Source organism: Ferrovum sp., assembly GCF_027317285.1.
Taxonomy (GTDB): Bacteria; Pseudomonadota; Gammaproteobacteria; order Burkholderiales; family Ferrovaceae; genus Ferrovum.
The window spans coordinates 1-41,682 of record NZ_DAHVHV010000014.1; the positions used below are offsets into that span (position 1 = coordinate 1).

46 protein-coding genes, 1 other RNA gene and 1 pseudogene are annotated in these 41,682 nt (G+C 58.2%); 13 read left to right on the forward strand and 35 right to left on the reverse strand.

Annotated features, from left to right (window positions below):
• The coding region (locus M6F29_RS12525; protein WP_524537705.1) for a transposase at nt 1-340 on the forward strand (340 nt) is incomplete at its 5' end.
• Between the two features lie 49 nt (nt 341-389).
• Here the strand turns inward: M6F29_RS12525 and rnpB are convergent.
• The 16 genes and pseudogenes from rnpB to flgA form a co-directional block, all read right to left on the reverse strand.
• Nucleotides 390-742, reverse strand: an RNA gene (rnpB, locus tag M6F29_RS04780) — RNase P RNA component class A.
• Nucleotides 743-767: 25 nt separating this feature from the next.
• A pseudogene (gene pyrC, locus M6F29_RS04785) lies at nt 768-1,799 on the reverse strand (dihydroorotase); the annotation flags it as partial.
• On the reverse strand, nt 1,796-3,625 hold the full coding sequence (glmS, locus tag M6F29_RS04790; protein ID WP_298157754.1) for a glutamine--fructose-6-phosphate transaminase (isomerizing): 1,830 nt from the start codon (nt 3,623-3,625) through the stop codon (nt 1,796-1,798). The gene glmS and the pseudogene pyrC, both read right to left, overlap by 4 nt.
• A 78-nt stretch (nt 3,626-3,703) precedes the next feature.
• The gene (locus M6F29_RS04795) at nt 3,704-4,288 is read right to left on the reverse strand and encodes a DUF3501 family protein (protein ID WP_297454162.1); all 585 of its coding nucleotides are present in this window, start codon (nt 4,286-4,288) and stop codon (nt 3,704-3,706) included.
• Between the two features lies 1 nt (nt 4,289).
• Complete coding sequence (locus tag M6F29_RS04800) at nt 4,290-5,621, reverse strand: heterodisulfide reductase-related iron-sulfur binding cluster (protein ID WP_298157755.1); 1,332 nt, start codon at nt 5,619-5,621, stop codon at nt 4,290-4,292.
• 16 nt (nt 5,622-5,637) lie between these two features.
• Complete coding sequence (locus tag M6F29_RS04805) at nt 5,638-6,057, reverse strand: rubrerythrin family protein (RefSeq protein WP_298157756.1); 420 nt, start codon at nt 6,055-6,057, stop codon at nt 5,638-5,640.
• A gap of 88 nt (nt 6,058-6,145) precedes the next feature.
• Nucleotides 6,146-6,622 carry an RNA pyrophosphohydrolase gene (locus M6F29_RS04810; RefSeq protein WP_298157757.1) on the reverse strand — a complete coding sequence of 159 codons (477 nt, stop codon included), beginning with the start codon at nt 6,620-6,622 and terminating at the stop codon, nt 6,146-6,148.
• A 37-nt stretch (nt 6,623-6,659) separates the two neighbouring features.
• Complete coding sequence (gene queE, locus M6F29_RS04815; protein ID WP_298157758.1) at nt 6,660-7,307, reverse strand: 7-carboxy-7-deazaguanine synthase; 648 nt, start codon at nt 7,305-7,307, stop codon at nt 6,660-6,662.
• A gap of 3 nt (nt 7,308-7,310) precedes the next feature.
• Nucleotides 7,311-8,354: a 6-pyruvoyl trahydropterin synthase family protein gene (locus M6F29_RS04820; RefSeq protein ID WP_298157759.1), complete on the reverse strand. Its 1,044-nt coding sequence runs from the start codon at nt 8,352-8,354 to the stop codon at nt 7,311-7,313.
• Nucleotides 8,351-9,052: a 7-cyano-7-deazaguanine synthase QueC gene (gene queC / locus M6F29_RS04825; RefSeq protein WP_298157760.1), complete on the reverse strand. Its 702-nt coding sequence runs from the start codon at nt 9,050-9,052 to the stop codon at nt 8,351-8,353. Before queC ends, M6F29_RS04820 begins: the two co-directional genes overlap by 4 nt.
• Nucleotides 9,052-10,287, reverse strand: coding sequence for a diguanylate cyclase domain-containing protein (locus M6F29_RS04830; RefSeq protein ID WP_297497442.1), 1,236 nt, complete (start codon nt 10,285-10,287; stop codon nt 9,052-9,054). Before M6F29_RS04830 ends, queC begins: the two co-directional genes overlap by 1 nt.
• Nucleotides 10,288-10,418: 131 nt before the next feature.
• Nucleotides 10,419-11,765: a hypothetical protein gene (locus M6F29_RS04835; RefSeq protein ID WP_298157761.1), complete on the reverse strand. Its 1,347-nt coding sequence runs from the start codon at nt 11,763-11,765 to the stop codon at nt 10,419-10,421.
• Nucleotides 11,762-12,988, reverse strand: coding sequence for an ATP-grasp domain-containing protein (locus M6F29_RS04840; protein WP_298157762.1), 1,227 nt, complete (start codon nt 12,986-12,988; stop codon nt 11,762-11,764). Before M6F29_RS04840 ends, M6F29_RS04835 begins: the two co-directional genes overlap by 4 nt.
• Complete coding sequence (locus M6F29_RS04845) at nt 12,985-14,442, reverse strand: pyridoxal phosphate-dependent decarboxylase family protein (RefSeq protein WP_298157763.1); 1,458 nt, start codon at nt 14,440-14,442, stop codon at nt 12,985-12,987. The genes M6F29_RS04840 and M6F29_RS04845 overlap by 4 nt, the downstream gene beginning before the upstream one ends.
• Nucleotides 14,439-15,281 carry an HDOD domain-containing protein gene (locus M6F29_RS04850; RefSeq protein WP_297497067.1) on the reverse strand — a complete coding sequence of 281 codons (843 nt, stop codon included), beginning with the start codon at nt 15,279-15,281 and terminating at the stop codon, nt 14,439-14,441. The genes M6F29_RS04845 and M6F29_RS04850 overlap by 4 nt, the downstream gene beginning before the upstream one ends.
• A 127-nt stretch (nt 15,282-15,408) precedes the next feature.
• The gene (gene flgA, locus M6F29_RS04855; protein ID WP_298157764.1) at nt 15,409-16,101 is read right to left on the reverse strand and encodes a flagellar basal body P-ring formation chaperone FlgA; all 693 of its coding nucleotides are present in this window, start codon (nt 16,099-16,101) and stop codon (nt 15,409-15,411) included.
• A gap of 129 nt (nt 16,102-16,230) precedes the next feature.
• Between flgA and flgB the strand changes: the two genes are divergently transcribed.
• Genes flgB through flgL form a run of 11 tightly spaced genes read left to right on the forward strand, consistent with a single transcriptional unit; the run spans nt 16,231 to nt 26,070 of the window.
• The gene (flgB, locus tag M6F29_RS04860; protein WP_298157765.1) at nt 16,231-16,635 is read left to right on the forward strand and encodes a flagellar basal body rod protein FlgB; all 405 of its coding nucleotides are present in this window, start codon (nt 16,231-16,233) and stop codon (nt 16,633-16,635) included.
• Nucleotides 16,636-16,646: 11 nt separating this feature from the next.
• Nucleotides 16,647-17,051, forward strand: a complete 405-nt coding sequence (gene flgC / locus M6F29_RS04865; protein ID WP_297456402.1) for a flagellar basal body rod protein FlgC — start codon at nt 16,647-16,649, stop codon at nt 17,049-17,051.
• A gap of 10 nt (nt 17,052-17,061) precedes the next feature.
• Nucleotides 17,062-17,790, forward strand: a complete 729-nt coding sequence (locus M6F29_RS04870) for a flagellar hook assembly protein FlgD (RefSeq protein WP_298157766.1) — start codon at nt 17,062-17,064, stop codon at nt 17,788-17,790.
• 27 nt (nt 17,791-17,817) lie between these two features.
• Complete coding sequence (gene flgE / locus M6F29_RS04875; protein ID WP_298157767.1) at nt 17,818-19,086, forward strand: flagellar hook protein FlgE; 1,269 nt, start codon at nt 17,818-17,820, stop codon at nt 19,084-19,086.
• A 16-nt stretch (nt 19,087-19,102) separates the two neighbouring features.
• Complete coding sequence (locus tag M6F29_RS04880) at nt 19,103-19,864, forward strand: flagellar basal-body rod protein FlgF (protein WP_297477820.1); 762 nt, start codon at nt 19,103-19,105, stop codon at nt 19,862-19,864.
• A gap of 15 nt (nt 19,865-19,879) precedes the next feature.
• Nucleotides 19,880-20,665, forward strand: a complete 786-nt coding sequence (gene flgG / locus M6F29_RS04885) for a flagellar basal-body rod protein FlgG (RefSeq protein ID WP_297456409.1) — start codon at nt 19,880-19,882, stop codon at nt 20,663-20,665.
• Nucleotides 20,666-20,671: 6 nt separating this feature from the next.
• On the forward strand, nt 20,672-21,358 hold the full coding sequence (locus M6F29_RS04890; protein WP_297497052.1) for a flagellar basal body L-ring protein FlgH: 687 nt from the start codon (nt 20,672-20,674) through the stop codon (nt 21,356-21,358).
• Between the two features lie 7 nt (nt 21,359-21,365).
• Nucleotides 21,366-22,478 (forward strand): flagellar basal body P-ring protein FlgI, encoded by a 1,113-nt coding sequence (locus tag M6F29_RS04895; RefSeq protein ID WP_297497049.1) that lies wholly within the window; start codon nt 21,366-21,368, stop codon nt 22,476-22,478.
• A 1-nt stretch (nt 22,479) separates the two neighbouring features.
• Nucleotides 22,480-22,905: a rod-binding protein gene (locus M6F29_RS04900; RefSeq protein WP_297497046.1), complete on the forward strand. Its 426-nt coding sequence runs from the start codon at nt 22,480-22,482 to the stop codon at nt 22,903-22,905.
• The gene (flgK, locus tag M6F29_RS04905) at nt 22,898-24,808 is read left to right on the forward strand and encodes a flagellar hook-associated protein FlgK (protein ID WP_298157768.1); all 1,911 of its coding nucleotides are present in this window, start codon (nt 22,898-22,900) and stop codon (nt 24,806-24,808) included. Before M6F29_RS04900 ends, flgK begins: the two co-directional genes overlap by 8 nt.
• Nucleotides 24,809-24,819: 11 nt before the next feature.
• Nucleotides 24,820-26,070, forward strand: coding sequence for a flagellar hook-associated protein FlgL (gene flgL, locus M6F29_RS04910; RefSeq protein ID WP_298157769.1), 1,251 nt, complete (start codon nt 24,820-24,822; stop codon nt 26,068-26,070).
• A gap of 16 nt (nt 26,071-26,086) precedes the next feature.
• Here the strand turns inward: flgL and fliR are convergent, their stop codons facing one another.
• From fliR to fliF, 13 genes are read right to left on the reverse strand one after another with little or no spacing between them, the layout of a single operon-like run.
• Nucleotides 26,087-26,884 carry a flagellar biosynthetic protein FliR gene (gene fliR, locus M6F29_RS04915; RefSeq protein ID WP_298157770.1) on the reverse strand — a complete coding sequence of 266 codons (798 nt, stop codon included), beginning with the start codon at nt 26,882-26,884 and terminating at the stop codon, nt 26,087-26,089.
• Between the two features lie 2 nt (nt 26,885-26,886).
• Nucleotides 26,887-27,156 carry a flagellar biosynthesis protein FliQ gene (fliQ, locus tag M6F29_RS04920; protein ID WP_031595806.1) on the reverse strand — a complete coding sequence of 90 codons (270 nt, stop codon included), beginning with the start codon at nt 27,154-27,156 and terminating at the stop codon, nt 26,887-26,889.
• Nucleotides 27,156-27,872 carry a flagellar type III secretion system pore protein FliP gene (gene fliP / locus M6F29_RS04925; RefSeq protein ID WP_366526035.1) on the reverse strand — a complete coding sequence of 239 codons (717 nt, stop codon included), beginning with the start codon at nt 27,870-27,872 and terminating at the stop codon, nt 27,156-27,158. The genes fliQ and fliP overlap by 1 nt, the downstream gene beginning before the upstream one ends.
• 29 nt (nt 27,873-27,901) lie before the next feature.
• A complete protein-coding gene (fliO, locus tag M6F29_RS04930) occupies nt 27,902-28,294 on the reverse strand; it encodes a flagellar biosynthetic protein FliO (RefSeq protein WP_297477834.1) in 393 nt (130 codons plus the stop codon).
• Nucleotides 28,291-28,749 (reverse strand): flagellar motor switch protein FliN, encoded by a 459-nt coding sequence (fliN, locus tag M6F29_RS12260; protein WP_366525940.1) that lies wholly within the window; start codon nt 28,747-28,749, stop codon nt 28,291-28,293. The genes fliO and fliN overlap by 4 nt, the downstream gene beginning before the upstream one ends.
• The gene (gene fliM, locus M6F29_RS04940) at nt 28,746-29,756 is read right to left on the reverse strand and encodes a flagellar motor switch protein FliM (protein WP_298157772.1); all 1,011 of its coding nucleotides are present in this window, start codon (nt 29,754-29,756) and stop codon (nt 28,746-28,748) included. Before fliM ends, fliN begins: the two co-directional genes overlap by 4 nt.
• Nucleotides 29,757-29,759: 3 nt before the next feature.
• On the reverse strand, nt 29,760-30,458 hold the full coding sequence (gene fliL, locus M6F29_RS04945) for a flagellar basal body-associated protein FliL (RefSeq protein ID WP_298157773.1): 699 nt from the start codon (nt 30,456-30,458) through the stop codon (nt 29,760-29,762).
• A gap of 30 nt (nt 30,459-30,488) precedes the next feature.
• Entirely contained in the window at nt 30,489-31,865 is a 1,377-nt protein-coding gene (locus M6F29_RS04950) for a flagellar hook-length control protein FliK (RefSeq protein ID WP_298157774.1), read from the reverse strand.
• 10 nt (nt 31,866-31,875) lie between these two features.
• Nucleotides 31,876-32,328 carry a flagellar export protein FliJ gene (gene fliJ / locus M6F29_RS04955; protein ID WP_297477843.1) on the reverse strand — a complete coding sequence of 151 codons (453 nt, stop codon included), beginning with the start codon at nt 32,326-32,328 and terminating at the stop codon, nt 31,876-31,878.
• Nucleotides 32,325-33,740, reverse strand: coding sequence for a flagellar protein export ATPase FliI (gene fliI, locus M6F29_RS04960; RefSeq protein ID WP_297477844.1), 1,416 nt, complete (start codon nt 33,738-33,740; stop codon nt 32,325-32,327). The genes fliJ and fliI overlap by 4 nt, the downstream gene beginning before the upstream one ends.
• Entirely contained in the window at nt 33,737-34,441 is a 705-nt protein-coding gene (locus tag M6F29_RS04965) for a flagellar assembly protein FliH (protein ID WP_298157775.1), read from the reverse strand. The genes fliI and M6F29_RS04965 overlap by 4 nt, the downstream gene beginning before the upstream one ends.
• Nucleotides 34,425-35,420 (reverse strand): flagellar motor switch protein FliG, encoded by a 996-nt coding sequence (gene fliG / locus M6F29_RS04970; protein WP_297497021.1) that lies wholly within the window; start codon nt 35,418-35,420, stop codon nt 34,425-34,427. Before fliG ends, M6F29_RS04965 begins: the two co-directional genes overlap by 17 nt.
• Nucleotides 35,417-37,156, reverse strand: a complete 1,740-nt coding sequence (gene fliF, locus M6F29_RS04975) for a flagellar basal-body MS-ring/collar protein FliF (RefSeq protein WP_298157776.1) — start codon at nt 37,154-37,156, stop codon at nt 35,417-35,419. The genes fliG and fliF overlap by 4 nt, the downstream gene beginning before the upstream one ends.
• A 158-nt stretch (nt 37,157-37,314) precedes the next feature.
• Here fliF and fliE point away from each other — a divergent pair, with 158 nt between their 5' ends.
• The gene (gene fliE / locus M6F29_RS04980; protein ID WP_297486459.1) at nt 37,315-37,638 is read left to right on the forward strand and encodes a flagellar hook-basal body complex protein FliE; all 324 of its coding nucleotides are present in this window, start codon (nt 37,315-37,317) and stop codon (nt 37,636-37,638) included.
• Here the strand turns inward: fliE and M6F29_RS04985 are convergent, their stop codons facing one another.
• The 6 genes from M6F29_RS04985 to fliD form a co-directional block, all read right to left on the reverse strand.
• The gene (locus M6F29_RS04985) at nt 37,639-38,388 is read right to left on the reverse strand and encodes a flagellar brake protein (RefSeq protein WP_297497015.1); all 750 of its coding nucleotides are present in this window, start codon (nt 38,386-38,388) and stop codon (nt 37,639-37,641) included. It lies immediately after the preceding gene.
• The gene (locus M6F29_RS04990) at nt 38,385-38,678 is read right to left on the reverse strand and encodes an EscU/YscU/HrcU family type III secretion system export apparatus switch protein (RefSeq protein ID WP_298157777.1); all 294 of its coding nucleotides are present in this window, start codon (nt 38,676-38,678) and stop codon (nt 38,385-38,387) included. Before M6F29_RS04990 ends, M6F29_RS04985 begins: the two co-directional genes overlap by 4 nt.
• On the reverse strand, nt 38,675-39,826 hold the full coding sequence (locus M6F29_RS04995; protein ID WP_298157778.1) for a flagellar hook-length control protein FliK: 1,152 nt from the start codon (nt 39,824-39,826) through the stop codon (nt 38,675-38,677). The genes M6F29_RS04990 and M6F29_RS04995 overlap by 4 nt, the downstream gene beginning before the upstream one ends.
• A 19-nt stretch (nt 39,827-39,845) precedes the next feature.
• Complete coding sequence (fliT, locus tag M6F29_RS05000; RefSeq protein ID WP_298157779.1) at nt 39,846-40,184, reverse strand: flagellar protein FliT; 339 nt, start codon at nt 40,182-40,184, stop codon at nt 39,846-39,848.
• Nucleotides 40,185-40,202: 18 nt separating this feature from the next.
• Nucleotides 40,203-40,712, reverse strand: a complete 510-nt coding sequence (gene fliS / locus M6F29_RS05005) for a flagellar export chaperone FliS (RefSeq protein ID WP_297497006.1) — start codon at nt 40,710-40,712, stop codon at nt 40,203-40,205.
• Nucleotides 40,713-40,723: 11 nt separating this feature from the next.
• Nucleotides 40,724-41,682 (reverse strand): flagellar filament capping protein FliD (gene fliD, locus M6F29_RS05010; RefSeq protein WP_298157780.1); only part of this gene is annotated, 959 nt, incomplete at its 5' end.

A 41,682-nucleotide genomic window follows, 5' to 3' on the forward strand; every position in this document is an offset into this window, starting at 1 on the left:
ATTTCAGCAAAGTTTTGGTCAAGTTGCGGCCACGGTGGATCGACATTCCCGGGACATCTTCAATTACTTTGATTCACCGATCACCAACGGCTATGCCGAAGCAACAAATGGTGTCATGAAAGCGGCGAACGAAATGGGACGTGGTTACAGTTTTGAAGTCATTCGGGCAAAACTGATGTTCTCGAAAGTTCCGATGCAAACTGGTAAAGTGATCTCTCATGACGGCAATGCAACCGACATACAACAACCTGCTTCAACCTGGGGTAAGCAACTATCACGCAATTATGGAAGTTTCATTCCAACCTTGGATAACTTGGCCGAGAGAGGGGAACTCGAATGATTAATTTCCAGTTTTCAGCCCTATTATGCAAATAGCCCTCAAAAAAAGGTGGGGAAGTCGATCTGTAAGCCGGGTTCTGTCTGGGACAGTCATTCCTCTAGGCCGCCAGTTACCTGACGGCTCCAGCAACCTACCCGGAAGCGGCGCGAGCCACGCCAATGCTTCCCTATTTGGTCTTGCTCCGGATGGGGTTTGACCTGCCGTCAGCGTTACCGCCTCCGCGGTGCGCTCTTACCGCACCTTTTCACCCTTGCCGTCATCCTTTCGGATGCTTGGGCGGTCTAAGTCTCTGTATCACTTTCCATGGCCTCGCGACCTCCGGCCGTTAGCCGGCATCCTGCTCTGTGGAGCCCGGACTTTCCTCCCCGGGATGAATCCCGCGGCGACTGTCCAATCCACTTCCCCGCTTCATTCTACCAGAGGGAAGCACCTGCCAGTCCAGAATTTCTCCCGCCCCCAGAGGAACCAGGGTTTGGTCTTCGACGTCCTGAAGGAGCGGTACCGTCCAGGGTTGACGGATCAGGGTCACTGTTTCGGAGTTACGGGGAACACGGTAAAAATCGGCCCCGAAATGACTGGCGAAGCCTTCCAGTTTGTCCAATGCCCCCAGAGCCTCGAACACCTGCGCATAGAAAGGCAATGCCACTGGCGCGCTGTAAATGCCGGCACAGCCGCAAGCCGTTTCCTTGCTCTGCCGGGCATGAGGTGCGCTGTCGGTGCCCAGAAAGAACCGGGGATGTCCCTTGGCCACGATGGCGCATAATGCCTGGCGGTGTTCTTCCCGCTTGAGTACCGGCAGGCAGTAGTAATGGGGCCGAATTCCGCCCTGAAAGAGCGCATTCCGGTTATAGAGCAAATGCTGGGGGGTCACCGTTGCCGCCACTCTCTCGCCCGCCTGTCGGACAAAATCCACGGCAGCTCCCGTGGTGATGTGCTCGAAAACCACGCGCAGATCCGGAAAACGTTCCAGCAGGGGGATCAACTCACGCTCGATGAATACCGCCTCACGATCAAACACATCCACATCGGGGTCGGTCACTTCGCCGTGGACCTGCAGTGGCATCCCCGTCTCTGCCAACGCCTTCAATACCCCTTCACAGCGCATCAGGTTGCGCACACCCGCGTCCGAATGCGTGGTGGCTCCCTGCGGATAGTACTTGAAACCCACCACGAACCCGCAGGCCTGCGCAGCTTCCACTTCATCCGGAGTGGTCGACTCCGTCAGATACAGGGAAAGCAACGGGGTACACCCCGAACCCTCCGGCAAAGCCGCCAGGATGCGTTCGCGGTAAGCGCGCGCCTGCCCCACCGTCGTCACTGGAGGCTTGAGGTTGGGCATGGCCATGATGCGCCCAAATACCCGCGCCGAGGGCGGAACCACCGCACGCAATGTCGCTCCATCGCGCAGATGCAGATGCCAGTCGTCGGGCCGGGTCAGAGTCAACGTTTCCGGCTTCATTCTACCGTCACGCTCTTGGCCAGATTTCGGGGTTTATCCACATCGGCCCCGCGCAGGCACGCGGTATGGTAGGCCAGCAATTGCAGGGGAACCACGTGGACCACCGGACTCAGGACCCCTTCATGGTCTGGAAGCCGGATCACATGAATCCCCTCGGAGGGGGGGAAATGGCTGTCATTGTCTGCCAGAACGTACAATTCCCCCCCTCGAGCGCGCACCTCCTGCAGATTGGACTTGAGTTTCTCGAGCAAGTCATCGTTGGGCGCCACGGCCACCACCGGCATTTCTCCATCCACCAGGGCCAACGGTCCATGCTTGAGTTCTCCCGCCGCGTAGGCTTCGGCATGGATATAGGAAATTTCCTTGAGTTTGAGTGCGCCTTCCAGGGCTATGGGGTAATGGGCCCCACGGCCCAGAAAGAGAGCATGCTGTTTGCGACAGAAGCGTTCGGCCCAGAGCCGCAACTGGGGTTCCAGATTCAGCACATGCTGCACTTTGTTGGGCAAGCGTCGCAAGGCGTCCAGATACGCCGCCTCAGCCTCTTCGGTCAATACCTGACGCACCTTGGCCAGGGTCACCGCGAGCGCAAAAAGCGCCACCAGTTGTGTCGTGAAGGCTTTGGTGGAAGCCACCCCGATTTCCATCCCGGCACGGGTCAGGAACGACAACGTCGACTGGCGTACCAACGAACTTTCCGGCACGTTGCAAATGGCCAGGGAATGGTTCATTCCAAGAGACTGGGCGTGTTTCAGGGCTGCCAGGGTATCCGCCGTTTCTCCCGACTGGGAAATGGTGATCACCAGGGTCGCCGGATCGGGCACTGAGGTCCGGTAGCGATACTCGCTGGCGATTTCCGCCCGACAGGGCATGCGCGCAATGGCCTCCACCCAGTAACCAGTCACCAGGGCGGCATGGTAACTGGTGCCGCAGGCCAGTAACAGGACATTCCGGACACCGGAAAAACAGGCCTGGGCGCCCGCGCCAAAGAGATCGGGCGTGAAGCCCCGAGCCAGAATCGGCTCCAGCGTGTCCGTCAGGGCGCGGGGTTGTTCCGCAATCTCCTTTTGCATGTAGTGATCGTAAAGACCCAATTCGGCAGTTTCAGGCGAAAGATGGCTGATGCGTTCCTGACGATTCAGCGGTTCTCCCTGCAGAGTCATCACGCGATAACCGGCGGGAGTGATCTCCACCACATCTCCGTCCTCCAGATAGAGCATGCGCCGGGTATGAGCGATCAAGGCCGCAGCATCGGAGGCAAGAAAAGTTTCTCCCTCGCCGAGACCGAGCAAAAGAGGGCTTCCCTTGCGCGCGGCCAGCAAGAGATCGGGGTGCCTGCGAGAAATCAGGGCAATGGAATAGGCCCCTTCCAGTTGCCCGAGGGCGGCACGGAAAGCCTGTCCAAGGTCGGGCTCTTGGCGCGCATGAAAATGCACCAGGTGTGCGATCACTTCCGTATCGGTATCGGACTCGAAAACATAACCTTGCGCCTGCAGAAATTGGCGCAGAAGTTCGTGGTTCTCTATGATGCCGTTATGCACGACCACCATCTCGTCGCAACTTTGGTGGGGATGGGCATTCCGGACGCTGGGAACGCCGTGAGTGGCCCAGCGGGTGTGGGCAATGCCCAGAGTACCTGCCAGCCCCGTCGCCGCCACCTCCCGCGCCAACTCGCTGACCCGGCCCGTACTGCGCACGCGCGTCAATTGGCCCGAATCCAGCACCGCCACGCCCGCTGAATCATAGCCTCGATATTCCAGGCGGTTGAGTCCATCGATCAGTATCGGTACGACGTCCCGATGCGCCAGCGCGCCCACGATGCCACACATAACCCTTCTCCCGTTTTAACGAATCCAGGGCATTATGGGTGCATCGCGCCACGCTGGCAACTGCCCCCTTCCCTGAAATCAGGCGGTGATGTCGGAACTGAGCGAATGGCGCACGGATTCCTCCAGGACAAAACGAATCACCGGGTACTCGGGGTGATTCACGCCCACCGTCAACGCGGCCCCACGGCGTACCGCCTCGCGCTGGGAAGGGGAAAGGGTATAACGCAGAAAATGAACCGCCGAAGTTTTTTCTGCGGTTTCTCGCGCCATGTCTTCATCCGCCACAGGGAACACCGGTTCGAACCCCTCCACCTGCAGCCAAAGGGCTCGTTCGATCCCCTTGAGACGTTCCAACATGCGCTTTCGTACCGGGACTTCGGCATATTCGATCAGCAGGGTAGCCTTCCAGTTATCGCCATCAGGAATCAGGGGAACGTAGGACGCCAGTTCCTCCTGGATGGCTCCGGGTTCAAAAATCTTTTCGATGCGCAGCATCTCCTGTATCTGGTACTGAACCGTCAGACGATCTTCAAACAACAGGGTCAAATGTTTCCCCACATGGACGGTCCGCTGTTTCTTGTGGGCCATGACCCTTGCCCGAAACTCCGGACGCTGTTGGGCGTAGGCTTCCAGCGACCATAAATCGGCACGGGTCAGCGACATGTCATTCCTCCGGTAATCCGTAAGCACGGCGCAGTAATGTCAGGGGATGCGCCTGTGCCACCGGCTCGCCCATCCCCTGGACGATATGACGGGTCGCAATGGGACAATCCGAAACCACCACATCCGGTTCGGCTTCTTTCATGCGGTTGAAGACCGGTTTGCCGATTTTCATGGAGTCCTCGAAAAACTCCACTTTGACGCCCCAGGTCCCATCATGGCCGGAGCAACGTTCCACCGTCGTCACCGTAGTCCCCGGAATCATCTGCAGGAGGTCACGGGTACGCAGCCCGATATTCTGCACCCGCAAGTGACAGGGCACATGGTAGGACACCCGCCCCAACTCCCGGAAATAATCCGTCTTCCACAATCCTTCCCCATGACGGGCCATGAAATATTCGAAGGGATCAAAAAAAGCCCGGGCCACCCGTGCCACCGCTTCATCCTCCGGAAACAGCAGGGGCAATTCCTGCTTGAACATCAGCACGCAGGAAGGAACGGGCGCCAGCAGGGCATAACCGGCCTGTGCCAGCGCATCCAGCGCGGGAATGTTCTGATTCTTCAGAACTTCGACCCCGTCCAGATCGCCTAACTCGAGACGAGGCATTCCGCAACACTTTTCCTGCGCCACCCAGCGGACAGGAATCTCGTTGTGCTCGAGAACCTTCAGCAGGTCCAGACCAATTCCCGGTTCATTGAAATTGGCGTAACAGGTGGCGAACAACGCCACTTTTCCCGGTGTGTGTACGCCCGGGCGAGGCGTGAAACCTTGGTTGGGAACGACCCGCCGGCGCAACGGTGGGGAAGCATAGACAGGCAAAAGTCGGTCCCGGTGAATCCCCAGGGTGTGATGCATCACCGTCCGGGTGAAACCGGGTCGGTTGACTGCATTCACCACATCCACCACGATGGGGATCGTCGCCAGTTTGCCCAGGGTATCCGTACTGGCCAACAGTTTGTCGCGCCACCTGGTTTTGCCTGCGCGGAACTGAATGGCCTTGGCCCGCAACATGGTATGAGGAAAATCCAGATTGAAGGGGTGGGGGGGCGTGTAGGGACACTTGGTCATGTAGCACAGGTCACAGAGATAACAGTGATCCACCACATCCCACAAGACTTTATTGGCAACCTCCTCGACCTTCCCCGAAGGCGTAGCGTCCACGGCATCGAACAGTGACGGGAACGCCTGACATAAACTGAAGCAGCGGCGACACCCCTGACAAATGTCGAAGATGCGCGTCATCTCCCCTTCGGCTTGCGCCCTGTCCCAGAAATCCGCACTCCTCCAGGGGATCGGATGTCGAATGGGGGCTTCCAGATTGCCTTCGCCTGTCATGGATCTTCCTTGCCGGTCAGTCCACCAGATTCTTCAATGCCTGACCGAACCGGTTGGCATGGGAACGTTCCGCCTTGGCCAGCGTTTCAAACCAGTCGGCGATTTCGTCGAATCCTTCCTCTCTGGCCACTTTGGCCATGCCGGGGTACATGTCTGTGTACTCGTGGGTTTCCCCTTCGATGGCGGCTTTCAAATTCTGGCGACTGGAGCCGATGGGCAATCCTGTGGCGGGATCCCCCACCACCTCCAGATACTCCAGATGACCGTGGGCATGCCCCGTCTCGCCTTCGGCCGTGGAACGAAAAACGGCCGCGACATCATTTTGCCCTTCAATGTCAGCCTTGGCCGCAAAATACAGATAGCGCCGATTGGCCTGGGATTCTCCGGAAAAAGCCGCCTTCAGATTTTCATGGGTTTGGGTGCCTGCCAGTTTCATGGTCTTGCTCCTTTGGTGAAAATTAAAAATTAGAATTAATCTAAACCTTCGAAAACTATAGGACAGTACAGAACGCTTGTCAATCCTCTCAGGTCAATTCGAGCAATGAAGCCAGTTCCTCGAGGGCGGCCTGATACACTGCGCGCTTGAACTCCACCACGTTCTCCATGGGAATCCAGTAGGTACTCCAGCACCAGTCATCGAATTCGGGCTGATCCGAGGTCGCCAGGGAAACATCCGAATCGCTGCCCACCATGCGCAACAAAAACCAGATTTGTTTCTGGCCCCGGTAATGACTCCGCCAGTCTCGCCGCAACCATTGGGTGGGGACGTCGTAACGCAACCAGTCCCGGGTACGCCCCAGAATCCGGACATGCTGGGGCAACAGCCCCGTTTCTTCGGCCAACTCCCGATACATGGCCTGTTCGGGTGTTTCCCCGGCCTGAATCCCGCCCTGAGGGAATTGCCAGGCTTGCTGACGTACCCGTTTGGCCCAGAAAACCTGATTGTATTCATTGCATAGAATAATTCCGACATTGGGTCGGTAACCTTCCCGATCGATCATACATCCCCCAACTGGCAAATCTCAAAGCGCTATTCTATCAGGGGATGCCCAGCCATTTATGGGTCTGCAGGGAAAGTTGCCAACGCGGATGTGAACGACAGTAAGACAACGCAGCCTGTTCATGGCGACGATCCCCCCCTTCATCCAGCGGTTGCAGCAGAAAATGACGGAAATCCAGCATCACGAACCGTTCCGGCGGGCAATCTGTCTGGGGGTACACCAATTTCAACTCATCCCCCGCAAGCACTTGCAAGAGCTCTTTGCCCTTGGGACTGACACAGATCCAGTCGATCCCCGAGGGGGGCAGCACCGTTCCGTTGGTTTCCACAGCCACCCCGAACCCCCGTTCATGCAGCGCTCCTATCAAACCTTCATCCACCTGCAACAAAGGTTCTCCGCCCGTCAATACCACCCAGCGCCGGGTTCTGTCCTCCACCACCACTCCATCCTTCCAGCAGCCTTCGATCGCATCCGCCAAGGCCGGGGCAGAATCAAACTTGCCCCCGCCTGCGCCATCCGTCCCCAAAAAATCCGTGTCGCAAAAACGGCAACGTGACTGTGCACGATCCTCCCTGCGACCACTCCACAAATTACAACCGGCAAAACGGCAAAAAACGGCCGAACGCCCGGTATGGCAACCTTCCCCCTGAAGAGTCAGAAAGATCTCCTTGACAGTGTACGTCATGGCTTATCGAAGGGGGCCGAAAACAGGCAAAGTCCAGACCTTTCCCGAACCGGGGGTATCATACAGATCCAGTCGGTCCAGGGCGGGCAGCAGGGGGCGGGTGCGTGCCACGATCCAGTCGAGCAAAGCCAGGGTGGTTCCTGCCGGGACCTTGTCATGCAGCGGTTGGTGATCCAGTTCACGGTACAGGGGGTCGAACAGACGTTTGACCTCGCCAAAATCCTGGGTCCAGCCCATCATTTCATCCAGAGGGGCAGAAAGCCCCAGGCGCAGGCGATAGGTATGCCCCCACAACACCCCCTCGGGGGAACGCAGGGCGCTGTCGAAACTTTGTTCTTTCCAGATGCGGTAACGGGTGCCATCAAAAGAACTTCCACTGGAAGCGGTTTCATACACCGTGACCTGGGTCAGTACCTGCCCCCCCTCTTGCAAGCGGGACCAGATCCAGCTGGCCAGAATTTCAGAGGTGGGAATGTCCAGACCGCCCAGTTCATTCAGACACCGTCCATGCAAACGGGCATGCAACTTCTCCCATTGGGCTCTCAGTGGCAAGGACTGACCTTCCTCCCAGGGAAAAAACAACACGACCTCGAATCCGTGTCCGTGCAGACGCCCGCATTTATGTCCGGCGGGCACATTGGGCAGAAAATGTGCCGACTCGAAACGATCACGCATCCACCCATGCAACCGTCCTGCCGCATCGCGCACCACCCCCTGCCGGGGGCCTGAGGCCAGACATCCGTGACTGCCCGGAGCCAGATCCAGATGCTTTTCGATCCAATTCCAGATCTCCGCGTCATGCCGTTGGGAGAAAAGCAAATCGAGGTCCTGATAATCCAATCGCTCCACCACGTTGCCGAGCCGGTCACCCAATCGCCCGGTTTGGTTCTCATCACGCAGCGGATGGCATACCTCCACCTGGAAACTATGGCCGTGACGACCTCGCAAACGCGGGTCCGCCGCCCCGGGTACCTGTCGGGAAGCCTCGAAACCACGAGCCTGCCAATCATGGCGTTCTCCTGCAGATTCGGTCGCCCCAACCTTCATGCCGTGATCCCCGAGTAGCGCACCACCAGAGGATCCGTCACCCCCACCTGGGCAAACCCGCGCGCCCGCAGCAGACAGGCATCGCAATGTCCGCAAGGTTGCCCCACCGGCCCCGGATCATAACAACTGGTGGTCAGACCATAGTCCACGCCCAGGGCCAGGCCCTGCCGAATGATGTCGGCCTTGGTCAGATTCAGGAGCGGCGCATGGAGAGTCAGCGGGGCTCCTTCGACCGCCCGACGAGTCGCCAGATTGGCCATCCGTTCAAAGGCGCTCAGATATTCCGGACGACAGTCCGGGTAACCACTGTAGTCCAGCGCATTGACCCCGATGAACAGGTCCGACACCCCGAGCACCTCGGCCCACGCCAGCGCAAAGGACAGGAAAATGGTATTTCGGGCAGGCACATAGGTCACCGGAATGGCATGCGCCTGATCGAGGTCGCGATCCTTGGGGACCGCCTGTGTGCTCGTCAGGGCCGACCCCCCGATCGCACGCAGGTCGATATTGACCACTGAATGCTCGATCACCCCTGGTTGAAGGGCGAGACGCCGGGCGCACGCCAGTTCATGCACGTGACGTTGACCGTAGGCAAAACTCATGGCGTACACCCCAAAGTTCTGTTGGCGCGCCATCGCCAGTACGGTAGCCGAATCCAGACCCCCGCTCAACAGAATGACGGCGTTTCGCTCTGACATCAGACGAACGCCCGCACCGCTTCGGCCAGACAGGTCTTTCCCTTGCCCGAACGCTTGGCCTGATACATGGCCCGGTCTGCCACCAGCAGCAACTCATTGGTGGTCGTGCCATGCAGCGGGAACAATGCCGCTCCCACGCTGGCCCCCAAACGACAAATCTGCCGATTCAGAAGCATGGGTTGAGAAATCGCTTCGATCAAGTGGGCTCCCAACTTCAAGGACTCTTCCTCGGCCAGGGCGGCCGTGGAGAGAACCACAAATTCATCGCCCCCGAGACGGGCCACAAATCCTGTTTTACCGACCACCTCCCGCAAACGCCCGGCCACGATCACCAGCGCCTGATCTCCCGCCTCGTGGTGCAGGGTATCGTTGATCGGCTTGAACCCATCCAGGTCCAGAAAAAACAGGCTGTACCTCCGGCCCTGCCCGTGCAGACGTCCGTGAACATCGTGAAAATGGGGACGGTTGGGCAAACCGGTCAGGGAGTCGTGCAATGCCAGAAAATCGATGCGTTGGCGCGCCGCTTCTTCTTCCGAGACATCCCGAACCATACCGATGATCAGGTTACCTTGCTGACGTTTCACTTCCGTCAAAGCCACCCTCATGGGAAAAACCTCTCCCGACATCCGCAAGCCCAGAACCCGTTCGTTCTGCACGCCCTGTGCCGTGGAGATCCCTCCCCATTGATGGGGTATGCTTCCCCCTCCTTCTGGAATCAGACGAGACACCTTTTCCCCCACCATATGAGTCGCAGGATACCCAAAGATCTTTTCTGCCGACTTGTTATAACTTTGCACCACACCTGCCTCATCGGTGGTAATGATGGCTTCGAAGGCATTGTCCAGAATGGCAAAAAGACTGTCCTGCAAGGTGGCGATACGCTGCATGCAGCGCATGCGCGCCTCCAGCACTTCGAACACCACGGGCTTGATGAGATAATCGTCGGCGCCGGCATCCAGAGTGGACACGATTTCTTCCTTGGCCGACAGGGAGGTCATGATCATCACCGGAACCCAGCGCGCCCCTGTCATGGCCTTGATCCGTCGGGTGGCCTCTACCCCATCCATTTCAGGCATGATCACATCCATCAGCACCAGATCGGGCACCCGCGCCTGGTAGGCCTCGACGGCCAGGCGACCATTCTGGACATAGGTCACTTCGTGACCCTGCTGTTCCATGAATCGCTGAATCGGCAGCGATGTCGCGCGCGAATCATCGACAAGGAGAACGTGCATGCTGGTTCACTCCTGAGTGCACACCGTGGAAGTATCTGGTATTGTAAAACATTCCTTGCTCTCTCAACCAGTTTTCGGGTAGTCCTACCACTCAAGCAACTGGAGTGCACAGAATCGACGCAGGGGCCTGCCTATCCGATACGTGCGGCCTCGACCACCGTCCGATCGAGCAATTCCAAGCATCGATCCAGGGTTTGTGTCACACAATCGTCGGAAAGCGTTTCCAACCAGGGGATCAGGAGACGTGCGCCCAGACAGAGACGCAGAGCCCAACGCTCAGGCCCCTGACTGCCCCCCCCGCCCAGCCGCACCGGTTGACCCCAACGTCCCCGCACGCCGGCTCCGGCCTGTGGCAAGCGCCGATAAAGTACCTCCAGAGCCCCCCGTTCCAGGAGATGTCCTGTCGGCCCGCGAAGTTCGAAGGGAAAGATGGTGGGGCGCACATCCCACAAATCCGGGTCACTACCCCGCTCCAGCCCCGGCATGGATTCCAGGGTCAGCGCAGGCCAACCTTCGACCTGTTGTTCCAACGCCGCCTGAAAGCGTGCCAGATATCTGCCCAGCTCCTCCTTTGGAACGACATGCCAGCGTTTCATTTCCGTCAAGGCCGAAACCCAGCGCAGCAGGGCACCCAGCCCCAGAACCGGCCCGTCCCACCCAACGTCCTGATAACAGGCACGGGGATACAACAATGCCCCCGAGAAGGGGGGGCCTCCGACAAATTTCGACCCGGTGATGGCCACCGGCCAACCCCAGTCCAGATAATCCTTCACCCTCGACCAGGCAACGCGTAACTGGCAGGCATCCACCAACACATGAAGTTGCTCCGGGTAACGGGCAACCATCTCCCGGGTGCGGTCCACGCCCGGAACCACCTGCCCCGTCTTGGTTCCATCCGTCAGCACCAGCAGGACCTGCCTGCCCGATTTCAGCCAGTGAACCGCCTGCGTCCAGCACAGGTCATCCCGCAGCGCGGCAGGAATCAGGTCCCCGCCCTCTGTACGAACCGGCAGGGAGATGACCTCGGCCATCGTACAACCCAGGGCATCCCGCAGCGCTTCGGGGACCCGGCTCCCGGTCTCGCTGCCCTGACACAGGATCAGAACGGGATTTTTCATCTGTCCCAGCACATGTCGCCCCCCCCGGCTCAACGCATTGCTTCCCGAGGAGTACAGGTTCGCCCCATAGTGAACCGCATCGAGCCCCATGACCTGTAACAATTCCCGAGCCAGGTTTTCCTGAATCGGGCGCCGATCCGGGTTCTCTGCCACCATGGGCGCCCATTGTCTCAAAACCTGAAAACTCGCCTGCGACACGGCAGAAGCCGTGGCCGAACCCCATTCCCCTACCTCTTCCTGGGGAAAAGGGGGGACCCCGTAAGCGTTGACGCCCGTCTCCGGGTCGAGGTGCAGACGCAGATCAGCATCTTCTGCCAACCAATGCGCAATGCGCTGGTCGGTGAACTGCCTATTTCTCAAACCGAAACGGCACTCGACAAGCCTGGGGAAGCATGCCGGGCGTCCTCGAGCATCTGGCGAAAGGCCTGGAATACTTTCTGTATGGCCGGCCGCTTGTAGGGAAAGAGTTCCACGGGATCCATGCCGTGGACCACGGCACTGCTGTCCGCTTCAAAAATCAGCAATCGTCCATCCTGCAATTCGGCACAATCCAGTACCACGTAGTCCAGACCCAGCGCACGGTTCACCAGAGCCAGGGAGTTGGCCTGACGTCGGGCAAAACCGGATTCAAAGCATTCCATGAAGTGCGCCTCTTCTGCCCGTTTTTGTGCGGAATCCTCCATCCCTCCATTCAGGTAATGAATCATCCAATGGTCGGAAATGGCCAGATGACTGGCAAATGGGACCCCTTTTACCAACGCAATCCGGTATTTCCGGAACAGACCATCCGAACTTCTGTAATCCACGAAGGGAGAAACAAAAAATACGTCCGCCTCATTCTGGACCAGGTAATCCTGCCAGCCTTCCCTCCCGTCGATCTTCATGAGTCCCGTGCCCGCGTGAGAATCGATGGGGCGTACGATCACCGGATAGTCCCATGCCCTTTCCCGTTCGAAGGCATGCTCTTCCCGCGCCCAAACCTCCAGCGTCCCTCTCTCGACCCGTTGCGCCATGGGCGCCACAACCCCCGGCATCCCCGCCAGGGTCAGAGCCACCCCATCCCGCGTCAGTCCGGCGATCCGCGCCGGATGATTGAGTATGGGTCGGGGCCAATGCACCAGGGCCTGCGCCAAGGCGTGAAGCAAGGGAAGCGTCTGTTCGGATTCCCCCACGGCCACCATGGCCACGTCGTGTTCCGGGATCTGCGAAGGGAAAAGCAGTTCAGGAGAAATGAATAACTGATGTAACTCGATGTCCGAATCCTCCACCAGGAATTCCAGTGGCGTATTGGCATTCAACTCTCCGGGGACCATCAAGGCCAATAAACGCAGGGCAGGGGCCCGGGCAGCGGGCAATACATAGGTCTGCCGCTGGCGCAACGCCTGCATCTGCACGTCCCGCGCCATTTCGTGGAATCCCCGCAGATGCAGGAGAATGGACAGATCCAGCAAAACTTCCGGCCCACCTTCATGAGTCGGACGAGAGGCGCGCTGAATCAGGTCTTGCCCCAGCGCGGTCAGGTCTTCCCCATGATAGGTGCGCGTCATCAACTGTGCCAAACCATGATACGTGACTGGACTCATGACGATTGGATTCTCCCTGTTGAAAAACGTTGTCCCAAATGAAGCACGGCACAGATCAGGGCTTCCAGATCCCGCGCCCGGGTTCGATGGTTCACCAGTGCCACCCGCAGGACGCGCTGCCCACGCACCAGAGTTGTCGAAGGAACGGCGATCCCGGACTCCTGAAGGGCGATGGCAATTTGTGCGTTCAATGCGTCCACTCGTGCGGATTCCGCACGATATCGGAAGCAGACGATATTAAGGGTGACGGGGGCCATCAACTCGAGGGAGGCTTCCCTGTTCACCCTGTCTGCCATGAAACGGGCCAGTGCACAGGTGTGGGCCATCATCGCACCCAACCGCTCGGTGCCGTATCGACGCACGGTCATCCAGGTCTTGAGCGCGCGGAACCCGCGCGACAGATCCGGGCCCAGATCGCTGGGCCAATCCTCTCCCGCAGCCGTTCCCCGTTCTTCACGAGCCAGATAACGGGCGGGAGAAGAAAAAGTCCGACGTTGCAACGAACCCTCGCGGATCAAAAGAAACCCGGCATCATAGGGTACCTGCCCCCACTTGTGAAAATCGAAAGCCAGGGAATCCGCCTGCTCGATCCCCTGGAACAGGGGGGCTAGTTCGACACTCCAGCAGCCCAGCGCACCCAACGCCCCATCCACATGAAACCACAGAGACTCTGTCCGGCACAGGGCAGCAAGGGCTGCCAGGTCATCGATCGCCCCGGTATCCACGGTGCCGGCCGATCCCACCACCATGAAGGGGGTCAAACCTGCCTGACGGTCTTTCCCGATTTGAACCTGGAGCGCTGAAACATCCATCCGACCGGATTCATCCAGGTCGACCAGATGCAGGGATTTTTTCCCCAACCCACTCAGATCCAGTGCCTTGTGCAGGCAACCATGCACCGTAGGTGCCGCGTAGACCGTCAGGGTATGCGCCCCCACTCCCTCCTGACGCACCTTTTCACCCCACAGGGCGACTCGTGCCACCCACAGCGCCATCAGGGTGCCCTGAGAGGTTCCCGTGGTAAATATCCCCTGGGCCGTCTCAGGAAAGCGAAACCAGGTCCGCGCCCAGCGCAGGATTTGTTGTTCCACCGCCACGGGAATCTGGTCACGTCCGCCCAGATTGGCATTCAATCCCCCTGCCAGCATTTCGGCCAACAGGCCCGCAACCGTCCCGCCCCCATGGACCCAACCCATGAACCCGGGGTGTGCGTTCCCTACCGCATAGGGGAGGATATCCCTCATGAACCGTTGATGGATCTCCTTCAGAGGCTGCCCCGCACCGGGTGAATCCTCCTGGAAAGAATGGCGCACCGCAGCCGGAATGGGCTGCCATACCGGCCGTTCCGGCAGATTCCGCAGGTAGTCGAGAAGGTCATCGAGCATGGCATGAGCCTGGTGCCGTTCACTTTCCCAGTCCTCGGGATCCAGGCTTGACAGGGAGGATTCCGTCATAACGACCGGCGAAATCTTTCCGTTTCATGCGGGACCACCCAGCGCCGTACGTCCAGGGGCGTCATGCGCAACAGTTGGCCAATCTCGTTGTAATCGTCAGGCAAGGCCGCATCATCCCACCCGTTATCGGAATGACGGGCCAGATTGACCGCCAGGGTCACATTGCGCACCCTGGATGAGGTCGCATGCGCATCTTCCATCAGCATGATCAGCAGGTGAGGCAGTCCCCACCGGATCACCAGTTCATGCTGCAACGCACGCACGGTGAATCCCAGCACTTCCTCCTGGACATCCTGACTGCGCAAGGTGTTATCCATCTGCTGGGCCTCGCGAATTTTGAGCAACTGAAGGGGCGCAAAGACCCACAGCAACATTTCCGCCAGATCGTGCAGCAATGCGGCCATATATACCTCACCAAAGCGTCGGTCGTTGAGACGGATGGCCCACTCCCGCGCATAATCTGCCGCCCGTTCGGCGCGCCTTCCCACGCGCTGCAGATTGGTCAGCGCTGCGGGATGCTCGCTCAATCGATCCTCGACGACCCCCAATCCCCCCATGACCTTTTGGTAAAAGGCGTCCAGACCCAGCACCAGGAGCGCCTGTTCCACCTCGATGATCTCGGTTTCCTGATGGCGGGACCGATGATTCTGAAGATAGCGCAACACATGGGCCGTCAGGATGGGATCGCGCAATACGACGCGCGCCACGGTCAGTACCGAAAGTTGCTCCTCGTCGAGGCGCAGCATCTCCAGATCTGCCAGGCTGTTCCGGAATACGGGCAGAGTGGCAGTTTCCAGAAAAGAGACCCACTGGGATAATGTTCTGAATTCCTCGGTCATTTTCGTACCCTCCGAACCGTGTCGCAGACGCAAACCCTCAAGACCTTTCAAACCACGCCATACTATCCGAAAATATTCGCCGTCACGAACGGCGCACGAAAAACACGGGCACAGCTCATCCTTTCGATCAGTTTCCCGGATTCACGAGAACCGTGCCATTTTCCTGTGCAGATCCGCTGAGCATTTTTCCGGTGGCCGTACGCACCTGCACATTCTGGCCCAACGCCGCATTGTTCAGTGCCTGCCCATCCGTACTGATCTTGAAACCGTTCCCTACCACCTGGACCTGAACCGTCTGCCCTTGCTGGACGGCATAGGCTTCACGCATCATGTCTGCCCTCAACACCTGTCCTGCGTTCAGTCCCTGGCGCAACACCTTGCCCGCCAAGGGAGTCTGTCGGGTCACCACCCCCGAATGATCCAGGACCCCATGCCGGATGTCAAAATCCGTCTCGTTCAAGGGGGTATCCCGCATCAGCGGGTGACGAGCCACATAATAATCGGCGGTCAGCGTCACGCGCACGGGAATCATCCGACTCCACACACTGCCATCGGTTTCATCGGCACAACGCACAGCCACCATGAAACGTCCCTCCGGCCGTACTCCGGGTGGAAGAGAGACCTGAGGAGAAAGGCAGCGTTCCGGCCATTGGCCGTAGGCGGGATGTTCCACCACCACGGAAAGTTCCCCCTGATCTCCCGCCCACTGACCTTCGACAAAGTGCCGTATGGCCACCACCAGTGCTTCCCCGGCGTCTGCCCAGCCCTGCCCGGTCACCAGAACGAGGCTCAGCAACCCCATCCTCACCCATTTTGCCATCGCGCCTCCCGCCCTTGAAACCATGAAAAAGGGGCATAACCTCCTTTTAATCTCCCCTTGACCGATATTCCCGAAGGAATACCATGATCACTGGAAATCCTTGGCATATTATGGGACAGGAAACTCGTGATGGCTACCGCCCTCGACCGCACGTTGCAATTTCAGCAAAGCGCCCTGCACGTACAGGAAGCGCGCCAGGAGTTGATCGCATCGAACATTGCCAATGCGGATACCCCCGGTTACCTTGCCCGTGACATCGATTTCCGGGAAGCGCTGGCCACCGCCCTGCAGCAGGGAAAGTCCCCACCTCTGTCCCTGAACACACCTTCCTCCGCTCATCTGGGGACCAGCGCAGGAGAAAACGCAGCAGGTTCGCCGCTTCTGTACCGCAGCACGATCCAGCCCAGCGCGGACGGAAACACCGTCAACCTGGATGTCGAACGCGCCCAGTATTCCGAGAGCGCCGTGCGCTACCAGGCCAGCCTCCGGTTTGGAACCCAGCAGATCCGGGATATCCTGAGCGTTCTGAATTGAGGTAGATGACCATGTCCCTCTTCGATGTCCTGAGCATTTCCAGTTCCGCGCTGACGGCCCAGTCGGAACGCCTCAATGCAGTAGCCAGCAATCTTGCCAATGCGGACAGTGCGACAGGCGCCGATGGTCAGCCCTACCACGCCAAGCAGGTCATTTTCAAGGCCATTCCCCTGAACCATCAGGGGGGCACTGCCGTACAGGTGGACCAGGTCATCAACGACCCCTCTCCCATGAAAAAAATGTATGACCCGGGCAATCCCCTGGCGGACCCTCAGGGTTTCGTCACGATGCCCAATGTCAATGTCGTGGAAGAAATGGTGAACATGATTTCCTCTTCGCGGTCTTACCAGAACAACGTGGAAGTTCTGAACACTTCGAATACGTTGTTACTCAAAACACTCACTCTTGGTCCATAGGAGCCCCGCCATGACCACCGTCAACCCCACCAGCGCACTGATCACCCAACTGAACCAATCCAACAGTTCCCTGGGAAGTTCCGGTTCGACTTCCCCCAGCCAGATCCTCGGCAACGGGCTGTCCGGCGTGACCAACACGAGCGCAACGGCCATGCAGAACAATTTCATGACCCTGCTGATCACCCAGTTACAGAACCAGAACCCCATGAACCCCATGGACAGTGGTCAGATGACTTCCCAACTGGCCCAGATCAGCACGGTCAGCGGCATCAGCCAGTTGAACAAAACCCTGACTGCGCTCAACACCAGCCTCTCCGGAAGCCAATCCATGGCTGCTGCCACCAGCCTGATCGGGCATACCGTACTGGTTCCAGGCAATACCCTCCAGCTCACGTCAGGCAGTCCCGCCAATGCGGGCGTAACGCTTCCTCAAGCCGTCAGCAACCTGACCGTGACCATCAAAGACAGTGCAGGAACCGTCCTGAATACCCTCAATCTAGGCGCCCAACCGGCGGGGGTCGTACCCATCACCTGGAACGGATTGGACAAAACCGGCGCCCAAGTCCCCTCGGGAAGTTATCAGATAGTCGCCAGCGCCACCCAGGGAGGCGCTTCCGTCACCGCCACCCCCCTTTCTTCCGGGAAGGTGAATTCGGTCACCATGGGCAGTCAGGGCGCCTCCCTGGACCTGGGCACCCTGGGTAGTTTCAACCTTTCATCCGTCGCCTACATCCAGTAACCTCATTACCTCCAAGGAGCAACCACCATGGCTTTTCAACAAGGACTCAGTGGGCTGGATGCCTCTGCCAGCCAATTGAATACGATTGGCAATAATATTGCCAACGCCAGTACGGTCGGATTCAAATCTTCCAACACCCAGTTTTCCGACCTCATCGCCTCGGCTTTCAGCAGCGCAAGCAGTGCCCCCGTCGGGATTGGAACCCAGATCTCCAGAGTTTCCCAAAGTTTCACTCAGGGCAATATTCAGTCCACAGGAAATTCCCTGGATATGGCGATCAACGGTCAGGGTTTTTTTCGCATGAACAACAACGGAAACATCACCTTCACCCGCAACGGCCAGTTTCAACTGGATAAAAACGGGTATCTGGTTGATGCCAGCGGCAGTCAGGTCACCGGGTATCCGGCCACCGCCAATGGAACCATCGTGGCGGCTACTCCGACCCCCATCCAGATCCCCACCGCCAATCTGGCCCCAACCCCCACGAGTCAAGGCACGGTAGGCGTCAATCTCGACTCCAGTTCCACGGTCCCCACCACCACCCCCTTCAACCCCACCGACCCCACGACCTTCAACAATTCGACCTCCGTCACGGTCTATGACAGTCTGGGCAACAGTCATATCGCCACCTTGTATTTCGTCCTGAAACCCCCACCAGCCACCGCTTCCTGGGATACCTATCTGACCGTCGATGGAACGTCCGTACCCGCCGTCGTCCCTCCTGCATCGCCCACCCCGATCGGCACGCTGGGCTTCAATTCCAGTGGCGCCCTGGTCAGTCCGCCCGCCGCCCCCCCCCTGCAGCTGGGACAAATCGCCGTTTCCCTGCCTTTCACCAATGGCGCGACCACGCCTCAGGCCATCACGCTGGGTTTTGCCAATTCGACCCAGTACGGTTCTCCCTTCTCCGTCAACCAGTTGGTGCAAAATGGCTACACTTCGGGACAACTCAGCGGATTTTCCACCAGTTCGACCGGAATCATCCAGGGTAATTATTCCAATGGCCAATCGAAAAATCTGGGGCAGGTCGCTCTGGCCAACTTTGCCGATCCGCAAGGTCTTCAGTCCCAGGGAAACAACCAGTGGGTGGAAACCTTCAACTCGGGATCTGCCCTGGTCGGCGCGCCGGGAAGCGGAAATCTGGGGGCCATTCAATCCGGTGCCGTGGAGGGTTCAAACGTCAATCTCACCTCTCAACTGGTCGACATGATCACGGCCCAGCGCAACTACCAGGCCAACGCGCAGACCATCAAGACCGAGGATCAGATCACACAGACCCTGATCAACCTGAGATAGGCACGGGAGACACGCCATGGACCGTCTCATCTATACTGCCATGACCGGCGCTTCCCATATCCTGGAGCGCCAGGCCACCATTTCCAACAATCTGGCCAACAACAATACGACCGGTTACCGCAGCGCCATCGACAGTTTTCGCGCCATCCCGCTCGTGGGCGAGGGGCTGCCTACCCGCACCTTCGTCGTCAACGGCTTGTCCGGCTACGATCTCACCCCCGCCACGCTCACCCATACCGGCAGAAGCCTCGATGTCGGAATCAATGGCAAGGGCTGGATTGCCGTTCTCCTGCCAGACAATACAGAGGCTTATACACGGAATGGAAACCTGCAGGTCTCCACGGACGGAATTCTGCAAACCAATACCGGCTACCCCGTCATCGATGACAATGGGGAACTGGTGGCGCGGGATCAGATCGACATCCCCCCCGACACTCAGGTGACCATCGGACCGGACGGGACCATCTCCACAGTTCCCGGCGGCATTCCACCCATGCCCAGTACGACCGTGGGCAAGTTGAGGCTGGTCGATCCCTCCGAAGACCAGTTATATCGCGGAGAAGACGGGCTGTTCCGCACCCGTGACCGCAAACCGGTTCCTCCCAGCACCACCGTCACCCTCTCGCCGGAAACCCTGGAGAGCAGTAACGTCAACGCCATTTCCGCCATGGTCGACATCATTTCCATCTCGAAACAATTTGAAATGCACATGCAAATGCTCCAGACCGCCCAATCCAACGACCAGCTCGCCACCCAGATCCTGTCCTCACTCCGCTAAGGGAGATATTCAATCATGCAACGTTCTCTATGGATTTCAAAAACCGGACTCGAGGCCCAGCAAACCCAGATGGATGTCATCTCCAACAATCTGGCCAACGTGGGAACCAACGGATTCAAGAAATCTCGGGCGGTATTCGAAGACCTGCTCTACCAGACCATCTACCAGCCCGGTGCCCAATCTTCACAGATCACCATGTACCCCTCCGGCATGCAACTCGGCACCGGGGTGCAACCTCTGGCCGCCGAACGCATCATGACTCAAGGGAATCTCCAGCAAACTGGAAACGCTCTGGATATCGCCATCAACGGGAACGGGTTCTTTCAGGTCCTGTTACCCAACGGGACCATCGCCTATACCCGAGACGGCTCCTTTCAGACCGACAATCAGGGCAATCTGGTCACTGCGGCGGGCTATCAGGTCCAACCCGCCGTCACGATCCCCCTCAATTCCACCAGCATTACCATTGGGAGTGATGGAACGGTCTCCGTCACCCAGGCCGGGATTGTCAATCCCCTCCAGGTCGGCAGTCTCCAGTTGGCCACCTTCATGAATTCCACCAACCTTCAGAGCATGGGGGGAAACCTGTATCTGGAAACCCAATCTTCCGGCACGCCCAACTTGAGCGCGCCCGGTCTGAATGGCGCAGGGACACTGAATCAGGGGTATGTCGAGACTTCCAATGTCAGCGTGGTGGAAGAACTGGTCAACATGATCGAGACCCAGCGCGCGTATGAAATCAATTCCCAGGCAGTCCAGGCCTCAGGGCAGATGCTGCAGACATTGGCGACCATGAGATAGGCCATCATGTGCCCCCGTTTCCAGAAATGCTCTGCCCTTTTCTTTCTTTTGGTCCTGGGTGGCTGCACGGCCACGCCGTCCACCCATATCACCAATCCGCTGACGGCGCGTCCGCTCGACCTGTACAAAACCATCCCCCCGGATACGGGCGGGATTTATCAGGTCGGCTATGGCCAGCACCCGCTCTTTGAAGATGTACGGGCCCGCAATCTGGGAGACACCATTCAGATCCTGCTTCAGGAAAGTTCCAATGCCACGGAAGCTGATGGCAATTCCCTGATTCATGCCGGATCCATCACCTCGACCACCCCCGCCATCGTCGGCGCGGTGACCGGCCAACACATGCTGGACGGAATTACCTCGAACAGTTCCTCCTCCAACAAGTTGACCAATACCAACAACAATAACGGCAACAACTTCCTGTCTGGTTCCATCACCGCCACCGTCATCGAAGTGCTTCCGAATGGCAACCTGAAGGTCAGTGGAGAAAAATTGGTCACCGTCAACCAAACCGATCAGTACATCCGGATTTCCGGGGTCATCAACCCGGTTTACGTCCAATACAACAACACCATTCCCTCCACCCAGGTGGCCGACGCCCAGATCGAATACAGAGGAGGCAATACCAACATCGACAGCGCTGCGATCAAAAGCATGCTCGGACACTTTTTCCTGTCCTCCGTACCGTTCTGAATACGCCATGCGCGCTCTCCTGACCTTCCTCCTGATCAACGCGTTGCTGGTTTTCTCCCTGGGCGCCGAAGCCCGGCGTATCAAGGACCTCGCCACCATCCAGGGAGTCCGGCATAACCAGTTGATCGGTTATGGGCTGGTCGTCGGTCTGGATGGGACCGGCGACATGACCATCCTGACCCCCTTCACCGTCCAGAGTTTCCTCAACATGCTGACCCGGATGGGGATCAACACCCCCCCCGCCAGTGTTCTCCAGACTATGCTCAAGAATGTGGCGGCGGTAATGGTGACTGCCGACCTGCCTCCTTTTTCCCGTCCCGGCCAAACCATCGATGTCACCGTCTCCTCCGTTGGAAACGCCAACAGCCTGCTGGGTGGGACCCTGCTGATGACGCCACTCAAGGGCGCCGATGGGCAGGTATACGCCATGGCACAGGGGAACCTGTTGGTCGGCGGCGTGGGTGGAGGAGCCAAGGGATCCAAGGTACTGGTCAATCACCAGAGCGTCGGTCTCATTCCCAGCGGAGCCACCGTCGAGCGTCTGGTCAATTCTCCCTTTTCCCAGGGGGACTACATCACGCTCGAACTGAATGAAATGGATTTCACCACCGCCACCCAAATGGCGGATATCATCAACCAACAACTGGCCTTGGGCCAGCCCATCGCCGCTGCTCTCGATGGACGAACCCTTCAGGTTCGGGCACCAGGTGGCACGGCCCGGGTTCAGTTCATGTCCCGTCTGGAAAACCTTCAGGTGGATGCGGGGGTAGAAGAAGCCAAGGTCATCATCAATGCCCGCAACGGTTCCGTGGTGATGAACCAGAACGTTACTCTGGAGGAGTGCGCCGTGGCGCACGGCAATCTCACCGTCATCATCAGCGCGCTCAACCAGGTCAGCCAGCCCAATCCGTTATCCAACGGGAATACTGTACAAACCGGGCAGGCCGCCGTCAATGTCAAGGAAGACAAGGGCGCACTGATCCTGCTCAAAAAAGGAGTTTCCCTCAACGAAGTCATCCGGGCACTGAATACCCTGGGCGCCAAACCGGAAGACCTGTTATCCATCCTTCAATCCATGAAAGCGGCGGGCGCATTGCACGCCGACCTGGAGATCATTTGACATGGCCCACGACCTTCCTCTCTCCGTCGACCCCAACGCCCGTTTGGCCTTTGACAGCCAGGCATTGGGGGGACTGCGTTTGAAAGCGCACCAGGATCCGAACCAATCGCTCCCGCAGGTCGCGAAACAGTTCGAGACCGTATTCATGAACATGATGATGAAATCCATGCGCGCCACTGTCCCCCAGGATGGCCTGGGGGACAGTCAACAAACCAAGATGTTCACGGAACTGCTGGACAAACAGTTGGCACAGAATGTCTCCAAGGGCCATGGGTTGGGATTGGCAGACCTGATCGTCAAACAGTTGTCCCCTCATTCCTCCGTGACACACCCTTCTTCCCCGCTTTCTAAAGTTATCGTCCCCACGGCCGATAATCTGGTGAGGAAAGGGATCCCCCTCAAACCCCCGGGAGTCCACCATGACTGACATGATGACCAGCATCGGGATCAGCGCATTGAACGCTGCCCAGGCCGGTTTGCTCACCACCGGCAACAATATTGCCAATGCCTCCACGCCCGGGTATAGCCGTGAGCAAACCATCCAGGCCGCCCTGCCTTCGCTGGGCACGGCCAACGGTTTTATTGGTCAGGGGGTCAATGTCACCACCGTTCAGCGCATCTACAGCAGTTTCATCAATACCCAGTTGCAGCAACAACAATCCGCTTCCAGTCAGTTGTCGACCTATTACAACCAGATCCAGCAAATCAACAACATCATTGCCGATCCTGCGGCCGGATTGTCTCCTGCGCTGCAAAATTTTTTCAGCGCCATCAATGGGGTCGCGAATGCACCTGCCTCCATTGCGGCACGCCAGGGGTTGATCAGCAACGCCCAATCCCTGACCGGCACTTTTCAAACCCTGAATCAGGTCCTGACCGGATTGGCCACCAGCACCAACCAGCAGATCACTTCCAGCGTCGCAAACATCAATGCCTATGCCAAACAAATTGCGGCCCTGAATCAGAGCATCCTCACATCCTCGGCCAGCAACACATCCCAGCAACCCAATTCCCTGCTCGACCAGCGGAACCAGTTGATCAGTCAACTGAGCAAGGAGATCAACGCCACGGTACTCAAGCAATCCAACGGATCGGATACCGTGTATATCGGCAACGGACAACCCCTGGTCGTCGGCAACCAGGCCATGACGCTGAATGCCGTCCCAGCCCAGTCCAACCCCGCCCAACTCGATATCGCCTATGTCACCCCCAGCGGCGCTACCCTACGCCTCCCCTCCAGCAGCATTCAGGGGGGGAATCTGGGCGGGTTGATGGCTTTTCAGAATCAGAGTCTGGTTCCGACCCAGAGCCAGTTGGGATTGATCGCCACCGGTCTGGGCATGGCCATCAATACCCAGCAACTTCAGGGTCAGGATCTCAACGGCGCCCTGGGCACCCCGCTTTTCCACATTGCTTCGCCGGTGGTCATCGCCAACCAGGCCAATACAGGGAGCGCCACGGTCAGCGCGACCATCACCCAGGCCAGTGCATTGACGGGGAGCAATTACACCCTGTCCTATAACGGGAGCCAGTACACCCTGACGCGACTGTCCGACCAAACGACCACCACCAGCAGCACGATGCCCATGAGCGTCGACGGAATTTCCCTGAACGTCTCAGCCACGCCCAATGCGGGAAACAGTTATCTGATCGAACCCACCATCAACGGGGCCCAGAATTTGAGGGTCACACTCACCGATCCCACAAAAATTGCTGCCGCCATTCCCGTTCAGGGCAATGCCTCCGCGAGCAACATCGGAACCGGGAGTTTGTCCGCACCTGCCGTCACCTCGGGTCTCCCCCTCAACCCGAATCTGCAGGACACGGTCACCCTCACCTTCACCAGTCCCACAACCTACACCGTCGCAGACAGCACCATGGGAACGACACTCGCCAGTGGTGTCCCCTATAACCCCGGTGGAACGATCAGTTACAACGGATGGAGCACCACCCTGAACGGAACGCCGCAGACCAATGACGTTTTCACCATCAGCGCCAACACCGGTGCGAGCACGGACGGCAACAATGCCGTGGCCCTGGGCGCGCTGCAAGCCCAGAACACCTTGCTGGGCGGAACCACCAGTTTTTCAGGGGCCTACGCCCAGTTGGTCAGTCAGGTCGGGACGCAGACCAGTCAACTGCAAGTCCAGTCCACCGCCCAAGCCAACCTGGTCAGCCAGACGACCCAGAGCCAACAATCCATCTCGGGGGTCAACCTGAACGAGGAAGCAGCCAACCTGATTCAATTTCAGCAAGCCTATCAGGCCGCCGGAAAAGCCATCCAAGTGTCCAACACCATGTTTTCCACCGTCCTCGGCATGCTCAACTAAAGGAGGACGCCATGGTCCGCATCAGTACCAACACCTATTACGATACCAGCATCCAGACCATGAACCAGCAGCAGTCGGCCCTGCTCAATACCCAGTTGCAACTGTCTTCTGGAAAACGGATCAACACCCCGGCAGACAATCCCGCCGGCGCCGCCCAGGTCATCGATCTGACACAGGCTGCCGGCATGAATACCCAATATCAGAACAATATCACCGCTGCCCAGAGCCAGATGTCCATGGCCTCCAGCGTCCTGCAGAGCATCACCACCCTGGTACAAAACGTCCAGTCCACCGCCATCTCAGCCAATAATGCATCCCTCAACGATTCCAACCGACAGACCCTGGCCACCACCCTCCAGCAGCAACTCACCCAACTGATCGGACTGGCCAACAGTCAGGATGGAACGGGAAACTATCTATTTTCAGGCACCAAGGGATCCACCAAGCCCTTTGTCGTCACCTCGAGCGGGGTACAATATCAGGGCAACAGTGGACAGCAACAGATGCAGGTGTCCAATGGGCGCAGCATGCCCACCAACGTCAACGGAGCCGACCTGTTCATGAACATTCCCAATGGGAATGGATACTTCGTCACCAGCAACTCTTCCAGCAATGCGGGTTCTGGCGCCATCAGTCAGGGCGGCCTGGCCTCCCCACCGCCTACTCCCACCCAGCAGGGCAACCATTACACACTGACTTTCAGCATCACCGGCGGGGTCACGACCTACACGGTATCCGGCACAGACGCCAGTGGCGCACCCCTGTCTTCCGGCAGCCTTCCATCGCCCAACCAACCCTACACCAGCGGTCAAACCATCAGTTTCAACGGCATCCAGTTCAACATCCAGGGTCAACCGGCCAACGGAGACAGTTTCAACATCGCTCCGAGCACCCATGTCCCCATTTTTCAGACCATACAAAACCTCATCAATCTGCTCAACACGCCCCTACCTGCGGGAAACGCCACAGCGGCCAGCAATTTCACCCAGCAACTCCAGACCGCCGAAGGAAATCTGAACCAGGGACTCAATGCCATCCTGACCGGCAATGTCACCCTGGGGACCAACCTCAGCACGCTGACCAACCTGACGGCGACAGAAAACAGTCTGAACATTCAGTATCAATCGACCATATCCCAGATACAGGACACCAATTACACTTCGGCCCTCAGTCTCCTGTCTCAGGAAAAACTCAGTTTGCAGGCTGCCATGCAGTCCTTCACTTCCATCTCCAGTCTGTCCCTGTTCAACTATCTGCGCTGATCGAATTTTCCCAAAGTCAATGCAGCAGCCCGGCGGTCATTCGCAGCCCCATCTCGATACCGGCACGAATCATCCGTTCCGCCAGAACCGGCAGGACAGGCAATGAGAAGTCCAGCACGATGAACCCCACCGCCAGGGTCAACGGAAAGCCCACTGCAAAAAGATTCAACTGGGGAGCTGCGCGCGTCAATACGCCCAGCCCCAGATTGGTGACCAGCAAAGCCGCCAGTACAGGCAAGGACAGGCGCAACGCATCCACGAACAGCGACCCCGCCCAGACCAGCCCGGTTTGCCACCCCTGAGAATCGAATTGCAAGGAAGGATCCAGGGGGATTTGCCGAAAACTGTCGGCCAATGCATCGATGACCAGCAAATGTCCGTCCATGGAAAGAAAAATCAGCGTAAAAAGAATCGTCAAGAACTGTCCGACCAAGGGTCGGAAAGTCGCATGAGTAGGGTCATAAAAACTGGCGAAGCCCAGCCCCATTTGCAGTCCCATCATGTCTCCGGCCATGGTCACTGCCGAAAAAACGACGTTCAGGCAAAAACCCAGGATGAGACCAATCCCTACCTGCTCCAGCAGAAGTACCACACCTTCGGGCGAAACCAGACTCACGGAGGAATGGGCGGGCGGAAGGGCGGGCGCAATGACCAGGGTCAGGGCCAGGCCAAGACCAATCCGAACCTGTGCCGGCGCGGGCGATTGTCCCAGCACGGGCGCCGTGGCCAATACGGACAAAATTCGTGCCAGAGGGAGAAAAAACTGTGCGATCCAGGCATCCCACTGCGTGGAGGTGACCGTCAACAGGTCCATGATCAACCCACCATGGCGGGGATTCCTTCATAAAGACGGTGAATGTAGTCCACCATCAAACTGATCATCCAGGGTCCGAGAATGACCAGCACCAATACCAGACCCAGCATTTTCGGAATGAAGGACAGGGTCATTTCATTGATCTGGGTCGCCGCCTGAAAGATGCTGATGATCAATCCGATACCCAGCGCCACCAGCAGGATGGGGGCCGATACGACCACCGCCAGGGTCAGTGCCTGCTGACCCAGCGTCATGACACTTTCAGGCGTCATCATGGATTGAAACTCTGAACCAGGGAACCGATGAGCAGGTTCCAGCCATCCGCCAGAACGAACAGCATCAACTTGAAAGGCAGTGAGATCACCGAAGGGGAAACCATCATCATTCCCATGGACATCAGCACGCTGGCCACGACCATGTCGATGATCAGGAATGGAATGAAGATAACGAATCCGATCTGAAAAGCGGTTTTCAACTCGCTCGTCACAAAGGCCGGAACCAACACCTTGAAGGGAACCTGATCCGGGGTCTGTAACGCCGCGCTGCTGGAAATCTTGACGAACAGAGCCAGGTCACTTTCACGGGTCTGATGGAGCATGAATGTCTTGAGGGGAATACTCCCCCGATCCACCGCTTCCTGGAGAGAGATTTTTTCCTCGCTGTAAGGGGCCCAGGCTGTGGTGTACACCTTATCGTAAACCGGAGTCATGACAAAAAAGGTCAGAAACAGGGCCAACCCGATCAGGACCTGGTTGGGCGGAGAGGTCTGGGTTCCAAGCGCCGAACGCATCAACGAAAGTACGATGATGATGCGTGTAAACCCGGTCATCATCAGCAGCAAGGCTGGCAGAAAACTGAGGGAAGTGAGCAGGATCAGGGTTTGCAGGCTGAAAGAGTAGGTTTGCACCCCGCCTGCTCCGGGGGTACTGATCACCCCGACGCCCGGGAGAGGCGCCCCCCACGCACACCCGACACACCCGCCCAGCAAGAGCCCCAGACCCCAATTCACCGAATTTCTCAACCCTCCAACTCCCCATCCTTTCGCCCTGGCTTGGGCAATATGTGCAGGGACCGGACCTGACCCGGTGCGACGCCCACCACCACCCATGTATCCTGGACTTCCACCACCACCACCCGTTCGCGCTGACCCACGGCCAGGGAACTGACGATGCGCAGGGGCTGCCTGCCGCCACCTGCGGACGATGATGACCACTGAAACTTTTTCAATGCCCAGGCCACTCCCGCCATCAGAGCCAATACCAACCCCAAACTCAGAACGATCTGTACCCCGGTCGTCCAGGTCAACACGGTCGGAGGCGCGTAAGTGGCATGTCCACTCCCGGATTCCAGGGCCCAAACCAGTTCCGGTCCCACGACCCACAGCCCCATCACAAAAACAGGAAATTTCATCGGTTCAAACGACGCATACGTTCCGAAGGCGTAATGATGTCCGTCAGACGAATGCCAAATTTTTCGTTGACCACCACCACCTCCCCCTGGGCAATCAAAAACCCGTTCACCAGAACATCCAGAGGCTCGCCCGCCATCCCATTCAATTCCACCACAGATCCCTGAGCCAATTGCAACAGGTTTTTGATGGGCATCTTGGTGCGCCCCAACTCCACGGTGATATTGACCGGGATGTCCATGATCATTTCCAGATCCTGGTGCCCGGACACCGGCGGCTCCTGCCCAAAAGTCTGAAAGACATGGGGTTCCGTGTGCGGCGGCGAAGAAAAGTGCTGCTCTCCGGCCCCACCGGGGGACCCCGTCAGCGAAGAGCTGCCTGCCCCGCTGGACGCCGCCTGCTCCGCCATGGCCGCACCCCAATCGTCCGCACTGATTTCCTGATCTTCTTCATTCATCGTTTCATTCCTTCTCCGTTGAGCCCCTCCGAAGCAGACAAAAGACGCTCGACTTTCAAGGCATACTGGTTGTTGAAAACGCCGTAGTGGCACTCCATGACGGGCACATTGTCCACCTTCCCCTGTACCAGTTCATTCATTTCGAGCGGAATCACATCGCCAGGTCTGAGGTTCAGAAGTTGCTCCACGGTAACGCGCGCCTCTGCCAATTCCGCAACCAACTCGATCATGGCGGATTGCACCTGAAGCGAAAGCAGTTGCATCCATCGCCGATCCAGGGACAGGTGATCTCCCTGCATGGAACTGTAGAGCAGTTCCCGAATGGGTTCGATCATGGAATAAGGCAAACAGATATGGACCCCTCCCCCACCACCGCCCCCGAATTCCACATCGAAAGTGGTCGCAACCACCACTTCATTGGGAGTCGCGATGTTGGCAAACTGGGGATTCATCTCGGAACGAACGAACTGGAATTCCAGCGGATAAATCCCGTCCCAGGACTTGCCGTAAGCCAGGAACAAAGCCTCCAGCATCTTCTGGATGATGCGGTGTTCAGTCTGGGTAAATTCCCGTCCTTCGACGCGCGTATGAAATCGTCCGTCCCCCCCGAACAGATTGTCCACCACCAGAAAAATCAGATTGGGATCAAAGACGAAGAGGGCATTTCCCCGCAACGGCTTGGCTTGAACCAGGTTGATATTGGCGGGGACCTGCAGGTTACGAATGAATTCACTGAACTTGAGGACGCGCAATTGCCCTACGGAAACATCCGCCGCACGCCGTACCAGATTGAACAATTCGATTCTGAACAAACGCGTAAAACGTTCATTGATGATCTCCATGGTAGGCATGCGCCCACGCACGATACGTTCCTGCTTTCCCAGATTGTAGAGGCGTGCCTCTTCATGAGATTCCTCCTTTGCCTCGGCAGGCTCCTCCACCCCCTCACCCGTTACACCGCGTAACAGGGAATCGACTTCCTCCTGAGAAAGAAAATCGCTGTTCATGGTCTACTGGATGATGAAATCCGTGAACAAAACGTCCACCACGCCATCCCGGCTCCCCCCATCCTCGTCGGGCTCGGGCAAGAAATCCCTGACCGATACCGGCTTGGGAGGCGCGGTGACCACGGCTTTGGCATCGGCCTGTTGCAAAGCCGCAGCCAACCCTCCTGAATTCCCCAAGGCAGGAGGGGTAACAGGGGCCTGTGCCACGGGAGCCGCAGACGGGGCAAGGTCGGGTGGAGGGGTTTTCTTGAATCCCAGAATCTTGTTGGTCAGATAGAGAATTTCTGCGGCCAGCCGTTTCTTGCCCTGCAGGGTTTGCAATTCCGAAGCCCGTTTACTGGAAAGCAATTCCAGCAGGCGACTGCGGATCTCCGGCATTTCTTTCTTGATTTTTTCTTCCAGTTCCGGATCGTAGGTCTTTAAGGTAACTCCCAATTGCATCACCTGATCTCCCTGCTCCTGGACCAGATTGACCGTGAATCGATCCAGAGGAACGAATAAGGCAGGCGCCGTGGATTCGGACGGTTTTTTCTTGTTTTCCTCCGCATGGGATTTGTTCTTGACCAGAAAAAACCAGGCGGCACCACCGCCGGCTGCCAGCACCACCACAGCCACGAGGATGAGGATCAGAATTTTCTTGGACTTGCGAGGAACTTCCTCTCCCTCAGCGGATGCTTTTTTGTCATCTTTTTTCGTTGACATCTCGTCACTCGTCCCCAAATAAGGTCCCTGTCACGCAAAGGTATCGACCAACCCAACGCCTTGCCGGATCGCTCTGCCCCCTACGCCCGTGGGCACAGAGGATACCTCAAGCGTGCGCTTCGTGGCAGAGAAATTTTCTCGCGCCATCTGCCGCTGTGAGGGAGAACCCCGTGCCCCCTGGTCGCTCACGGTTGCCTGACCGAGCGACAACCCGCTCCCGGCCAACATCTCACGCAAATGAGGCAGTGCATATTGAATGGCCTCGCGCACAGCCGCGTGAGGCGAACTGAAGAAAGCATCAGCCTGTGCCCCTGACACTTGCACCACGACGCTCAGAGGCCCCAGATCCGGGGGATTGAGATGCAACTCGGCGCTTTGCTGGGACTGCCCGACCATCCAGGTCACCTTTTGAGAAAATTCCTGCCCCCAACCCGCTTGCCCCACAGGAACCATCACACTTGAAGAGGGCGTCTCTGCGCCAATGGAGGTACCGCCCGAGGACATCAGGAGGGCATTGAGTTCAGAATGCCCCGGTGCCGTGTGCGCAGAGGGTGAGGACAAGGAAACCGCCGAAGAATCGGTGCCCCCGGGCCCACCAGAAGTCCCCGGGTTGGCGGATGAAATAAAAGCCCCGTTTCCTCCTCCCACCGAAAGCGAAAAATTCGCCTCGTTTCCGGAAGTCGGGGACGTCGCTTCCGCGTTCTTCTGCACCACCGAACCTTGCGGCCCTGCACCACCGCCCTCCGAGGGCGATGACAAGGCTCCCTCAATGGCAGTCCCTGAGGGTGCCGCGGGCGCTTGTTCCGGTTTCGCGGGCGGCATCCATACATGGGAGGGCATCGATGCCGCCACGCCCAATTGCCCTGCCAAAGCACTCTGAAGAGGCTTTTTGGGGGCCGGTTGAGCAGGTGCCGTTCCGCTGGCCGTGGAAATATTCGACCCGGCTACCGTTCCATTGGTAGAAACGTTCGTTCCCGGGTTTGCAGCCGCTGTGGTAGCGGTCATCCCGGCCGCGACGGTGCCACCGACCAGAGAAGGCGGAACAGTGACCGGCGTTTGAGCCTGATGGGATGGCTTCTTTTCCACAGGAGGAGGCGCAGAACCTGTTTGAGCAGTTGATTGCTGACTTCTGGTGACCCCGGAACGGGCGGGGGCCTCTGACCGCGAACCCTGCGCGGAAGGGGGACGGCCCTCGGAGGCCTGGGGAGGATTTGCCTTTGAACCATGAACCGGGACAGGGGTGGCCGACACGCTTTGCGGGCGTTGAGCCGAGGCGCCACTGTCCGACAGATGCTGGGACAAGAGCGCCGTAAAACTTTCTCCTCCGGGCGATTGGTCCGTGGAACGGGCAGTTCTGTTGGCTCCGGAAACTGGCGTGCTACGAACCGCAGGTACGGGTTGCATCATGACACTCCTTTCACTTGGCTTCCGATAACAAATGCGCGATCCTCTGCCCCACCTGCTCGTCCAGGGCTTTTTGTTCGCTTCGGTTCGTCCGTTCCTGTTCTCTGGCGCAATGACGTTCGGATAACACCTCCATGGAGCGCACCTGACGATGTGCCTCCTGAACCATTACCTGCCCCTGACTCACTTCGCCACCCACTTGTGCCACCACGGCCCGCTGCTGCCGGACCGCCTCATCCAGTCGCTCCAGAAAATGCTGGAAATTCATCAAGGTTTCAAAAGCACCGCCCGCCCGCATCACCGCTTGGTAACGTCCTTCGTAGTCTGCGCGAAACCGGATCAACATATCCAGTTTTTTTTGTTCTTCGTGGTGGCGGCGGTTGACCTGACCCAACTTCCGGCTCGCCTGATCGCTCCGTGTCCTGGAGAGCGTCTTCAGGGTTTCCAATGGGAAAGGACGTGTCACGGCGCAACGCTCCCAAACAGGTTAAGAAATTGCTCATTCCCAGACTCCAGGCTTGCCTGCTCCTGAATCCCTTGTACCAGATAATGCTCCATGTCAGGATACCTCTGTATGGCTTCATCCAGCAAGGGATCCGAACCCGGAACGTAAGCCCCCACACTGACCAGATCGCGGTTGCGCTGGAAGTGCGCATACAGTTGCTTGAAACGCTGCACCTGCGTCATCTGCCGCGCAGGAACCAGTTGATTCATCGCCCGACTGATGGAAGCCTCCACGTCGATGGCCGGATAATGGCCCTGTTCCGCCAGACGGCGCGACAACACGATATGCCCGTCAAGAATGGCGCGCGCACTGTCCGCGATCGGGTCCTGTTGGTCATCCCCTTCGGTGAGAACAGTATAAAAGGCAGTGATCGATCCGCCCCCTTCGACTCCATTCCCTGCGCGTTCCACCAACTTGGGCAGGCGGGCAAAGACCGAGGGAGGATAACCCTTGGTAGCCGGCGGCTCTCCAATCGCCAGGGCGATCTCGCGCTGGGCCATGGCATAGCGCGTCAGTGAATCCATGATGAGAAGAACATTCTGTCCCTGATCACGAAAGTATTCCGCGATGGTGGTGGCATAGGCGGCTCCCTGCAGCCGCAGGAGCGGACTGGTATCTGCCGGGGCCGCCACAACCACGGCCCGTGCCATCCCCTCCTCACCCAGAATATCATCGATGAACTCGCGCACCTCGCGCCCCCGTTCCCCGATCAGACCCACCACGATCACTTCAGCCTCGGTAAAACGGGCCATCATGCCCAACAAAACGCTCTTGCCGACGCCGCTGCCCGCAAACAACCCCATGCGCTGACCCCGGCCAACGGTCAACAACGCATTAATGGCGCGCACCCCCACATCCAGAGGGGTGCTGATGGGCGTTCGATCCAGAGGGTTGATGGGACGGCTTTGCAGCGGAGCAGCCTCTCCCTCCCCCAGAGGACCCAATGCGTCCAACGGACGCCCGGCCCCATCCACCACACGCCCCAACAATCTTTCCCCGACGGGCAGGTGACGCACCCGGTCACTGAGACGACGACGGGGAGGGAGGCGTTTACCCAACGGGGTAAACGTGGGCGGAATTTCTGCCGGAACGACGCGCGCTCCGGGAATCAAACCATGGACTTCATTTTCCGGCATGAGAAACAGGCGCTCTCCCGAAAACCCCACCACTTCCGCTTCGATCCGGTGATGGGGCAATTCGATCATGCAGGTGCTCCCCACCGGCAGGCGCAACCCCACCGCTTCCATCACCAGTCCCGTTGCCTTGACCAACTGTCCGCTCACCTGCAAAGGGTTGGCCAGGGTCACGGCATCACGGGCAGCCGCCAAACTTTCACGCCAGCCTTCGCTTCGATCGGAAAAAGACATCGTCATGATCCGTTTCCTTCCAACCAATCGGATCCCAGACCCAGGGTGGCCACCACACCCTGCCAGCGGTGCGTCAACGAAGCATCGATCTGACTGTGGGCCGTATCCAGCCGGCATCCTCCCCGTTCCAAGGTGGCATCTTCCAGAATCTTCCATCCGCTATGGGACAGATGCTCGCCCAAACTCTCCCGGACCAGGACCGCGTCGGCCGGGTTCAAGGTGAGGTGGGCGGCCTGGTTGAAATGAGGCAACATCTGCAAGGCTTCCCGAATCACCGGCAAAACCAGTTCGGGGCGCACTTGCAGCGCCTGACGAACCATCTGGCGCGCCACCTCGAGGGACAATGCCAGAAGATCTTCCACCACCCGGTGATCCACCTCCTGTCGTTGTTTCGTCAACGAGTCCAGCGTGGCAGTCAGATGGGAAACCACCTCGTTCACTCTGTTTCGGCCCTCCGCGTACCCCTCTTCATAACCGGTCTGGTAGCCCTGGCGATGCCCTTCCTGTTCGGCTTGCTGGTGAATGCGTTCAATTTCTGCAGCCGTGGGCAAAGCCAGCGGGGATGCGACTGTCGCGGACGATGGAGATAAAGCGAGCGCCGAAGGGCTTCCCCCGGCATGCGCCGGATCAAAGTTCGGCAATTCCCAACGCGTGAATACGCCGACGGGCGTCCGGCCTTTTCCGCCAAATTCAGACAAAAGCGTCATCTCCCTTTCCTCCCAGGGCAATCTGCCCTTCATCGGCCATGCGCCGGATGACCTTGATGATCTCCTTCTGCTCGGCTTCCACGTCGCTGACCCGCACCGGTCCCTTGGCATCCAGATCCTCACGCATCATTTCAGCCGCACGCTGCGACATGTTCTTGAAGATTTTTTCACGCAACTCGGGACTGGCGCCCTTGAGCGCCACAATCAACGACTCGGACTGTATCTCACGCAAAATCAACTGGATGCCCCGATCATCGATCTCCATGATATTGTCGAATACGAACATCTCATCGAGAATCTTCTGGGCCAATTCTGGATCATAGGCGCGCATCGCTTCAATCACCGAGGCTTCCGTCGTTCCTCCCACATAGTTGAGAATTTCGGCCGTCGCCTTGGTTCCCCCCTTGATGCGCTTTTTCGTGGTCGCCGACCCCATCAACAACTTGGTCAGTACATCATTGAGTTCACGCAAGGCCAGGGGTTGCACACCATCCAGCGTAGCGATGCGCAGAATCACGTCATTCCGGGTTCGCTCCGTCAGCGCATTCAGGACCCCCGCGCACTGATCCGGTTCGAGGTGCGCCAGAATGGTCGCAATGATCTGCGGATGTTCATTGCTGATCAACTCGGCAATGCTGATGGCATCCATCCATTTCAGGCTTTCGATCCCGCTGGTATCCCCCCCATGCAAAATCCGCTCGATCAATCCGGCAGCCTTGTCATCCCCCAGCGCCTGATTGAGCATTTTCTTGATGTAGTCGGACGAATTACTGCCCACCGATGTTTTTTCTCCTGCCAGTTGGTGGAATTCATCAAACACCGTGCTGATCTGTTCCCTGGTCAAGGACTTCATGGAAGCCATGGCTGTACTGATCTTCTGAACCTCCTTGGGAGACAACTGCTTCAAAACTTCAGCTGCCTCGCTCTCTCCCAAGGCCATGAGAAAAACCGCACATTTGTCGACGCCCTCGTCGCTCATTCCCCGTGCATCCAGTCTCTGAGCACCGAAGCCACGATCGCCGGTTCCTGAACCGCAATCGCGCGCGCCTTGGTCAACCTGGCTTCATGGCGGGAAGTATCGGAAAGCGTCTGCCCATCGGCCCCATACCCCGCACCTTCCAGCGCCTCCTCTCCTTCTCTCCCCTGCTCGAGCACATCCGCGACTGGAGCCACCGGTGCCTTGAGCGCCTGGTTGAAATTACGCAGGGCTGGCCGGATGATTCCCAGCATCAGGTACAGCGCCACCCCAAGGATCACCAGGTATTTCAAGGCGTTCTTGGCCAGAGCCACGCTTTCCGGCTGTTTCCAGAGAGGAATTTCCGATTCTTTTTCCTTCTGGTCGGCAAAGGGACTATTGAGCAGACTGAGCGCGTCGCCACGTTTCGCATCGAAACCCACCGCATCCTTGATCAGCAGGGACATCTGGTTTTTTTCTGCCTCACTGAAGGGCCGCACACTCACTTTCCCGGCACTGTCCGTGACCCGATGATTGTTGAGGATGACCGCGACGGACAAACGCCGGACCATCCCCACGGGCAGACGGGTATGGCTGATGGTCCGATCGACGTCATAGTTGGTGGTCATTTCCTTGTGCGTATTTTCAGAATTCTGAACGGCTGTCCCATTGGCCGGTCCAGAAGGCGGTTGGCCCAATTTCACACCGGGCGCCGTGGGATTGGCCCCAGCCACGGGATTGGCCGGATTGGGCGCGGCATTGGGTGCCGTCAGCGGCGCCGATGCCGGAACGGGAGGCTGGTTGGTCAGGGCACCGGGAACCCCCCCCACAACAGGCGCATTGACACTGCTGGATTCCGTGGTTTGCTGGCTGACCACGGCTGCCTGATTGGGGGGTTGATTGGGTTTGTAGGCCTCGGTGGTTTGTTCCGACTGGGTAAAATCCACCTCGGCAGTCACCTGAGCATGCACGTTGGCCAACCCCACCAGTGGCGACAGAATATCCTCGATACGCTTGATATCGTCCTGTTCGATCTGATGCACATACTTCAACTGCTCCGCATCCAGAGCCGAGTTTTCTCCGGAAGGAGGAGCACTCAACAGATTGCCGCTTTGATCCACCACCGTCACATTGTGCGGAGTCAGTTTGGGGACACTGCTGGAGACCAGATGGACGATGGCATTCACCTGCCCGGGATCCAGTACCCTGCCCGGATATAACGCCAGGACGACAGATGCCGTCGGAAGTTCCTGCTCGCGCACGAACACCGTAGGCTTGGGAATGGCCAGATGTATGCGCGCCGCCTGTACCGCCGAAAGTGTTTGCACCGAACGGGCCAACTCCCCTTCCAGGGCACGCTTGTAATTGACCTGCTCCAGAAATTCGCTGGTTCCGAATTTTTCGTTCTCCATCAGTTCGAAGCCAACGGTACCACCCTTGGGCAAGCCTTGACCCGCCAGGTGCAACCTCACTTCGTGAACCTGATCGGCCGGAACCATCAAAACCCCGCCGCCCTCGGCAAACTTGTAGGGCACATTCATCTGTTGCAGTGAATCGATGATGGCCCCCCCGTCCCGATCCGAGAGGTTGCTGTAGAGAACCCGGTAGTCTGGCGTCGCCCCCCACAACCACAAGCCCGTGACCAAAGCCACCAGGGCCGCGAGAGCCACCCCCAGACCCATTTTCTGGCCCGCCGTCAAACGCCCCCACGCTTGATTGAGAAGCGAGGGAGGCGGCGCGTTTTCTACCAGTTCAGCCATGGCGGTCTAAAGAAATACGGAGTGGTCAACCCCTTCATTATGCGTTCTTTCCATCCCCTCCGTCCGTCAAACAGAAACGGAAACCTCGAGGTAATTCACCGATCAAACCCACGGAGACAAACCTACACTCTGGGCATGAGGATGGAGGAGTCCAGATCATGAATGTTTCGGCGGTTGACAGCCTGTTGGCGCAGATGCAGGCGGCGGCCACAACGGCCCAGGGGGGACGCTCGCCCACCCGTTCAGGTCCCTCCACCGCCCCGGATTTTGCCACCCTGCTCAAAAATTCCGTGGATCAGATCGCCCAATCCCAATCCCAGGCGGACTCTCTGACCCAGAAATTCACCTCAGGAAGTTCCGACGTCAGCCTGAGCGACGCCATGATGGCTCTGCAAAAAGCCACCATCACCCTTCAAACCGGCATCCAGATCCGCAACAAGGTCGTCACGGCTTATACGGATATCATGAACATGCAGGTCTGATCAGGGCAGTTGTTCTCGCTGGCGACGGGTAATATACCGTTGCAATTGCATAGCCATGCGGGAGGACAGGGTGATGAAACGACACCCGAACACGGTCAACTCCTCACCGGAGGGCATGCGTGTCAGCGCAGAGTGACGCACCTGAATATCAAACACGATCTCGCTGCCATCTTCAAGAATCAAACGACAGTCCTGAACCTGGTCGCCCGGTTTGAGCGGGGAATTCTCCGCTCTCTCACTGTACAAAGCCACCCCCCCTTCGCTGATATCGCGCACGGCAAAACGCAGAGGTTCCTGTCCAACCTGCGCTTCCACCTGACATTTCAGCAACCCCGGAGGAAGATACAGCCGAAAAAAATCCCTTCGCTGAAGCCTGGTCAGATACTCGGGAAAGGGCACATAAAATTGGTTCGAATCGTCTCGTCGCTGCAGTTCAAGTTGTTTCACCGGAAACTGGATCTTGGCCTGCAAGTGTGCGCTCACAAAAAATTTTCCCGGACTCGCCTCGATGCGCTGATTGACCTCGGCATCGCGCGTCGCATCGAGCCAGAATCCGCCCGCCTCCAAATCCAGAATGACCGTGACGATCACCCCCCCGGCCTGGGCTCCGTAGTACAAAGCCACCCTTTCTCCGTGCCGGGCAATGTCGCGCAGGATTCCGCGCACGGCCATGGGCGCATCGATTCGAAAGGCGTGTTCCTCATCCGGCGTAAAAGATTCTATGGTCAGGGCAACATCAGGATTGATCATACCAACGGGTTCTCGCTGTAAATGGATTGCTTACCTTCCAGACGATACAACCAAGCCAGCAATTCGGCAACTGCCAAATAGAGTTGGGGGGGAATATGACGATCCAATTCCACCTGCATGAGCAGACCCACCAACTCTGCCGACTCGTGTACGAAGACGCCATGCTCCCGAGCCTTTTCGATGATGGCTTGAGCCAGCAGTCCTCTCCCCTTGGCCACTACCTTGGGTGCGCTGCCGTCTTGATCCAGATAGGCCAAAGCCACGGCCATCTGCGGTAGGTTTGTACTCACTCTTCTCCCTCCGTCGGAGGGACAGAGGTCACGACGGATAAATTTGTGACCTCAAGTCCACGGGACTGCAGGGATTCCACCAGATCCGGCCCATGTTGTGTCAAGGTGGCACGGGTCGAAGCGGAGAGGGTCCCCAAACGCACCTTCACGCCTCGGGAGTCCAGGGTCAGATGGGCGGTGACGGCACCCAGCACCGGCAACCCCAGATGCACTTCCGTGTGCCAGGTCGAGGTCGTCTGATCCTGCGCCGAGTGAGAGGAAGACTCCGGCCAGATCTGCCATTTCAGGGCCTGTTGGGGTGTCAGCATTCCCTGCCAAAGCACACGCCCCGATTCCAGAACGCCCAACTGTTGCTGGACCAGCGTCTGCAGGTGCGCCGGTACCCCGGGCGCGACCACAGGGGAAAGGATCGCGCCCGCAGTATCTGTTCCGCTCACCGACCCGGCGTTGCCCGGCAAGGGCTGGACCAGTGCCTGCCGAGAGGCTGGCGTCCCTGCCGCAAGTTCGGAGGAAGGGACCGCTCCTGCAACGCCATTTCCGCTCATCGGCCCGGAATGGCCCGACAGAAGCATAGCCTGGGGCTGGTTCTGGGGCTCGGCGCGCAACTGCGCGGTACTTTGTTGCCCACTCACCCATTGTCCCTGATGGGATTCGTAAAACAAACCACTGGCGGTCAGGGCCTGCTGAAGCGACTGGGCCAATGCCACGGGATCCAGAGTCCCGGAAGATGCGACCAGAGGGGCACGGGACAAGGGGCCTTGAACCTGGGACTGTGGTGTCTGCATCAAGTCGGACAACATGCGCGCGGTGGTTCCCAGTTGTGCGGTGGTTCCCGCCTCCGGCGTCGAGGAAGCATTCACCACCCCAAAAGTCAGGCGGGGTTGCAAGGTCAATACCTGAAGGGTGATGCCCGCACCCGCCGGCAAAGGCATCGGCAAAGGCAACTGGATCACTTGCGTGTTCACGCGCACCGTATAAAGACCGGACGAGATCTCCGCCAGAACCGTCCCCTGAACCTGCTGCCCCAATTGCAACGTGCTGGCCAGCGAAGGCGATGGCGCAGAAGACGCAGGAGGGGCTCCCGAAGGCAACGGATCACGGTTCAGCGCATAGGCCTGCAGCGCGCTCAGGAGGTCGGCGGGCAGCATGGTTCCAACTCATCCCCCCTCAACGGGAAGGCGTATAGGCTTGACGCACCTTTTTTTCCTGGCGCGTATTGCGCAAGGCCCATTGCAACTTTTCCATCCACGGCTGGGTATTCTGGCGAATACTGGCATCGTCCGCCAGGATCTTGAGGATCAGAGTTTTTTTGCGCTCGCGTGCAGAAGATTCAGCCAGCGCACTCTGGGCATCGACCTGACGCATGATCTGCACCCGTTCCTGACATTGCTTTTCCAGCGCCACCAGTTGGTCCCACTGACCGGAGGCCGCAGCCTCGCGCATCAGTCCCATCAACGAAGACAGGGCCTCATAGTTCTGAATGGCGGCTGGGAAGGCGAGACTCATGGGGGCATTATACCTGTTTTAGATTTGTTGATAGGCATTCAGGGCCTGGCGCACGCCCGGGGACACCCCTTCGTTCCCCCGGACATTCAGGGCCACGACATTCTCCCGAACCGCAGGGGAGGATTGAGAGACTGTCCCGCTTTCGCCCGGACGAATGGCTTCCCAGCCTCCCCGCAATTCGATCAGAAGTTTGGATATCTCATCCAGCAGGGCCACATCATTCCTCAGATTGGCTTCGAGCAGACGAGCACTCATATAGGCATACAATGCGCTCAGATTTTGCACCAGTTCCCCCCCCACCGACAGGTTCAAACTGGCCATCAACCCATCTTCGATGATGGAAATGGCCTGGGAAATGGATTTCCCTTTGGCGGCAATCTCATTGTTCAACAAATGATTGCGGGCCGCCGCAATGGAAAGCAGAGCGCCTTGATAGAGCAACAGAACGAGTTTATGCGCATCTGCCGAATGGACACTGGAATCGATCCCCACTTCTTCATACTTATTGAGTTTCGACAACATACTCATGCTGATTTCTCCTAACGAAGTTGGGCCAACTGGGTGGACAGATAACTACTGGTTTGGCTCATGGTGCCGAGCATGACATTCAAGGCAGTATATTGGGCGGTCAAGGACTGTTGAATACTGGTCAAACGGCTTTGCCAGTTGGTGATCTGGCTTCCGATATTGCTGATGCTGCTGTTGAGTCCACTGATCTCGGCGGCAATCGGTCCGCTGATGGGATCCAGCAAGGAAGTTGCGAGGTTGCTCAGACTGACCGCATAGCCCTGCGAGAATGAAACCGTCCCGCGACTGCCCGCACTGCCCCCATTGATGGTCAGGGATAATCCCGAACTGTTCCCCGACGTGGAGGTCAACAACTGGCCCGATCCCGTCGCCGCCGCCCCATTGATACTGCCCGCCACATCCAGCCCGTTGGTCTGGACCGGCGCACTGCCCAATAGCCCGGAACTTCCGTTTCCGCCAGTCACCGCCACGGAAGAGGCAGATCCATAGACATTGCTGGTCAGATTCAGATAGCCGCTGGCATTGACGGTGGCATCCACGAATACCCCGGCCGCAGACAGAGTCGAATTGCTATTGATGGAAGACTGTAACTGAGTGGCCAGGGCGCTGGCGCTGCTATAAGTTCCAGCCGGAAGAGTCACCGCCACCGAGTTCAAATTGATCGTGTCGTTGGACCCCGCCGTGATGGCCAGATTCGGCGCCGCCGAACCGGTCAATTGCCCCTGGGTGGCCACCTGGGTAACATTGACGGCGTAGGTCCCGGGCTGGGTACTGGGCGTGGACCCCGAAAATTGCACCAGACTGTCGGTGGCCTTGCCCACCGTGCCAAACAAACTGGCGATGTCCGAAGGTTGCGTGGCAATGGCCGTATTCAACTGATTGCTGTTTACCGTCATGGACCCGTCTTGCTGAAAGGTCACGCCGATTTCTGCCAGGGTTGAATAAACCGATGTGGTGCCCGAGATGGGGG

What these genes read in the sequence shown, in the direction of transcription:
- glmS (WP_298157754.1), bottom strand. Translation starts at nt 3,625, where the DNA reads ATGTGTGGCATCGTGGGCGCGCTGGCGCATCGGGACGTCGTACCGATA.
- M6F29_RS04795 (WP_297454162.1), bottom strand. Translation starts at nt 4,288, where the DNA reads ATGTCGCTGACCCGTGCCGATTTATGGTCGCTGGAAGCCTACGCCCAA.
- M6F29_RS04800 (WP_298157755.1), bottom strand. Translation starts at nt 5,621, where the DNA reads ATGACAGGCGAAGGCAATCTGGAAGCCCCCATTCGACATCCGATCCCC.
- M6F29_RS04805 (WP_298157756.1), bottom strand. Translation starts at nt 6,057, where the DNA reads ATGAAACTGGCAGGCACCCAAACCCATGAAAATCTGAAGGCGGCTTTT.
- M6F29_RS04810 (WP_298157757.1), bottom strand. Translation starts at nt 6,622, where the DNA reads ATGATCGATCGGGAAGGTTACCGACCCAATGTCGGAATTATTCTATGC.
- queE (WP_298157758.1), bottom strand. Translation starts at nt 7,307, where the DNA reads ATGACGTACACTGTCAAGGAGATCTTTCTGACTCTTCAGGGGGAAGGT.
- M6F29_RS04820 (WP_298157759.1), bottom strand. Translation starts at nt 8,354, where the DNA reads ATGAAGGTTGGGGCGACCGAATCTGCAGGAGAACGCCATGATTGGCAG.
- queC (WP_298157760.1), bottom strand. Translation starts at nt 9,052, where the DNA reads ATGTCAGAGCGAAACGCCGTCATTCTGTTGAGCGGGGGTCTGGATTCG.
- M6F29_RS04830 (WP_297497442.1), bottom strand. Translation starts at nt 10,287, where the DNA reads ATGCACGTTCTCCTTGTCGATGATTCGCGCGCGACATCGCTGCCGATT.
- M6F29_RS04840 (WP_298157762.1), bottom strand. Translation starts at nt 12,988, where the DNA reads ATGAGTCCAGTCACGTATCATGGTTTGGCACAGTTGATGACGCGCACC.
- M6F29_RS04845 (WP_298157763.1), bottom strand. Translation starts at nt 14,442, where the DNA reads ATGACGGAATCCTCCCTGTCAAGCCTGGATCCCGAGGACTGGGAAAGT.
- M6F29_RS04850 (WP_297497067.1), bottom strand. Translation starts at nt 15,281, where the DNA reads ATGACCGAGGAATTCAGAACATTATCCCAGTGGGTCTCTTTTCTGGAA.
- flgA (WP_298157764.1), bottom strand. Translation starts at nt 16,101, where the DNA reads ATGGCAAAATGGGTGAGGATGGGGTTGCTGAGCCTCGTTCTGGTGACC.
- flgB (WP_298157765.1), top strand. Translation starts at nt 16,231, where the DNA reads ATGGCTACCGCCCTCGACCGCACGTTGCAATTTCAGCAAAGCGCCCTG.
- flgC (WP_297456402.1), top strand. Translation starts at nt 16,647, where the DNA reads ATGTCCCTCTTCGATGTCCTGAGCATTTCCAGTTCCGCGCTGACGGCC.
- M6F29_RS04870 (WP_298157766.1), top strand. Translation starts at nt 17,062, where the DNA reads ATGACCACCGTCAACCCCACCAGCGCACTGATCACCCAACTGAACCAA.
- flgE (WP_298157767.1), top strand. Translation starts at nt 17,818, where the DNA reads ATGGCTTTTCAACAAGGACTCAGTGGGCTGGATGCCTCTGCCAGCCAA.
- M6F29_RS04880 (WP_297477820.1), top strand. Translation starts at nt 19,103, where the DNA reads ATGGACCGTCTCATCTATACTGCCATGACCGGCGCTTCCCATATCCTG.
- flgG (WP_297456409.1), top strand. Translation starts at nt 19,880, where the DNA reads ATGCAACGTTCTCTATGGATTTCAAAAACCGGACTCGAGGCCCAGCAA.
- M6F29_RS04890 (WP_297497052.1), top strand. Translation starts at nt 20,672, where the DNA reads ATGTGCCCCCGTTTCCAGAAATGCTCTGCCCTTTTCTTTCTTTTGGTC.
- M6F29_RS04895 (WP_297497049.1), top strand. Translation starts at nt 21,366, where the DNA reads ATGCGCGCTCTCCTGACCTTCCTCCTGATCAACGCGTTGCTGGTTTTC.
- M6F29_RS04900 (WP_297497046.1), top strand. Translation starts at nt 22,480, where the DNA reads ATGGCCCACGACCTTCCTCTCTCCGTCGACCCCAACGCCCGTTTGGCC.
- flgK (WP_298157768.1), top strand. Translation starts at nt 22,898, where the DNA reads ATGACTGACATGATGACCAGCATCGGGATCAGCGCATTGAACGCTGCC.
- flgL (WP_298157769.1), top strand. Translation starts at nt 24,820, where the DNA reads ATGGTCCGCATCAGTACCAACACCTATTACGATACCAGCATCCAGACC.
- fliR (WP_298157770.1), bottom strand. Translation starts at nt 26,884, where the DNA reads ATGGACCTGTTGACGGTCACCTCCACGCAGTGGGATGCCTGGATCGCA.
- fliQ (WP_031595806.1), bottom strand. Translation starts at nt 27,156, where the DNA reads ATGACGCCTGAAAGTGTCATGACGCTGGGTCAGCAGGCACTGACCCTG.
- fliO (WP_297477834.1), bottom strand. Translation starts at nt 28,294, where the DNA reads ATGAAATTTCCTGTTTTTGTGATGGGGCTGTGGGTCGTGGGACCGGAA.
- fliN (WP_366525940.1), bottom strand. Translation starts at nt 28,749, where the DNA reads ATGAATGAAGAAGATCAGGAAATCAGTGCGGACGATTGGGGTGCGGCC.
- fliM (WP_298157772.1), bottom strand. Translation starts at nt 29,756, where the DNA reads ATGAACAGCGATTTTCTTTCTCAGGAGGAAGTCGATTCCCTGTTACGC.
- fliL (WP_298157773.1), bottom strand. Translation starts at nt 30,458, where the DNA reads ATGTCAACGAAAAAAGATGACAAAAAAGCATCCGCTGAGGGAGAGGAA.
- M6F29_RS04950 (WP_298157774.1), bottom strand. Translation starts at nt 31,865, where the DNA reads ATGATGCAACCCGTACCTGCGGTTCGTAGCACGCCAGTTTCCGGAGCC.
- fliI (WP_297477844.1), bottom strand. Translation starts at nt 33,740, where the DNA reads ATGACGATGTCTTTTTCCGATCGAAGCGAAGGCTGGCGTGAAAGTTTG.
- M6F29_RS04965 (WP_298157775.1), bottom strand. Translation starts at nt 34,441, where the DNA reads ATGACGCTTTTGTCTGAATTTGGCGGAAAAGGCCGGACGCCCGTCGGC.
- fliG (WP_297497021.1), bottom strand. Translation starts at nt 35,420, where the DNA reads ATGAGCGACGAGGGCGTCGACAAATGTGCGGTTTTTCTCATGGCCTTG.
- fliF (WP_298157776.1), bottom strand. Translation starts at nt 37,156, where the DNA reads ATGGCTGAACTGGTAGAAAACGCGCCGCCTCCCTCGCTTCTCAATCAA.
- fliE (WP_297486459.1), top strand. Translation starts at nt 37,315, where the DNA reads ATGAATGTTTCGGCGGTTGACAGCCTGTTGGCGCAGATGCAGGCGGCG.
- M6F29_RS04985 (WP_297497015.1), bottom strand. Translation starts at nt 38,388, where the DNA reads ATGATCAATCCTGATGTTGCCCTGACCATAGAATCTTTTACGCCGGAT.
- M6F29_RS04995 (WP_298157778.1), bottom strand. Translation starts at nt 39,826, where the DNA reads ATGCTGCCCGCCGACCTCCTGAGCGCGCTGCAGGCCTATGCGCTGAAC.
- fliT (WP_298157779.1), bottom strand. Translation starts at nt 40,184, where the DNA reads ATGAGTCTCGCCTTCCCAGCCGCCATTCAGAACTATGAGGCCCTGTCT.
- fliS (WP_297497006.1), bottom strand. Translation starts at nt 40,712, where the DNA reads ATGAGTATGTTGTCGAAACTCAATAAGTATGAAGAAGTGGGGATCGAT.